At 72.6% G+C, this 57,671-nt stretch carries 32 protein-coding genes and 2 pseudogenes (2 of these 34 running past the window's edge); 18 read left to right on the top strand and 16 right to left on the bottom strand.

What is annotated here, in order from left to right; genetic code table 11:
• On the top strand, positions 1–197 hold the final stretch of the coding sequence (locus AC0HI0_RS05265; protein ID WP_480931101.1) for an alpha-ketoglutarate-dependent dioxygenase AlkB. The gene continues 421 nt to the left of window position 1, outside the view; only the last 197 of its 618 coding nucleotides appear in the window; the start codon falls outside the window, past its left edge; its stop codon occupies positions 195–197.
• Positions 198–353: 156 nt separating this feature from the next.
• Positions 354–1,418, top strand: coding sequence for a cobalamin-independent methionine synthase II family protein (locus AC0HI0_RS05260; RefSeq protein WP_480931100.1), 1,065 nt, complete (start codon positions 354–356; stop codon positions 1,416–1,418).
• Between the two features lie 37 nt (positions 1,419–1,455).
• Here the strand turns inward: AC0HI0_RS05260 and AC0HI0_RS05255 are convergent, their stop codons facing one another.
• Positions 1,456–1,890 carry a winged helix-turn-helix transcriptional regulator gene (locus tag AC0HI0_RS05255; RefSeq protein WP_480931099.1) on the bottom strand — a complete coding sequence of 145 codons (435 nt, stop codon included), beginning with the start codon at positions 1,888–1,890 and terminating at the stop codon, positions 1,456–1,458.
• Between the two features lie 79 nt (positions 1,891–1,969).
• Between AC0HI0_RS05255 and AC0HI0_RS05250 the strand changes: the two genes are divergently transcribed.
• The 4 genes from AC0HI0_RS05250 to AC0HI0_RS05235 all read left to right on the top strand — a co-directional run bounded on the left by AC0HI0_RS05250 (position 1,970) and on the right by AC0HI0_RS05235 (position 5,944).
• On the top strand, positions 1,970–2,944 hold the full coding sequence (locus AC0HI0_RS05250) for a carboxymuconolactone decarboxylase family protein (protein WP_480931098.1): 975 nt from the start codon (positions 1,970–1,972) through the stop codon (positions 2,942–2,944).
• A gap of 396 nt (positions 2,945–3,340) precedes the next feature.
• On the top strand, positions 3,341–3,994 hold the full coding sequence (locus tag AC0HI0_RS05245; protein ID WP_480931097.1) for a winged helix-turn-helix transcriptional regulator: 654 nt from the start codon (positions 3,341–3,343) through the stop codon (positions 3,992–3,994).
• Positions 3,995–4,221: 227 nt separating this feature from the next.
• A complete protein-coding gene (locus tag AC0HI0_RS05240; protein WP_480934259.1) occupies positions 4,222–4,701 on the top strand; it encodes a hypothetical protein in 480 nt (159 codons plus the stop codon).
• 4 nt (positions 4,702–4,705) lie between these two features.
• A complete protein-coding gene (locus AC0HI0_RS05235; protein WP_480931096.1) occupies positions 4,706–5,944 on the top strand; it encodes a DUF6239 family natural product biosynthesis protein in 1,239 nt (412 codons plus the stop codon).
• Positions 5,945–6,341: 397 nt separating this feature from the next.
• Here AC0HI0_RS05235 and AC0HI0_RS05230 read toward each other — a convergent pair whose 3' ends face one another.
• Positions 6,342–8,012, bottom strand: coding sequence for an AMP-binding protein (locus AC0HI0_RS05230; protein WP_480931095.1), 1,671 nt, complete (start codon positions 8,010–8,012; stop codon positions 6,342–6,344).
• Positions 8,013–8,100: 88 nt separating this feature from the next.
• On the opposite strand from AC0HI0_RS05230, the gene AC0HI0_RS05225 reads away from it, so the two are divergent.
• The gene (locus tag AC0HI0_RS05225; protein ID WP_480931094.1) at positions 8,101–9,705 is read left to right on the top strand and encodes a serine/threonine-protein kinase; all 1,605 of its coding nucleotides are present in this window, start codon (positions 8,101–8,103) and stop codon (positions 9,703–9,705) included.
• 15 nt (positions 9,706–9,720) lie between these two features.
• Here AC0HI0_RS05225 and AC0HI0_RS05220 read toward each other — a convergent pair whose 3' ends face one another.
• The 5 genes from AC0HI0_RS05220 to AC0HI0_RS05200 all read right to left on the bottom strand — a co-directional run bounded on the left by AC0HI0_RS05220 (position 9,721) and on the right by AC0HI0_RS05200 (position 17,007).
• A complete protein-coding gene (locus AC0HI0_RS05220) occupies positions 9,721–11,862 on the bottom strand; it encodes a transglutaminase-like domain-containing protein (RefSeq protein ID WP_480931093.1) in 2,142 nt (713 codons plus the stop codon).
• Complete coding sequence (locus AC0HI0_RS05215; RefSeq protein ID WP_480931092.1) at positions 11,859–13,010, bottom strand: DUF58 domain-containing protein; 1,152 nt, start codon at positions 13,008–13,010, stop codon at positions 11,859–11,861. The genes AC0HI0_RS05220 and AC0HI0_RS05215 overlap by 4 nt, the downstream gene beginning before the upstream one ends.
• The gene (locus tag AC0HI0_RS05210) at positions 13,007–13,993 is read right to left on the bottom strand and encodes an AAA family ATPase (RefSeq protein WP_480931091.1); all 987 of its coding nucleotides are present in this window, start codon (positions 13,991–13,993) and stop codon (positions 13,007–13,009) included. The genes AC0HI0_RS05215 and AC0HI0_RS05210 overlap by 4 nt, the downstream gene beginning before the upstream one ends.
• A 73-nt stretch (positions 13,994–14,066) precedes the next feature.
• Positions 14,067–16,223 (bottom strand): hypothetical protein, encoded by a 2,157-nt coding sequence (locus AC0HI0_RS05205; protein ID WP_480931090.1) that lies wholly within the window; start codon positions 16,221–16,223, stop codon positions 14,067–14,069.
• A 292-nt stretch (positions 16,224–16,515) separates the two neighbouring features.
• A complete protein-coding gene (locus tag AC0HI0_RS05200) occupies positions 16,516–17,007 on the bottom strand; it encodes a MarR family winged helix-turn-helix transcriptional regulator (protein ID WP_480931089.1) in 492 nt (163 codons plus the stop codon).
• A gap of 88 nt (positions 17,008–17,095) precedes the next feature.
• Here AC0HI0_RS05200 and AC0HI0_RS05195 point away from each other — a divergent pair, with 88 nt between their 5' ends.
• Both AC0HI0_RS05195 and AC0HI0_RS05190 read left to right on the top strand, forming a co-directional pair.
• Entirely contained in the window at positions 17,096–17,641 is a 546-nt protein-coding gene (locus AC0HI0_RS05195; RefSeq protein WP_480931088.1) for a YceI family protein, read from the top strand.
• 399 nt (positions 17,642–18,040) lie between these two features.
• Positions 18,041–18,544 (top strand): ATP-binding protein, encoded by a 504-nt coding sequence (locus tag AC0HI0_RS05190; RefSeq protein ID WP_480931087.1) that lies wholly within the window; start codon positions 18,041–18,043, stop codon positions 18,542–18,544.
• Positions 18,545–18,644: 100 nt separating this feature from the next.
• Here the strand turns inward: AC0HI0_RS05190 and AC0HI0_RS05185 are convergent, their stop codons facing one another.
• Positions 18,645–19,496 (bottom strand): EamA family transporter, encoded by an 852-nt coding sequence (locus tag AC0HI0_RS05185; RefSeq protein ID WP_480931086.1) that lies wholly within the window; start codon positions 19,494–19,496, stop codon positions 18,645–18,647.
• 366 nt (positions 19,497–19,862) lie between these two features.
• Between AC0HI0_RS05185 and AC0HI0_RS05180 the strand changes: the two genes are divergently transcribed.
• Positions 19,863–20,477 (top strand): GTP pyrophosphokinase, encoded by a 615-nt coding sequence (locus AC0HI0_RS05180; protein WP_480931085.1) that lies wholly within the window; start codon positions 19,863–19,865, stop codon positions 20,475–20,477.
• Positions 20,478–21,143: 666 nt separating this feature from the next.
• On the opposite strand, the gene AC0HI0_RS05175 is transcribed toward AC0HI0_RS05180, so the two are convergent.
• Positions 21,144–21,578 carry a nuclear transport factor 2 family protein gene (locus AC0HI0_RS05175; protein ID WP_480931084.1) on the bottom strand — a complete coding sequence of 145 codons (435 nt, stop codon included), beginning with the start codon at positions 21,576–21,578 and terminating at the stop codon, positions 21,144–21,146.
• Between the two features lie 116 nt (positions 21,579–21,694).
• Here AC0HI0_RS05175 and AC0HI0_RS05170 point away from each other — a divergent pair, with 116 nt between their 5' ends.
• From AC0HI0_RS05170 to AC0HI0_RS05135, 8 genes and pseudogenes are all read left to right on the top strand, one after another.
• Positions 21,695–22,213 carry a CGNR zinc finger domain-containing protein gene (locus AC0HI0_RS05170; RefSeq protein WP_480931083.1) on the top strand — a complete coding sequence of 173 codons (519 nt, stop codon included), beginning with the start codon at positions 21,695–21,697 and terminating at the stop codon, positions 22,211–22,213.
• Positions 22,214–22,564: 351 nt separating this feature from the next.
• Positions 22,565–23,830, top strand: coding sequence for a serine hydrolase domain-containing protein (locus AC0HI0_RS05165; RefSeq protein WP_480931082.1), 1,266 nt, complete (start codon positions 22,565–22,567; stop codon positions 23,828–23,830).
• 66 nt (positions 23,831–23,896) lie between these two features.
• Entirely contained in the window at positions 23,897–31,465 is a 7,569-nt protein-coding gene (locus AC0HI0_RS05160; protein WP_480934258.1) for an amino acid adenylation domain-containing protein, read from the top strand.
• 3 nt (positions 31,466–31,468) lie between these two features.
• Positions 31,469–50,026: a non-ribosomal peptide synthase/polyketide synthase gene (locus AC0HI0_RS05155; protein ID WP_480931081.1), complete on the top strand. Its 18,558-nt coding sequence runs from the start codon at positions 31,469–31,471 to the stop codon at positions 50,024–50,026.
• Positions 50,023–51,246: an MFS transporter gene (locus AC0HI0_RS05150; protein WP_480931080.1), complete on the top strand. Its 1,224-nt coding sequence runs from the start codon at positions 50,023–50,025 to the stop codon at positions 51,244–51,246. Before AC0HI0_RS05155 ends, AC0HI0_RS05150 begins: the two co-directional genes overlap by 4 nt.
• Complete coding sequence (locus AC0HI0_RS05145; protein WP_015100671.1) at positions 51,236–51,427, top strand: MbtH family protein; 192 nt, start codon at positions 51,236–51,238, stop codon at positions 51,425–51,427. The genes AC0HI0_RS05150 and AC0HI0_RS05145 overlap by 11 nt, the downstream gene beginning before the upstream one ends.
• Before the next feature lie 234 nt (positions 51,428–51,661).
• Positions 51,662–51,862 (top strand): annotated as a pseudogene (locus AC0HI0_RS05140) (hypothetical protein); the annotation flags it as partial.
• A gap of 25 nt (positions 51,863–51,887) precedes the next feature.
• Positions 51,888–52,178, top strand: coding sequence for a carboxylesterase family protein (locus AC0HI0_RS05135; RefSeq protein ID WP_480931079.1), 291 nt, complete (start codon positions 51,888–51,890; stop codon positions 52,176–52,178).
• 16 nt (positions 52,179–52,194) lie between these two features.
• On the opposite strand, the gene AC0HI0_RS05130 is transcribed toward AC0HI0_RS05135, so the two are convergent.
• From AC0HI0_RS05130 to AC0HI0_RS05100, 7 genes and pseudogenes are all read right to left on the bottom strand, one after another.
• On the bottom strand, positions 52,195–53,418 hold the full coding sequence (locus AC0HI0_RS05130) for an MFS transporter (RefSeq protein WP_480931078.1): 1,224 nt from the start codon (positions 53,416–53,418) through the stop codon (positions 52,195–52,197).
• A 42-nt stretch (positions 53,419–53,460) separates the two neighbouring features.
• Positions 53,461–53,729: pseudogene (locus AC0HI0_RS05125) on the bottom strand (IS982 family transposase); the annotation flags it as partial.
• A 241-nt stretch (positions 53,730–53,970) separates the two neighbouring features.
• Positions 53,971–54,468, bottom strand: a complete 498-nt coding sequence (locus AC0HI0_RS05120; RefSeq protein ID WP_480931077.1) for a hypothetical protein — start codon at positions 54,466–54,468, stop codon at positions 53,971–53,973.
• Between the two features lie 216 nt (positions 54,469–54,684).
• Positions 54,685–55,206 carry a flavin reductase family protein gene (locus AC0HI0_RS05115; RefSeq protein WP_480931076.1) on the bottom strand — a complete coding sequence of 174 codons (522 nt, stop codon included), beginning with the start codon at positions 55,204–55,206 and terminating at the stop codon, positions 54,685–54,687.
• Positions 55,203–56,465, bottom strand: coding sequence for a cation:proton antiporter (locus AC0HI0_RS05110; protein ID WP_480931075.1), 1,263 nt, complete (start codon positions 56,463–56,465; stop codon positions 55,203–55,205). The genes AC0HI0_RS05115 and AC0HI0_RS05110 overlap by 4 nt, the downstream gene beginning before the upstream one ends.
• 115 nt (positions 56,466–56,580) lie before the next feature.
• Positions 56,581–57,525: an ATP-binding cassette domain-containing protein gene (locus tag AC0HI0_RS05105; protein WP_480931074.1), complete on the bottom strand. Its 945-nt coding sequence runs from the start codon at positions 57,523–57,525 to the stop codon at positions 56,581–56,583.
• Positions 57,525–57,671, bottom strand: partial view of an MbtH family protein gene (locus AC0HI0_RS05100; protein ID WP_480931073.1) — the 3' portion only. Its footprint extends 81 nt past the window's final position; 147 of the gene's 228 nt are visible here — the last part of the coding sequence; its start codon lies beyond the right edge, outside the window; its stop codon occupies positions 57,525–57,527. Before AC0HI0_RS05100 ends, AC0HI0_RS05105 begins: the two co-directional genes overlap by 1 nt.

Here is a 57,671-nt window from a genome sequence, read left to right as displayed (position 1 = left end):
TGTCGGTGGGCGCGCCCCGCGCTCTCGTGCTGCGGCCGCGCGGCGGCGGCGCTACCGTCCGTTATGCCCTCGGACACGGAGACCTGGTCGTCATGGGCGGCGCGTGCCAGCGGACCTGGGAGCACGCCGTGCCCAAGACGTCGCGTCCGGCGGGTCCGCGGATCAGCGTCCAGTTCCGACCGCGCGGGGTGCGCTGACAGCGTCCGGTAACACTGTGTCGAATCGCGTTTCGCCTTTTCGGCGCAGGCGCTTCACCATTCGGCCGGTAGGCAGTGCGCTGATCACCGCCCTACTGTTCCACCCCACGTCGCCCAGGTCCGACACCTCCGGCCACCCACGTTCCAGGGGAGAGCATGAGCATTCCGACCGAACCCATCGGCAGTATTCCCCGTCCTCGGGAATTGATTCAGGGCCAGCACGACTTCGCCGCCGGGAACATCGACGCCGACGCCTTACAGGCCCTCACCGACGAGGCCGTGGCGGACACCGTCCGCCGGTTCGAGGCGACCGGGTCGCCGGTGCTCACCGACGGTGAGCAGGCGAAGTCCAGCTTCCTCACCTACCCGGTCTCCGGCATCGGCGACCTCGCGCCGGACGGCCTGGTGGTGCCGTTCTCCGACGGCCACACCCGGCAGCTGCCCCGGCTCACCAGCGGCCCGTTCCGGTACGCCGCGCACGCCGCGGACCACCTGCGCGCGGCGCGGGCGCACACCTCGACGGCGGTGAAGCAGGCGGTGATCGCGCCGTCCGCGCTGAGCCTGCTCTACCCGCAGGACGGCATCGACGGCTACTCCCGCGAGCAGTTCCTGGCCGACCTGCTCGACGAGGCCGAGGCCGACATCCGGACCTGCCTGGACGGCGGCGCGCACAGCGTGCAGCTCGACTTCACCGAGGCCCGGCTGTCGCTCAAGCTCGACCCCTCCAAGGGCGTGCTGCACGACCTGATCGCGGTGAACAACCAGGTGCTGGACCGGTTCTCGGAGCAGGAGCGGGCCCGGATCGGCGTGCACACCTGCCCCGGCGGCGACTGGGACTCCACGCACAGCGCCGACGTGGACTACGCCGACCTCCTGCCCGACCTGTTCACGCTGCACGCCGGCGCGTTCTACGTGCAGCTGGCCAGCGAACCCGACCGGCGTCGGGTGCTGAGCGTGATCCGGGACGCGCTGCCCGAGGGCCGGCGGCTGTTCGTCGGCGTGGTCGACCCGATCGACCCGCGCGTGGAGACCCCGGAGGAGGTCCGCGACCGGGTGCTGGAAGCCGCCGAGTTCGTCCCGGCGGAGTTGCTGGGCACCTGCGACGACTGCGGGTTCTCGCCGTTCGCCGACGACACCTCCACCTCCCGCGACACCGCGTTCGCCAAGATCTCCGCGCGGGTCGAGGGCACGAAGCTGGCCGAGAAGGTGCTGGGCCGCTAGCCGGCGCCGGCGGACCGGGCGGGGACGTCCCGCCCGGTCAGCGGATGGCGATCCCGTCCGCCGCCACCGGTTCGGCGCAGCGGTCGCAGACCACCCGCGGCGCGAGTACGCCGCCGCACCCGGCGTGCTCGGCCACCCTGGGCGGCCCGTCCGGACCGGCCAGGTGCCGGTCGCCCCAGTCCATCAGGGCCAGGACCGCGGTGGACAGCTCCCGCCCCGGGCCGGTCAGCCGGTACTCGTGGCGCGGCGGGCGGTCCTGGTAGCGGACCCGCTCCAGCACGCCGTGCGCCACCAGGCCGCCGAGCCGGTCGCTGAGCACGTTGCGGGCGATCGGCAGGCCGGCCAGGAAGCCGTCGAACCGGGTCACCCCCAGCAGCGCGTCGCGCACGATCAGCAGCGTCCACCGCTCCCCGACCACTTCGAGCGTGCGGGCAATCGAGCAGATCTGGCCCTCGTACGTGCGTCCGAGCATCCGCCCATGGTAACTACAGGTTGCGTGAAGAAACCCACTCGCCACGGCCGTTCGCCGGCGAACGCAACCGGGAGTACCCATGGGCATCGTCCGCACCGCGCTGCGCGGGTCCCTCAAGTGGATCCGGCACGTCACCCCCGTCCGGCCCGCCGCCGCGCGGGCACCCGTCGCCGCCGTCTACGCCGGGGTGGAGGCCGATTTCGGGCTGCTCGCCTCGCCCATCGCGTTGCACTCCCCCTCGCCGACCGCGCTCGCGGCGAGCTGGGTGCTCGTGCGCGAGACGCTGATCGCGTCCGGCTCCGCGCCTCGGGCCGTCAAGGAGGCGGTGGCCGCCGCCGTCTCCCGGCAGAACAGCTGCCCCTACTGCGCCACCATCCACACCGCGACCCTGGGCCGGCTGTCCGGCGAGTCGTTCGCCACCGTCGAGGCGTGGGCGCGGCGGTCCGAGCCCACCCCGCCGCTGCCCCCGGCGCAGACCCCCGAACTGCTCGGCGTGGTCGTCGCCTTCCACTACCTCAACCGGGTGGTGAACGTGTTCCTGGACGATTCGCCGCTGCCGGCCGGCACGCCCGCGTTCGCCGAACGGCTGCTCGGCCGGTTCATGGCCGCCGGCGCGCGGCGCGCGTACCAGCCCGGCACGTCGCTGGACCTGCTGCCGGCGTCGCCGCTGCCACCGGACCTGTCCTGGGCCGCCGACGCCCCGGTGGTCGCGGACGCGCTCGGCCGCGCCTCGGCGGCGTTCGAGGCGGGCGGCGCGCGGGTGCTGTCCGACGCGGCGCGGGACCTGGTCGCGGCACGGGTCGCCGCGTGGGACGGCACGCCGACCGGCCTCGGGCGGGACCGGGCGCACGACGCGGTGGCCGGGCTGCCCGCCGAGGACCGGCCCGGCGCGACGCTCGCCCTGCTCGTCGCGTTCGCCTCCCACCAGGTGGACGACGCGGCGGTGGCGGCGTTCGGGGGCGACGACGCGGCCCTGGTGGAGCTGGCGGGGTGGGCGGCGTTCACCGCCGCGCGGCGGATGGCCGCCCTCACCTCGCGGACCACCGGGGTCTGAGGTGCGCGCCCGGTTGACGTCCGTCCGGTGTGGACCTTCCCGGAACCCGCCCCCTCGCGGGGCGTGCGCTCGGCGGCCGTGACAGGCTTCGGCGTGCGCGGTGCGGCGTTCGGGGCCGCGTTCCCCGGCGCGGTGCCGGCCGCCCGGCCGCGCACACCGGTTCCGGCGCGTCCCGCAAACCGCGCGGATGAGCCGGGCAGGCCCATCCGCGCGGCCTCGGCGGCGGTCCCACCGGAGCGCCGCCTCGCGCTCCCCCCTCGGGGCTGGGGGTCCTGACGAGAGGGGAGAACGTCGTGGGGGTGCCGCGCACCCCGGTGTGCCGCAAGGTACTAGCGGGAAGTCCTTGCCAGCAACCGAAAGATAAGAAATCCATACTTCCGCTGGTAGGGTGACCGCATGGCGACCAAGCGCAAGTACCACGACCGTTGCGCGGTGGCACACTCCCTCGACCTGGTCGGCGAGCGGTGGGCGTTGCTGGTCGTGCGCGAGTTGCTGTTCGGCCCCAAGCGGTTCACCGACCTGCGCACCGGGCTGCCGGGCGCGAGCCCCAACGTGCTGGCCCAGCGGCTGCGCGAACTGGAGGAGTCGGGCGTGCTGTGCCGCCGCACGCTCGCGCCGCCGTCCTCCGCCCGGGTCTACGAGTTGACGTCCTGGGGTTACGGGCTGGAGCCCGCGATCATGGCGCTGGGCCGGTGGGCCGCGCGGTCGCCGAACCTCCCCGAGGACGAGCACATGGGGGCCGACTCGGTGATGCTGGCGATGAAAACCCTGTACCGCCCGGAAACGGCCCCCGAATTCGCGGCCGAATTGGCCGTGCGCCTCGACCACGACCGGTTCCACGTCCGGTTCGCGGACGGCCTGCGCATCCGGCGCGGCGAGCCCGAGCGGCCGGACGCCGTGCTGTCCACCAGCCCGCGCACCCTCACCGAACTGCTGTGGAACGACCGCGCGCTGGCCGACGCGGAAGCAGCGGCCGAGGTGGCGGTCACCGGCGACCGGACGAGCGTGGAGCGGTTCCTCCGGCTGTTCCCGCCGCCCGCGACGCGGTGACGGTGCCCGCGCGGCTTGTCGTTTCGTGCGCAGTCCCGCAGAAGCGCCCTGGCCACGGTCGAATTCAGCCGTAACGCCGTTATGCTCAGATCCGGTAATCCGCACCCGACGGACACGCGGGAGGATCTGTGGCACACACCGGAGTCCGATCAAGCGCCGTGGGCGGTACGCCCGGCGTGTTGGAAGCGCTGAACACCCGCCGGCACAAAGCGGCGCTGTACGCCTTCATGTTCGTGGTCATCGCGCACTGGGCCGAGCACATCGTCCAGGCGGTGCAGATCTACGTGCTGGGCTGGCCGGTGCCCCAGGCCCGGGGCGTGCTCGGCATCCCGTTCCCCTGGCTGATCAGCTCCGAGGTCCTGCACTACGGCTTCGCGCTGGTGATGCTGGTGGGGCTGTTCGCCCTCCGCAAGGGCTTCACCGGCCGCTCCCGCACGTGGTGGGGCATCGCGCTGGGGTTGCAGTTCTGGCACCACATCGAGCACCTGCTGCTGATCGTCCAGTCGTCCACCGGCGCGAACCTGCTCGGCCGGCCGGTGCCGACCAGCGTCATCCAGCTCATCGTGCCGCGCGTGGAGCTGCACCTGTTCTACAACTTCGTGGTGTTCGTGCCGATGGTGGTCGCGATGGTGCTGCACCTGCGGCCCACCCCGGCCGAACGCGAGCAGATGCGGTGCACGTGCGCGGCGACCCCGGCGGCTGCGTGACGCCGTGCACGAGCACGGAACGGTAGCCCTGCCGCTCGGGTTCACGCTCCTGCGGCTGCTGCTGCTGGTCTCGGTGACGATCGTGGCGGGCTGGGCCCTGGCCCGCCCGTTCACCCCCGGCGGCGCGCTGACCCGGCGCGTCGTCACGGCCGTCGCCGCGACGGGCGGCGTGGTCGCGCTGCTGGTCGCCGACGCGACCTGGCTGCCCGGCCCGGCGGCGGTCGCCGTGATCGCCGCCCTGCTGACGCCCCCGTTGCTGCGCAAGAACATCCCGGCACTGGCCCACGCCGTGCTGGCGGTCGTCGTGCTCACCCTGGCGGTCGTCGTGGTCCGGGCCGGCGGGCCGCCGGTGTCCACGGCGCACATCGTGCTGATGGCCGGGTTCGCGGGCGTGGCGTGGGCCGCGCTGTGCCCGCCCACGCTCCTCGTGCGGGTGGTCGGCGCGAGCCTGGCCGTGGCGCTGCTGACCGGGCTGGCCCAGGTGACGCTGGCGGGCCACCTCGCCACCCCGCCGGCGGGCCCCATGCTGACCCGGGTCGCGGTGGGCGGCGACCCGGTCGACGTCCTGGTCGCCCCGCACCGGCCCGGCTGGAACATCGTGCACGTGCCGGACGCCCCGCTGCGCGTCGGCAACGCCCGCAACGCCTTGGTGCCGGCCGGGGAACGGCCCGGCGCGACCGGCCGGTGGGCGCTGGTGTGGCTCGACGCGGGCCGGGGCTCGCTGTGGCTGGGCCTCGGCGACGACCACGCGACCGTGCCGGTGAACCCGGGCAGCGACCCGTGGCGCGGGCCGGACGTGCGCGGGCCGGAGGGCACCGAGTACGCCGACGCCGCCCTGGCCGCGTTGCTCGCGGGCAAACCGGAACCGGCCTGGCCGAAGCTGACCGAGGCCGACGAGCGCGCGTTGCGGGCCCAGGTCTCCGCGCTGCCCCTGCGGTTCTCGGTGGTCGCCGACTCCTCGACCCGGTCCGCGCGGGCGGCGGACGCGGTCCGCGACGAGGCCGCGCGACTGGGCCGGTCGATCGTGCCGGACGCGCCCGACGTGCTGGTGCTCGGCGGCGAGGCGACCGGGCCCCGCGTCCACCTCGCCCCCTGGCTGCGCCCGCCCGACCTGGACACGCCCGACGGCCGGAGCTACGCCCGCGTGCTCGCCGACGCGTTCCCCGGCACCCGCCCCACCGAACCGGGCCTGACCGCCTGGCGCGGCAACCAACCCGTGTCCCAGAGGTGGCGCAGCCGATAGCGGGTGGCCACGGCCCGGTGCTGTCCGAGCAGGTCGATACCGCACTCGACGGCGTGGCGCTGCTTGCGGATCTCCCTGTCGATCGCCGGTGGTCGCCCACCCGCAGGGCCTGTGGGCTTGCGGTGGGCGGCCTGGTCGCGGGGCTGGTCGCCGGTCGCCTCGATCCGGCGGTGACGAGCGGCGGCCGCCCGCTCCACTTCGGCCGACGGCCCGACTCGACGCCGACAGGCCGCAACGGTTGCGGCACCGCCCATCGCGCGTCGGCCAGGCCGTCTCCGGTATCGCAGGTCTGCCTGGTCGCCAACCCACCTGCCGGAGTCCTCGCCACGAACTCCGTCGCCGACACCCGCCGCGTCATCGCCGTCGACGACCCGAGGCCGGGCCACCGCAATCTTCCTCAGGACTGGCGCAGCGCCGGGAAGTCGTCGTCGCGGTACTCGCCCGCCGGGCGCTCGCCGGTCTCCCGGCCGCGCAACTCCACGCGCCGGATCTTGCCGGAGATCGTCTTGGGCAGCTCCGCGAACTCCAACCGGCGGATCCGCTTGTACGGAGCCAGGTTCTCCCGCGCGTGCCGCAGGATCGCCAGCGCCGCCTCCTCCCCCGCCTCGAACCCGGCGGCGAGCACCACGTACGCCTTGGGCACCGCCAGCCGCAGCGGGTCCGGGGCCGGCACGACCGCCGCCTCCGCCACCGCCTCGTGCTCCAGCAGCACGCTCTCCAGCTCGAACGGCGAGATCCGGTAGTCCGACGCCTTGAACACGTCGTCGGTGCGGCCCACGTAGGTCAGGTACCCGTCCTCGTCCACCGACCCGACGTCGCCGGTGTGGTAGTACCCGTCCCGCATCACCTCGGCGGTCCGCTCGGCGTCGCCGTGGTAGCCGACCATCAGGCCCAGCGGCCGGTGCGCGAGGTCCAGGCAGATCTCGCCCTCGGTGCCCGGCTGCCCGGTCACCGGGTCGACCAGGACCACCGGGTAGCCCGGCGCGGGACGGCCCATCGAGCCCGGTTTCACCGGCTGGCCCGGGGTGTTGGCGATCTGCACGGTCGTCTCGGTCTGGCCGAACCCGTCCCGGATCGTCACGCCCCACGCCGCGGCGACCTGCTCGATCACCTCGGGGTTGAGCGGTTCGCCCGCGCCGACCACCTTGCGCGGCGGCGTGCGCAGCGCGGTCAGGTCGGACTGGATCAGCATCCGCCACACGGTCGGCGGCGCGCAGAAGCTCGTGACGCCGCACCGGTCCATCTCCGACATCAGGCGCGCCGGGTCGAACCTGGTGTAGTTGTGCACGAACACCGTCGCCTCGGCGTTCCACGGCGCGAACACGTTGCTCCACGCGTGCTTCGCCCACCCCGGCGAGGAGATGTTCAGGTGCACGTCGCCCGGTTCGAGGCCGATCCAGTACATCGTGGACAGGTGCCCCACCGGGTACGACACGTGCGTGTGCTCGACCAGCTTGGGCCGCGCGGTGGTGCCGGAGGTGAAGTACAGCAGCAACGTGTCCGAACCGCGCGTGACGCCGTCCGGCGCGAACTCCGCCGACGCGTCCGCCGCGCGCCCGTAGTCGAGCCAGCCGGGCACCTGGCCGCCGACCGCGATCCGGGTGTACGAACCGGGCACCTCGGCGAACTTGGCCGCGTCCGCCGCGCCGGCCACCACGTGCCGCGCTCCCCCGCGCTCCACCCGGTCGCGCAGGTCGGCGGGGCCGAGCAGGGTGGTGGCCGGGATGACCACCGCGCCGAGCTTCATCGCGGCCAGCAGCACCTCCCACAGCTCGACCTGGTTGCCCAGCATCAGCACCACCCGGTCGCCCCGGCGCACCCCGTTGTCCCGCAACCAGTTCGCCACCTGGTCGGAGCGGCGGGCGAGCCCGTCGAACGTCCAGCGCCCCTCGGTGCCGTCCTCCTCCACGATCCACAGCGCGATCCGGTCGTTGTCCCGCGCGATCACGTCGAACCAGTCCAGCGCCCAGTTGAACTCGTCGAGTTCGGGCCAGGCGAACGCGTCGCGCGCGGCGGCGTAGTCGGTCGCGTGGCGCAGGAGCAGGTCACGGGCGTCGCGGAAGCTCATCGCCCGAGGGTGGGCCGGTGAGCCCCGCCACACCACCCCCATTCGGAGGTGTCGATCCGGGACCGGGTGCGCCGGATAGGATCCGCTGGTGGACCCGTCCGACGACCTCGCCTGGGCGCCGCGGCCCTCGGCGGCCACCGCCCCGGCCGTCGCCCTGCCCGGCTACAGCGACTTCCGGCTGGTCGCGCACGGCGGCGAGGGCACGGTGTACCGGGCCCGGCAGGACGGTCTCGGGCGCGACGTGGCGGTGAAGGTCCTCGACGTCACCGACCCGGACACCGTCGCCCGGTTCCGCCGCGAACTGGAGATCACCGTCCGGCTGGGCCGCCAGCACCCGCACATCGTGACCGTGCTGGACACCGGGGCGGTCGCCGGCCGGCCGTGCATCGTCATGGAGTACTACGACCTGGGCTCGCTGCACGACCGGCTCCAGGAGCGCGGCCCGCTGCCGGTGGCCGACGTGATCGCGGCGGGCATCGCGGTGGCCGACGCGCTCGCCTTCGCGCACGGGCAGGGCATCCTGCACCGGGACGTGAAGCCGCAGAACATCCTGGTGCTGCCGACCTCCTACGTGCTGGCCGACTTCGGCATCGCGCGCGGCGCGGACGCCGGGCACTCGGCGTCGCTGCAGATGGTCAGCTACCGGCACGCCGCGCCGCAGATGGTCGAGGGGCACCCGCCGGCCGCGTCGGACGACCTGTGGTCGCTGGGCTCGACCCTGTTCACCCTGCTCGACGGGCAGCCGCCGTTCGCGTCCTCGACGCCCGAGCAGGACACCATGCTCGGCTACCTGGGGCGCGTGCAGTCGGCCGCGCCGAGGTCGCTGCTGCGCCGGGACGTGCCGGTGGAGCTGATCGCGATCATCGTGAAGTGCCTGAGCAAGGCGCGCGAAGACCGCTTCCCGGACGCCGCCGCGCTGCGCGCCGCGCTCGCCGCCGTGCCGACGTGGACGCCGCAGGCGGGCGTCGACCCGGACCACACCGCGGCGGTGCGCCGGGAGGTGCGGGAGCGGATCCCCGAGGGCCCGACGTCGATCCCGGACTTCGGCCCGCGCCCGGCCGTCGAGGACCCGCCCGCCGAGGCGGAGGAGCCCGCGCCGGCGCCGCCGCGCACCTGGACCGAGGACCTGGCGGACCTGACCGTCCGGCACGACGCCCCGCCCCGGCCGGTCGTCCCGCCGCCCGCGCCCCCCGTGGTGACCCTGCCCGAGCCGCCGCCCCGGCGGCGCCGGAACCCGCGCACGCTGGTCTTCTCGGCGATCGCCGTGGTGTCGGCGGTGGCCGCGGGAGCCCTGTTCGCCACCCAGGACCGGGGCGGCACGGCGAGCGCCCCCTCCGCCACGGCCACCGCGCCGGTCGTGACCACCGGCGTGACCACCGAGGTCACCGGCGGCGGTGAGGTCGGCAGCGACCCGGGCTTCGCCCCGACGCTGAACCGGTTGGAGGACAACGGTTCCAGCATCGACGCGATCTGGACCGACCCGAGCGGCGGGCAGGCGCAGTTCGTGCTGATGGACGTGACGGACGGCAAGCCCAAACCGGTGGTGACGGTGGTCCCCGGCGTCACCCGCCACACGGTGACCGGGTTGAACCCGGAAGCCCGCGAGTACTGCTTCCAGGTGCTCGCGTTCGGCGTGAACGGCTCCGACAAGCGAGGGGCCTCGGCCCCGGTCTGCGCCGTGCGCAACCGCTGACCCGGCGGGCGGCGGTCAGCGCCGCCACAGCGGGCGCGGGTCGACCGCCCAGAACAGCCGGCGGTGCCACGGCACGATCTCGCGCAACCCCGCGCGCACGTCGCGCGCCAACCGCCACGCCTCGTCCGCCTCCGCCCGCCGGCCGGCCGGAGCCGCGCCCGGCGGCCCGGATGCCCCGCCCGCGCCGATCCCGGGTCGGCCGGCGGCCACGGGGACCCGGTCGGGGGAGGTGGTCCGGGACCGGTCCGGGGCGAAAGCGGCGCGGTCGGCCAGCCGGGCCAGCCGGACCGCGGGTTCCAGGGCCAGGTCCCGGGCGATGTCCGGGGCGGTCCGGTCGCGGCGCGGGGCCCGGCCGGCCAGCAGGAGCAGGTCGAGCACGTGGTCCCACGCCCCGGCCGCCCCCGCCCGGCGCAGCCGCAGCCTGCGGCCCGCGCGCAGCGCGGCCAGCAGCAGCGCCACCAGCACCGGCACGGCGGCCGGCACCAGCAGCCCCACCCACTCCCGGGACGTCCCGGCCGCGGCCTGCGGTTCCGGGGCCTTCGACGGCGGCACGAACGGCGGCGGCGCGGACAGCGCGGTGGTCGTCGGGGTCGCCGTGATGGACGCCAGCCGGTCGAGCACCTCGCGCTTGGCGGCGGCGCTCGACCCGCCCGACGACGTGCCCGCCACCGGGTCGAACGGCACCCAGCCCCAGCCGTCGAAGTACACCTCCGGCCACGCCGTGGCGTCGGCCGCGCGCACCACGCGCTCCGCGCCCGCCGCCGGCTGGAAGCCGACCACGACCCGGGTCGGCAGGCCCACCGCCCGGCCCAGCACCGCGAACGCCGACGCGAACTGCTCGGCGGTGCCCGCGTTCGCCCCCGGCTCGCCGGGGTTGCCGAACAGGAACCGCTCCAGCCGCGCGTACGACGACCCGACCGGGGCCTGCGCGTCCGGTGTGCGGCCGACCTTCACCACCTGCTCGATGGCGACCGCGCGTTCGTACGGCGTCCGGGCGTTCCGGGCGATCTGCCGCGCGTACTCGGCCAGCGAGTAGGGCAGGCCGGGCAGGGCGAGGTAGCGCCGGGCCCGGCCGCCGGCGGGCACCGGGGCGTTGAGCAGGTCGGCGTCGTCGGGCACGTCCAGCACACCCCTGGTCCGGTAGGTCAGGCCGGGGGTCAGTTCGTCGGGCAGCACCAGCGAGCCGGAGTTCGGGTCGACCACGGCCCGGTCCAGGGTGACCGACGTCGGCCGGCCCACCGCGGGCACCCAGCTGCCCGCGAGTTCGCCGACGGTCACCTCGACCTCGACCTCCTCGACCCGCCGGCCCGGCGGCAGGTCCGGCGCGGCGACCGCGCCCAGCGGCCCGTACAGCGACGCGGCGCGCCACGCCGCGCCCGAGTAGTCCGACAGCGCGACCAGCCGCACCGCCCGCTCGGCGCCCCGGACCCGGAACAGCTCCACGTCGCCGAGGTTGGCCCACGACGCGAGTTGCGGCAGCGGGCTGGCCACGCCGAGGTCGTTCACCGGGGGCTCGACCAGTTCACGCGGCTCGAACGCGTCGGTCGCGGGCAGCAGGGCCGCCAGCAGGGCCACCGCCGCGACCGGCACGGCGGGCAGGCCGAGCAGCACCCGACCGCCCGCTTCGAGCCGGTCGACCAGCAGCCAGCCCAGCGCGACCAGCGCGACCAGGCCGAGCGCGACCAGGCCGTGCCGGTCCGCGCCGCCCGCGGTGAGCAGCGCCGTGCCGGTGTAGAGCACGGCCGTGCCGATCACCGGGGCCAGCAGCGAACGTCCCTTGCCCGCGACGGAGACCGCGACCGCGAGTGCCACCGCGAAGGTCGGCAGGGCGCCCGGCACGAGCAGTTCGGGGGTGGCGGGCGCGGGCCGCGCGGCGGTGAGCACGCGCGGCACCAGGTCGAGCAGCACGGTGGTCGGGTCGGCGCTCCCGTCGGTGTCGCGGGCCACCCAGTAGCCGGCGGCCAGGGCGAGCACCAGCACGCCGAACAGCGCCAGGCCGGTCGGCAGCCTCGACCACCGCACCAGCGGCGCGCACGCGAACGCGGCCAGCGCCGAGAGCGCGAACACCACCGAGGGCAGCCACCCCTGCCAGCCCGAACCGAGGTGGATCGCGGCCACCACGAGCAGCAGCGCCGACCAGCTCAGCCGCGCCCTCACCGGGACACCGCCGCGTTCCACGCCGACAGCAGCGCCTCGGCCTTCGGCGCGCGCAGCACCAGGACCGTGCCGATGGCGGAGACCGGCACGTCCGGCAGCGGGTCGACGGCCAGCACCACGCCGACCGACGCGCGGCCGGCCTCCAGGGTCAGCGCCGACAGGTCCGAACCCGCGCCGCCCACGACCGCCACCACGTCCAGGTCCCGGATCGGCACCGGGCGCGGCACGGCGGGACGGTGCGGTGCGGCGGCCAGGTCGGCGAGCGCGGCCAGCACGACGGAGGCGTCCGCGTCCACCGCGCCCGCCGGCAGCCCGACGTCCACCGAGCCGGACGCGGACAGCAGCCGCACCGGGTGCCCCTCCGCGATCGCCACCGTCACCAGGGACGCGGCCACCTCGACGGCGTCCTCGAAGTCCTTCGGGTCGGGGTAGCCGTCGGCGTGGTCGTCCAGCAGCACGGCCAGGTGCGGGCGGGCCGGGTCGGCGTCCTCGCGGACCATCAGCGTGCCGGTGCGGGCCGACGTGGCCCAGTGCAGCCGGCGCAGGTCGTCGCCGGGCACGTACTCGCGCAGCCCGACCAGGTCCGTACCGCCGCGCTCGACCCGCTCGTCCGCGCCGACGTGCCCGCGCCGCACCCCGCCGGGCAGGCCGCGCACCGGCAGCACGCGCGGCACGACCCGCACCTCCACCACGTCGCCGACGACCGTGCGGGCGTGCGCGAGCCCGGCCAGGCCGCGCCGGCTCAGCGTGAGCGGGCCGATCCGCAGCAGGCCGCGCGCGTGGGTCGGGATGGCGTACTCGACCCTGGTCCGCTGACCGGGGGCGAGCGGCGGGATGTCGACCGCCACGACGGTGCCCGCGACCTCGTCGGTCGCGTCGAACAGCACCGGGAACCGGCGGCTGGTGCCGGTGAGTTCGATCGTCCCGGTGCAGGTGCCCAGCCGTTGCACGGTGCGCGGCCGGACCGTCCGCTTCGGACTGACCCGGGCGCGGGAGAGCACCGACAGCACGCCCGCCGAGGCCAGTGCGATCAACGCGGCGCCCAGCGCCGCGACACCGGGGTAGCTCCACCACAGGCCGACCGCCACCAGCGGGACGCCGACCAGCACCACCCCCAGGCCGCGGGCGGTGAGCCGGACCCCGGTCATCGCGCGGACGGCCGGGGCACCGCGACGCCCGACACGACGTCGGCCAGCACGTCCTCGGTGGTGGTGCCCGCCAGCTGCGCCTCGCGGGTCAGCACCAGGCGGTGCGCCAGCACCGGCACGACCAGCGCCTGCACGTCGCCCGGCACCGCGAAGTGCCGCCCCTGCGACGCCGCGTACACCTGCGCGCAGCGCACCAGCGCCTTGAGCCCCCGGGTGCTCGCGCCCAGCCGCAGGCGGTCGTCGGAGCGCGACGCGGTGCCCAGCTCGCCGATGTAGCGCAGGATCGGCTCGGCGACGTGCAGCGTCTGGAGCCGGCGGCCGTACTCGGCGACCACGTGCGGGTTCGACACGGTCGGCACCGCGCCGACGAACCCCGCGCCGCTGCCCGGCCGCAGCACGTCCAGCTCGTGCTCGGCGGTCGGGTAGCCGATGGAGGTGCGCAGCATGAACCGGTCCAGCTGCGCCTCCGGCAGCCGGTAGGTGCCGTCCAGGTCGATCGGGTTCTGGGTGGCGACGACCAGGAACGGCGCGGGCACGGCGTGCGCGACGCCGTCGACGGTGACCGTGCGCTCCTCCATGACTTCGAGCAGCGCGGACTGGGTCTTGGCGGCGGCCCGGTTGATCTCGTCGGCCAGCACGACGTTCGCGAACACTGGCCCCGGCCGGAACCGGACCTGCCCGGTCTGCGGGTCGTAGACGGACGTGCCGGTGACGTCGGAGGGCAGCAGGTCGGGCGTGAACTGGACCCGCCGCGACACCCCGCCCAGCGCGCCCGCGACGGCCCGCGCCAGCGTCGTCTTGCCGGTGCCGGGCACGTCCTCCAGCAGCACGTGACCGCCCGCGAACATCGACACGAGCACGAGGTCCACCACGTCGCGCTTGCCGCGCACGGCGGTCTCCACCGCGTCGCCGAGCCGCGCGTGCAGGGCGCGGAACGCCGCGATCTCGTCCTCGCCGATCGCCGGAACTGCCGTGGTGGTCACTGTTCGCCGCACCCCTCGGTCACCCGTCCGCCGACCCGCCGGCGCACCGCCGGGCGGCGCGCACCCCCGCCGATCACGGTTCGTCCCGCCGACGCCGGTCGCGCACCCGCAGCAGCCACGCCGTCGCCAGCAGGCCGATGCCGCCGCCCACGAGCGGGGCCTCCCCGGAGGGTGCGCGGCGCGGCTGGCAGATCTTGTTGCCCGGGCACGGTTCGCGGTCGATCACCCGGACGGTGCGCGCGGCGGACTCGACCGAGGCACCGCCGCCGGCCGCGTACGCCCGCACCACGATCCGGTTGGTGCCGACGTCCACGTAGATCTCGGCGGAGGTCGCGCCGCACGGGATGTCCACGGAGTAGCTGAACGTGGTGTTGACGACCTGGCACGACCCGTTGTGGTTCGCCCAGTCCGGTGGCGGGGCCATGTTCACCTGCCGGGAGAACATGTCGCCGTTCGCGGGCAGGCTCGTGATCACCGTCGCGCCGGCGGTGGGCAGGCTCGGCGGGGGCGGTGTGGTCGTCGTGGTGGTGGTCGTCGTCGGCTCGACCGGCGGGACCGTCGTGGTCGTGGTCGTCGTCGGCACCACGGGCGGGACCGTCGTCGTGGTGGTGGTCGGTGCGACGACCGGCGGGCGCACGCTCAGCGAACCGCTGCCCGCCTCGCCCGCGCCGCGCTTGTTGTAGGCGGCGACGGACACGTCCACCCGGCCGCTGGTGCAGAACGACGTGCCCGCGCAGGACAGCGTGAGGTCCGTCGACGTGCCCGCGACCTGCGAGGTCTTGGACCCGCCGGCGAACGCCCCGCTCGCGGTGACCGAGTAGCCGTCGATCCGCTCGCCGTTGTCCGGGGCCGCGCCCCACGTCACCCGCACCACGACGTCGGTGCCGTTGTTGGACGCCTGGCTGACCGTGACGCCCGGCGGCCGGCCCGGCGCGACACCGGCCTGGCCCGCGCTCGGCGTGGTGACCGGCACGTCGGTGGTGGTCTGGCCGGGGCTGTCGGGGCCGCCGCGCGGGTCGTTGTCGCGCGTCGGCGGGTCCGGCCGGGGCGGGGGCGGGCTCGGCACGGTCGGGATCGGCGTGCGGTCCGGGTCGGTGACCGGCAGGTCGGGGCTGCGCACCTGCACGCTGCGGGTGCGGCCGTCGGAGTCGACGATCACGCCGGAGTCCGCGCCGGGGGTGTTGATGAACAGCCGGCCGTCGTCGAACACCAGCTCCGGGTCGCCGGTGGAGGACGTGCGCACGTCCTCCGCGCCGCGCCCGCCGGTCCGGTCCAGCACGACGACCTTGCCACCGCCGCGGCACGGCACGTAGACCCGGTCGCGGAACACCGCGGGGCGGCCGGGGCGCGTGCAGGAGAACCGGCCCATGTCGACCCGGATCACGTCGTTGTCGGACAGCAGCACGACGGTGCCGGCGTCGGGCACGGCGGCCGGGACGAGCCCGGTCGGGCTGCTCTGCGCGGCGAGCACCTCGCCCGCGTAGGAGGAGGTGCTCGCGGTGAGGTCGCGGTTCGTGCCGTCGCGGACGACCACGCCGCCCTCCAGCCCGAGCAGCGTCACGCCGCGTTCGTGCGGCACCAGCGCGGTGCGCGGGCCGGCACCGGGCACCGGCCGGTTGGAGCGCTCGCGGAACCGGTTGTCGTCGTCGCTCCACTCCAGGGCGTGCAGGTTGCCGCCGTGGTCGACGGCCCACACCACGCCGTCGTCGTCGGCCACGACGTCGGCCAGCGGCCGGCCGACCCGCCACGCGTCGCCGATGTCGGCGAGCGTCACCGGGTCGGTGTTGTGCACGGTGCCGGCGGCGCGGTCGACCACGTACACGCGGTCGCCGACGATGAGGACCTTGGAGGACGAACCGGGAGGGGCCTGCCGCCGACCGCTCGCCAGCAGCGTCGCCAGGTCGACCACGGTGATCTGGCCGGTGCGCCGGTCCAGCACGACCAGCTTGTCGCCGGACTGGGCGATCTCCAGCTGCGCGTCCCCGCCGCTGACCTGGAGTCTGGTCTGCGGTTTGCCGGAACTCGGGTTGACCTGCACGACCTCGCCGCGCTGGTCGTCGTTGAGCCACGTCAGGCCGTCGGTCACGTCGACGGCGGTGCGGGCGATGCCCTGGCCGAACGCGGCACCCGCGAGCAGCAGGACACCCAGTACCGCCGCGCCGAAACTGGCCGACTCACGTCGACCCGTGCCGATCACCCGGCGCGCTATTCCACCCAGCTTCAACCCCACGGCGCGGATGTTAACGCGACGGTAGGACATTTCCGGCGGGAGCTGTCGACATGCTCCACTCGGCCCAGCGGCCCATCGGCCGGATGCGTCCACAGCGGAGCGCACACCGCCCCGTCCGGGTTACCTCCGAGCCCGTGACCAGGTCAGGTCGCCGGACGTCCGGATCGGGAGCGGGGGCCGGGCCGGACCGGCCGGCGGAGCGCCGGAAGGGGTGGCGGCGGGGTGTCGACCGGGCGGCGGCGGAGGTGTCCGTCGATTCCCGAACGCGATTCGGGATTCGCGTCGGAGGGTCTCAGAATTCGTCGAGTTCGGCGCGGACTTGAGCGCACTCGGTCTGCAAGCCGTTCTCCATCGCGCGACTGATCTCCTGGAGCGAGGCGAGCTGCGCCGGGGTCAGCACGTCGAACAGCTGCTCGCGCACGGCCGTGACGTGCCCCGGGGCGGCGGCTTCCAGCACGGCGAAGCCCCGGTCGGTCAGGCTGGCCACCGATCCGCGCCGGTCGGAGGCGCACGCGCGGCGCTCCACCCAGCCCTCCTTCTCCAGCTTGGCCACGGCGTGGGAGAGTCTGCTGCGGGACGAGAGGCAGTTCAGGGCCAGTTCGCTCATCCGGAGCGAGCGCTCGGGCGCCTCGGAGAGTGCGACCAGGATCTCGTAGTAGGCCATGGGCATCCCGGAGTCGCGCTGCAACTGCCGGTCCAGGTGTTCGGTGAACTTGGTCACGGCAGCCCGGAAGCCGCGCCAAACCCGCTGTTCATCGGCGCTCAGCCACCGCACGTCGCTCATGCTCCCATCATACGGTCGTTGTTGAGAGTTCAACCAGGATGCGCTATGTTCTGTTGAGAGTTCAATCAGACCGACCGAGAAGGACACCATGACCTCGCAGACTGCGCAGATCCCCGGCTACCTCGTGGGCACCTGGGCCATCGACCCGGTGCACTCGGACGTCTCCTTCGTCGTCCGCCACCTGGGCGTCTCCAAGGTCCGCGGCCACTTCGACACCTTCGAGGGCACCATCGTGACCGCGGAGAACCCGCTGGAGTCGAAGGTCGACGCGAAGATCTCCACCGCGTCCATCAACACCAAGAACGAGTCGCGCGACGCCCACGTCCGGGGCGAGGACTTCCTGGACGTCGAGAAGTTCCCCGAGCTGACCTTCACCTCGTCGGCCGTGCGCGCCAACGGCGAGGGCTTCCTGGTCGAGGGCGAGCTGTCCCTGCGCGGCGTGACCAAGACCGTCGAGCTGGAGCTGGAGCTCAACGGCTTCGGCGACGGCTTCGAGGGCGCGAAGGTCGCGGGCTTCTCCGCCAGCACCGACATCAGCCGCAAGGAGTTCGGCGTGACCGGCGGCGCGGCGGGTGCCGCGGTCGGCGACAAGATCACCATCCTGCTGGAGATCGAGGCCGTTCTCCAGGCGTGAGCGGCACCACCGACAGAGGGGCTCGCCGGGTGACCGGCGGGCCCCTCTTCGTGTGCCATCCGGGTGGACTTCGCCGAGCGCGACCACACCTTCGGGGCGCGCGCGGAGCCCCGTACACACCCCCGGTCTGCCGCTCACCGGAACGGGCGGACTCCGATATTCCCTTTGGCGGTGCATTTCGGTACTTTTCCGGACACCGCCGTGACTAGCCGTGAACCATGAGCCCGCAACCCCCGTACTAGGACGTGAGCCGGGGGACGATTCCGGTCGTGATCGGAGCAAGCCGACTCGATCCGGACACGGTCCGCTCACGGGGTCTAGACCACGTGGGTGACAAGGGCTGTACTCATGGCACCATCTGGCGCTGTACGCGCCGGACGCAGGCGAGGAGGGATCGGTGTGAACACCCAGACCGAACAGGTCGACGACCTTCGACTCGTCGCGTTGCCCACGGCGATCAATGTCGCGGACATGTTCGTGCGCTTCTCCCTGGGCGAGTGGCGGTTGCGCGGCATGCAGGACGAGGCCGCGCAGACCGCGCGGCGGCTCGTCGGCGCCGCGGTCGACGTGGCGGACCCGCGTGCGCCCGGCCTCCTGCTGGTGCGGCTGCGGTTGAGCGGCAGCTACCTGGTGGTCGAGGTCGAGGGCTACCGGGTGGCCCTGCCGCCGGAGTTGGCCGGCGGGCGGGCGGGGCTGGTGGACCTGACGGCCGGTGGCCGGCTGGTGTGGTGCGAGCTGACGCTGCCGTCCGGGATGAACGCCTCCGCGGTGCCCCTCCCCCGGCGCGAGCCGCGCCGGTCGCCGGCGGCGGAGAAGCTCGGGGACGAGCCGGACGTGGACCCGGAACTCATCCAGCGCATCCTGTACGGGTTGGGCGGGGCCGCGGAGCGGCGACCCGACTAGCGGTCGGGACGCCGCCTGTTCCTGTTTCGTACCGCGTGGGCCGCATGGGCCGCGTGGGCCGCGTGGTTCGTGACGGCCGATCCGTTGGGGTCGTGCTCGGCTACCGGCCGGGTTTGCCGGCGGACAGCGCGAGCAGGGAGAGGCCGAGCAGGCCCATGCCGCACCACGAGACCAGCGGCAGCCGTTCGTGCAGCACGACCACGCCGAGGACCGCCGCGACGGCCGGTTCGGCGAGTGTGAGCGTGGTCGCGGCTGCGGCGGTGGTGTGCCGCAGGCCGTGGCCGAACAGCAGGTAGGCGACGAACGTCGTGAGCACCGACAAGTGCATGACGACCGCCACACCTTCGAACGTGCCCAGCCACGACACGCCGAGCAGCAGGACAACCGGCAAGGTGATCAAGGACGCCCCGCCGAACACGGTGCCGACCACGGCCCGTGACGGGTGCCCCAGGCCGATCAGGTGCGCGCAGATCACCGAGTACCCGGCGAACGACAAGCCCGCGACCAGCGCCAACGCCACCCCCACGAGGTCGACGTGCGCGTCGCCGCCGCCGAGCACGAGGACCGCGCACCCCACGACGGCGGTGAGCGTGACCAGGGGGCGGGACCTGATGCCCAGCACGATCGGCGCGGTGGCCAGCGCGACCGTGGTCGCGACCGCCACGCCGGTGCGCGCGACGGCCGGGTAGAACGCGAGCGCGTACCCGGCGACGGTGACCGCGCCGATCAGGAGCAGTCTGCGGTCGGCGGTGCGCAGCACGTCACGCGTGCCGCGCGCGGTGAGGAAGAGCAGGCAGCCGCCGATCACCAGTCCCGCCGCGCCGACCGCGACGGCGGGAGCGGACGACGGGGCGAGCGAGCTGACGGTGCCGGTGGAGCCCCAGAGGACGCACGCCGCGAGGATCGGCAGCGGGCCTTGGGCGAAGCGCGTTCGTACGACAGCGGATGACACGGGTTCTCCGTTCGCGGGTGACTTCGCGGAAGTGCCGAGGTCGCGAACGGGCGCAGCGCGGGGTGCCGGGGTCGAGGCTCAGAGCCGGATGTGACGCTCGGAGCCGGCGGCCGCGTTCAGAGCCGGCTGTGGCGTTCAGGGCACGTGTCGGAGCACGTGAGAGTGCTCACGGCAGTACGTGCGCGGCGGTCGGGCAGTATCTGTGGGCTGCTCGTCGGAGCGCTCGTGGAGTGCCGCTGGAGGGCCGGCTGAGAGGCGGGGAGCCGCAGGTGCGCCCGTCAGGCGGACGGCGGCGGGAGAACGACGTGCCAGTGGGTGTTCACGACCTGGATCGTAGCGGAGCGCGGGGCCGGTATTCTGGGGATCATGGACATCGGCGTCGCGGATGACCTGCTGCGGCGGTCCCTCGTGGTCTACAAGTTCGCGGTCGACGAGCTGATGACGAAGCTCCGGATCCTCAGCGAGGAGTTCGACCTCGTTCACCGGCACGACCCGATCGAGCACGTCACGCAGCGGGTGAAGCGGCCGGATGCGATCCTGGACAAGCTGCGGCGCAAGGGCTTGCCGGCCGACCTGGGGTTGGCGGCGGAGCACCTGGACGACGTCGCCGGGGTGCGCGTGGTCTGCCCGTTCGTGACGGACGTGTACCGGGTGCGGGACATGCTGGCGCGGCAGAACGACGTGGAGATCCTGAAGACGAAGGACTACATCGCCACGCCGAAGCCCAACGGGTATCGGAGCCTGCACCTGATCGTGCGAATCCCGGTGTTCTTGTCGGATCGGGTGGAGCAGGTCAAGGTCGAGGTCCAGTTGCGGACCATCGCGATGGATTTCTGGGCGACGTTGGAGCACAAGCTGTTCTACAAGTACGACGACCAGGTGCCGGCCGGGTTCGTGGACGAATTGACCAGCACGGCGGCGATCGCGGCGGAGTTGGATGCCCGGATGGAGTCGCTGCACCTGAAAATCCAGCGCGACTGACCGTTGTCAGCCGGGTTTGAGCGGGGCGCGAAAGCGCTCGCGGTTCTCGTCGTTGCCGAACGCCGAGGAATTCCGGCGGTAATTGCGCACGGTCGATGATTGGTGCGCAGACCATGGATTCCGTGTAGCAGCGGTAGGTGTGTGGCAGCAGTAGGTGTGTGGCAGAAGTAAGCGCGTAGTGCGGTAAGCGTGTGGTGGCGGGTGGCGGGTGGCGGTTGGCGGATGGCTGCGGGAAGCGGTTTTGTCGGTACCCTGTGGGATAATGGTGCTGGGGGCCGGAGGCCGCGCCCGAGGCGCGGCCTCGGAGCGCACATAAGGGCTTGAGCTGCGGTTTTAGTCGACCTGCGGGTGCGATCGCGGCGGACTGCGGCTCGGGCGAGTCGCGGGCTGGCCTTGTTCCCGAGTGGCTCTGGTGGAGTGCGTTCTAGGGGCGAGAGCTTGAGCGTAAAAGCGTCCTCGCCGGACGGGCTGGCCGCCGAGGATGACGGAAGTGCGGTGGGCGTCGTGTCATCCCCGTGTGGCCTGGTCTGAGACAACCACGCTTGAGTAGGGAGCGCAAGCGAAAAGCGTGCTTGCGCTCCCTACTCAAGCGTGGTTCGCTGCGCGCAGGCCACACGGGGATGACACGACGCAGGTGGGTATTTGTTGGGAGATTTTTGCTGTGGGTTAGTGGAGTGGTAGGTCTTCGGTTGAGTTGGGGTCGATTCTGCGGTCGGTTTCTGCGATTTTCAGGTCGTTGATGCTTGCCTCTCGGCGGCGCATGAGGCCGTTTTCGGCGAACTCCCAGTTTTCGTTGCCGTAGCTCCGCCACCACTGGCCTTCGTCGTCGTGCCACTCGTATTGGAAGCGGACCGCGATGCGGTTGGTCGTCCAGGCCCAGAGGGATTTGCGCAGGACGTACTCGTGTTCGCGCTCCCACTTGCGGGTCAGGAAGGCGATGATCTCCTGGCGGCCGGTGACGAACTCGGATCTGTTGCGCCACACCGAGTCCTCTGTGTACGCCGCTGCCACGCGGTGCGGGTCACGGGTGTTCCAGGCTTCCTGTGCTTTGTGGACCTTGAGGCGGGCGGAGTGTTCGTCGAACGGTGGGACCGGGGTCACGGTGGTGCCCTTCTCACGGTTGAACTGGCGGTTTGACGTTAGAACGATCTCCTAACGGATGCAAGTGCGTGTTAGCGTTAGATGTGTTGCCCGACGAGCCTCGTCCTGTCCGCCTGATGAACACGATCTGGGCGGACCGGTCCGGCGTGCACGACGACTTGGCGTCCGTGGACGGCCTTGTCGCCTGGCTGGGCGGGGTTGGCGGCGTTGGCGAGCCGGATCTTGAGGCGTTTCGCGTGTTGCGGCGTGCGCTTCGGGACCTTGCGGGCGTGGTGACGGAAGACACTCGGGCCGTTGCGGAGGATCGCGACCTCGCGCGGGCGCTTGCGGGGGTGAACGCGGCGGTTCGGCAGACGGCCGCGTGGCCGCAGCTCGACGTCGTCGACGGCAACCTGGTCCGGCGCACGGCGAGCGCGGCTTCCGAGGCCGTCCAGGTGTTGGCGGCGACGGCGGCCGAGGCCGTGGAGCTGTTCGGCGGGGAGCGGCGAGCGCTGCTGCGGGCGTGCTACGCGCCGGGGTGCGTCCTCTACTTCGTCAAGGACCACCCCCGGCGGGAATGGTGCTCGCCGGCCTGCGGGAACCGGGTGCGGGCCGCCCGGCACTACCGGCGGGTCACTTCGCGGGGCTCCGCGTAACTCCGGTTCAACGACACCGGCGACTTTTGGTTACGGGGTACGGGATATTTCTTCAGAATTGGGTTGAATAGTCTCCGGCGGGCTACCCTGTGGACAGATTACCTGTTGACAGAAGTCCATGCCAGGCGAGTACGAATAATCCTCGCAATCGCCCCCTCATTACGGAACTGCGTGGTCCAAACCACGCCGTTCGAGTGAACCGCGGAGATCAATCCAAGAACGCGTGGTTACGCCTCGACAAACCGGGGAATCTATATTCCGCAGATGCTCCGTTTGGCGGTCGCGATGATCCTGGAACGGCCGTCAACGTTGGATCGAAGCCGTATGGCTCATTCCTGCAAAGGACCTTCGATGGATACCGATCACCTCGCGCGACGATTAGCCGGACTCGTGCGCGACCACCTCGTGCCCGGCGCGCAACTGGCCGTCCACCGACCCGGTGACGGCCTCTGGACGACCTCGGTCGGCCTGCCCGCGGACGCGGCCGTGCCGATCGGCTCGATCACCAAGACGTTCACCGCGACCGTCGCGATGACCCTCGTCTCGGACGGAGACCTCGACCTCGACACACCCCTTCCCGACGTCGAACACCGGCTGACGCTGCGGCACCTGCTCAGCCACACGGGCGGCCTGCCGTCCGACCCGGACGACGTCCGCACGACCTCTCTGCGCCGCCACGCCTTGGAGGCGGGCCGCACGCTGGTACCGCTGCACACCCCCGGCGCGGGCTTCTCCTACTCCAACATCGGCTACGTCCTCGTCGGTCACCTGATCGAGGTGGCGACCGGAATGTCCTGGTGGGAGGCGGTGGACGCGGTCCTGCTGCGCCCGTTGGGGTTACGTCCGCACTTCACCGTGGGCCCCGAGGCGGAACGCGGCGCGGTGTCCGGGCACGCGGTCAACGTGCCGCAGCGCCGGGTCGTCCCGGTGCGCCAGTCGCTGGCCCTGGTGGACGCGCCGGCCGGTGCGCTGGCCGCGAGCGCCACCGACCTGGTGACGTTCGGCCGGATGTTGGCGGGCGCGCCGCCGCACCTCGTGGACGGTGCGGACCTGGCGCTCATGCGGACCCCCGTGCGGCACGCCGAACCCTTCGGGATGGCCGACGGCTGGGGGCTGGGGCTCGCGCTCTACGAGCGCGACGGGGTCGCCTGGGTGGGCCACGACGGCACCGCCGACGGCACCTCCTGCCACCTCCGGATCAATCCCGACGACGGCACCGTGGTGGCCCTCACGACCAACGGGAGCAGCGGGTTCGCGTTGTGGCGGGACCTGGTCCCGGAATTGGCCGAGGCGGGTCTGCCGGTCGGTGATTACGACGGGCTGGGCGAGCTGCGGGACCCCATCGCGCCGCCGGCGGACTGCACCGGGAGCTTCGTCAACGGCGACACCGAATATTCGGTGGAGCCCACGGGGCGGGAAGTGCTCAAGCTCACGGTGGACGGCGAGCCGTTCGCGGACCTGTCGTTGTTCGACGGACTGGTGTTCGCGATGCGGGATTCCGATACGGGCGATACGAGCCAGACCGGACGTTTCCTCCGGGACCCCCGCGGGGGCGGGATCCAGTGGATCCAGATCGGTGGCCGGCTGGCCCGCCGGCAGGTTCCGGAAATGGTCTGAAAAATCACGTTTCAACGTCCTTCGTCGCGGGTATGCCGCGGCCCGCGCACTACCCCTGGAAAGGCTCTGCTCGCGATGACGTCTGCCCAAAACCTGCCGAGATTGGTGAGTGCGCGGGTCGCGTGCTCGCCCGACGCGCCGGCGATCCTCTCCGCGGAGGAGACGGTCACGTACCGGCAGTTGGAGGCGCGGGCCAACCGGCTCGCCCACCTGCTGATCGCGAAGGGCGCCCGCGCGGAACGGGTGGTCGCGGTCGCCCTGCCGCGGTCGGTGGACAACGTCGTGGCGCGGCTCGCGGTGCTCAAGACCGGGGCGGCCTACCTGCCGGTCGATCCCGCCTACCCGGCCGAGCGGATCTCGTTCATGCTCGACGACGCCGAGCCGCTGCTGGTGGTGGACGGGCCGGTGGACGTCGGCGGGTGGCCGGACTCCGATCCGGGGGTCGAGATCGCCGCTGATCAACCGGCGTACGTGATCTACACCTCCGGCTCCACCGGGCGGCCCAAGGGGGTCGTGGTCACGCACCGGGGGCTGCCCGCGTTCTCGGCGGCCGAGGTGCTGCACTTCGACGTGCGGCCGGGTGACCGGGTGCTCCAGTTCTCCTCGCCGAGCTTCGACGCGTCGGTGTTGGAGCTGTGCATGGCGCTGCCGGCGGGGGCGGCGCTGGTCGTGCCGCCGGAGGGTCCCCTGCTCGGTGAGCAGTTGGCGGACGTGATCGAGGAGTTCGGCGTGACGCACGCGCTGATCCCGCCGGTCGCGCTGGCCACCGTGCCGCGCCGCGCCCTGCCGGGCTTCCGGACGTTGATCGTGGGTGGTGACGCGTGTTCGGCGGACCTGGTGGCGCAGTGGGCTCCCGGCCGTCGGATGATCAACGCGTACGGGCCGACCGAGTCGACCGTGGTGACGTCGTGGAGTTCGCCGCTGGTGCCCGGTGGTGGCCCGCCGCCGATCGGGCGGGCGATCCCCGGCACGTCGGTCCGGGTGCTCGACGCCGAGTTGGCGTCGTGCGACGAGGGCGAGTTGTACGTGACCGGGCTCGGGTTGGCCCGGGGCTACCTGGGGCGGCCCGGGTTGACCGCGTCCCGGTTCGTCGCCGACCCGTTCGGGCCGCCCGGTGCGCGGATGTACCGGACCGGGGACGTGGTGCGGCGCTCGGCGGACGGCTCGCTGGAGTTCGTCGGCCGGGCCGACCACCAGGTGAAGATTCGCGGGTTCCGGGTGGAGCCGGGCGAGATCGAGGCGGTGCTGGCCGGGTTCCCCGGCGTCCGCCAGGTCGTGGTGGTGCCCCGGGACGAGCCCAAGCGGCTGGTCGCGTACGTGGTGGGTTCGGCGGAGGGCTTGCGGGACGGGTTGGCGGCCACGCTGCCCGACTACATGGTGCCTTCGGCGTTCGTCGAGCTTGACGCGCTTCCGTTGACGCCCAACGGGAAGCTCGACCGGGCCGCGTTGCCCGCGCCGGTGGTGGGCGAGGTGCCCGACGACTTCGTCGCGCCGCGCAGTGCCGAGGAGCGGCGGGTGGCCGAGGTCTGGGCGGAGGTGCTGGGCGTCGAGCACGTCGGCGCGCAGGACGACTTCTTCGCGCTGGGCGGCGATTCGATCCTGGCGGTGCGGGCGTTGGGGCGGCTCGGCGGCCTGCCGGTGCGGGCGATGTTCGAGCACCGGACGGTGGAGGCGCTGGCGCTGGCGCTGCCCGTGCGGGAGCCGATTCCGCTGGTGTCGCGCGGGCAGGCGTTGCCGTTGTCGCCGGCGCAGCGCCGGTTGTTCTCGTTGGACGGGACCGCCGAGCAGAACACGGCTGTGGGGTTGCGGTTGACCGGCGCGTTGGACGTGCCGAGGCTGGCTGGGGCGTTGGATGCGTTGGCGCGGCGGCATGACGCGTTGCGCACGACCTTCGACGTGGTCGACGGGGTGCCGGTGCAGGTCGTCTCGGCGCACGGCACGATCCCGTTGGCGGTGGGCGACGAGGGTGATCTTTCGGTTCCGTTCGACCTGCGGGTGGGGCCGTTGACCCGGGCCGTGTTGAAGCCGCTCGGGGATGAAGACCACGTGCTCGTGCTGGTGCAGCACCACATCGTGACCGACGGGTGGTCCGTCGGGGTGCTCGTCGAGGAACTCGCCGCGCTGTACGCCGGGGACGAGCCCGCTCCGGTTTCGGCGCAGTACCCGGACTTCTCGGCGTGGGACGCGGCCCGGCCGGTCGGCGACGTGGCGTACTGGCGGGAGAAGCTGGCCGGCTTGGAGACGTTGGACCTGCGGCCCGACCGGGCCCGGCCGGCGCTGCGGACCTCGGCCGGCGCGGTGGTGCGGCGGCCGTTGCGGGCCGACCTGGTGGAGCGGCTGGCCGGGGTCGGGCGGGCGCACGACGCGACGCTGTTCATGACGCTCACGGCGGCGGTGCAGGTGTTGCTGTCGGCGCGTTCCCGGCAACGGGACGTCGCGTTGGGCACGGTGACGTCGGGGCGGGACCACTCGGACCTGGAACGTGCGGTCGGGTTCTTCGTGCGCACGCTGGTGCTGCGGTCGTGGGTCGATCCGGAGTTGCCGTTCACCGGGTTCCTGGACCACGTGCGGGACACCGTGATGGAGGCGTTCGCGCACGACGACGTGCCGTTCGACCGGGTGGTGGCGGAGGTCGGGGCCGACCCGGACCCCAGCCGCACGCCGTTGGTGCAGGCGGTGGTCGCGTTGCAGCAGCCGCTGGTGCGCGAAGGCCGGTTCGGCGATCTCGTGGTGGCCGAGCACGACCTGCCCCGGCCGAACGCGCGGTTCGACCTGGTGGTGGAGTTCTGGCCGCGCGACGACTCGTTGGCGTTGACGATCGAGTACAACACCGACCTGTTCGACCTCTCGACTGTGGAGGTGTTGGCGGACGACCTGGAGACGTTGCTGCACGACGTCGTCGAGGATCCGGATCGGGAGTTGCGACGGCTGGTGGCGCTGGACTTCCCGCCGGACGACACGGTCCGCGTGCGGGGCGTCCGGGTCGACCCCGGGGCGGTCGAAGAAGCGTTGCGGCGGCACCACGAGGTGACGGACGCGGCGGTGGTGGCGACGGATCGGCGGCTCGTGGCGTACGTGACGCCCGTGGTGAACCCGGCTGCCTTGCAGGGGTTCCTGGCTCAGGTGTTGCCGGCGCACAGCGTTCCCACGACGTTCGTGGGGCTGGAGCGGCTCGATCGGGACAACCTGCCCGCGCCGCCGGAGGAGCCCCGGGTCTACGTCGCGCCGCGCACGCCCGTGGAGGCGGCGCTGGCCGGGGTGTTCGCCGAGGTGCTGGGCGCGGCGCGGGTCGGGGTCCGGGACAACTTCTTCGCGCTGGGCGGTGATTCCATCCTGGGCATCCAGGTGGTCACCAAGGCGCGGCAGGCCGGGCTGGTGCTGACCTCGCGGGACATCTTCGCCTACCAGACGATCGCGGCGCTGGCCCCGCACGTGACGCGGGACCTGCCGCCGGCCACGGACCAGGGCGCGGTCACCGGGGACGCGCCGCTCACCCCGATCCAGCGGTGGTTCCTGGGTACCGGGTCGACGCTGTTCGACCAGTCGCTGGTGGTGGACTTCGCGGACGAGGTCGACCCGGACGCGTTGGCGGCGGCGGTCGAGGCGTTGATCGAGCACCACGACGCGTTGCGGATGCGGTTCGACGGCGACCGGCAGTTCAACGAGCCGGTCGGGTACGGGGAACCGCTGCTGCGCGCGGAAGTGCTCGATGAGCGGTCGGTCCGGCTGGTGGCGCACCACCTCGTGGTGGACGGGGTGTCGTGGCGGGTGCTGTCCGAGGACTTGACGACCGCCTACCGGCAGGTCGTCGAGGGTTCGGCGGTCCGCATCGGGGACAAGACCACCTCTTTCCGGGACTGGGCCCGGAGGTTGCACGGTCACGCGGTGACGGGCGGGTTCGCCGCCGAACTCCCCTACTGGTCGGCGGTTTCCGGTGACGGCGTGCCGACCGACCGGGACGGGGCCAACACGTTCGCCACCACCCGTGACGTGACGGTGCGGTTGAGCGAAGCGGAGACCTCGGCGTTGTTGCGGGACGTGCCGGAGGTGTACCGGACGCAGATCAACGACGTGCTGCTGACCGCGCTGGGGCGGGTGCTGGCGGACTGGACCGGGCGGGACCGGGTGCTGGTGGACCTGGAGGGGCACGGGCGCGAGGAGCTGTTCGACGACGTCGACCTCTCCCGCACGGTCGGCTGGTTCACCACCGTCTTCCCGGTGGCGCTGGAGGTGCCGCGGGACTGGGGCGCGGCGCTGAAGTCGGTCAAGGAGCAGCTGCGGGCCGTTCCGGGGCGCGGCATCGGGTTCGGGGCGTTGCGGTACCTGGCGAACGGGCCGGTGTGCGATCCGGCGGTGAGCTTCAACTACCTGGGGCGGTTCACCGGGCAGCGGGACCTCGACCTGCTGGCGGACCCGGACATGCCGCGACCGCACCTGCTCGACGTCGTCGGCAAGGTGCAGGACGACCGGCTGGAGTTCGCCTGGTATTACAGCTCCGCCGTGCACGACGACGCGACGGTGGCCCGGCTGGCGGAGGCGTTCGCGGTGGCGTTGCGGGCGATCCTGGCGCACTGCCGGGAACCCGGCGTGGGCGGGCGCACGCCGTCGGACTTCCCGTTGGCGCGGCTCACCCAGGAGCAGGTCGACCGGATCACCGGCGAGGACGCCTACCCGCTGACGCCGATGCAGGCCGGGATGGTCTTCCACGGCCTCGGTGAGCGCGGCGTGTACTTCCAGCAGACGACGTTCGTGGTGGACGGGGTGCCGGACTCGGCGGCGTTCGCGAGGGCGTGGCAACGGGTCGTGGACCGGACGCCCGTGCTGCGCAGTTCGGTGCTGTGGGAGGACGTGCGCGAGCCGTTGCAGGTCGTGCACGCGCACGCCGACGTGCCGTTCAAGTTCCTGGACTGGAGCGGGCTGGAGGAAACCGAGCGGGCCTCGCGGCTGTCGGCGTTGCTGGCGCAGGACAAGGCCGAGGGGATCGACCTCGGGGTCGCGCCGCTGATGCGGGTGGCGATCGTCCGGCTCTCGGCCGAATCGGTGCGGGTGCTGTGGACGTTCCACCACGTGCTGTTGGACGGGTGGAGCGTGTTCCAGGTGTTGTCCGACGTGCTGGGCGAGCCGGCCGAGCGGCAGCCGTTCCGGGATTACGTGGCGTGGCTCGCGGCGCAGGACGACCAGGCGGCGCAACGGCATTGGCGGCAGGTGCTCGGGTCGTTCGACTCCCCCACGCCGCTGCCCGTGGACCGTCCGGCGGCCGGCCCGGCGACGTCGTCGGCCCGGCTCTCGGTCGAGCTGGCCCGGGAGGATTCGGCCCGGTTGTACGAGTTCGCCCGTGCGCACCGGGTCACGCCCAGCGCGATCGTGCAGGGCGCCTGGGCGTTGTTGCTGGCCAGGTCGTCCGGGCAGCGTGACGTGTGCTTCGGCGCGACGGTCTCCGGGCGTCCGGCGGACCTGCCGGGCGTGGACGCCATCACCGGCATCTTCATCAACACCCTGCCGGTGCGGGTGCGCGTCGACGGGTCCCGGCCGGTCGCGGACTGGCTGCGGGAACTCCAGGCGGCGCAGGCGGAATCGCGCCGGTTCGAGCACGTGCCGCTGACCAGCTTGCAGGCGTGGAGCGGGGTCGCGGCCGGTACCGGGCTGTTCGACAGCGCGGTGATCTTCGAGAACTACCCGGCCGACCTGGCCGACGGGATGGGGCTGCGGGACCTGGAGGCGGTCGAGACGACCAGCTTCCCGTTGAGCGCCACGGTCTACCCGGCGGACCGGCTGGAAGTGCTCCTCGGCTACGAACCCGCGATGTTCGACGCCGACACGGTGGTCCGGTTGGGCGAACGGCTCAAGACCCTGCTGGTCGGCCTGGTCGCCGATCCCGACCGGCCGGTCGGCCGGGTGCCGTGGCTGTCCGACGCCGAGCGCCGGCAGGTGCTGGTGGAGTGGAACGGCCGGGAGTCCGGCACGCCTTCCGCGACCATCCCCGAGTTGTTCGCCGCGCAGGCGGCGCGGACTCCGGACGCCGTGGCGGTCACGTTCGCGGGCACGTCCCTGACCTACCGCCAGTTGGACGAGCGCGCGAACCAGTTGGCGCACCACCTGGTGGAGTCCGGCGCCGGGCCGGAGCGGTTGGTGGCGTTGGTGCTGCCGCGCCACGCCGACCTGGTGGTGGCCGTGCTCGGCGTGTTGAAGGCGGGTGCGGCGTACCTGCCGATCGACCCGGCCTACCCGGCGGACCGGATCGCGGGCACGATCGCCGACGCGAAGCCGGTGGCCGTGCTCGACGCGATGCCCGATGTGTCCGGACATTCCGTCGTGGCACCCGATGTGCGACTGACTCCCGACAACGCGGCCTATGTGATCTACACCTCAGGCTCGACCGGGAAGCCGAAGGGTGTCGTGATCCCGCACGGCAACGTCGTGCGGCTGTTCTCGGCGACCGATCACTGGTTCGGGTTCGGCGAGAACGACGTGTGGACGCTGTTCCACAGCTACGCGTTCGACTTCTCGGTGTGGGAGCTGTGGGGGCCGCTGCTGCACGGCGGACGGCTCGTCGTGGTGCCCTTCGAGATCTCGCGCTCCCCCGCCGACTTCGCCCGACTCCTGCGCGACGAAGGCGTCACCGTGCTCAACCAGACCCCCTCCGCGTTCTACCAACTGGTTCCCGAACAGCCCGACCCGAGGTACGTGATCTTCGGCGGCGAAGCCCTTGACATGCACAAAGTCCGGGACTGGCGGGGCAGCGGCACGTTGATCAACATGTACGGGATCACCGAGACGACCGTCCACGTCACCTACACCGAGGCCGACGGCAGCATCGGCGAGCCGATCCCCGACCTCCGGGTGTACGTGCTGGACGAGGACCTCGAACCGGTGCCGCCGGGCGTCGCCGGGGAGATGTACGTGGCGGGCCCCGGACTGGCCCGGGGCTACCTGGACCGGCCCGGCCTGACCGCGTCCCGCTTCCTCGCAAACCCTTACGACACAGCGGGTTCTCGCATGTACCGGACCGGCGACCTCGGCAAATGGCTCAACGGGAGGCTGCACTACCTGGGCCGGGCGGACCAGCAGGTGAAGATCCGCGGCTTCCGGATCGAACTCGGGGAAATCGAAACCGTCCTGGGTGCGCATCCTGCCGTCGCCCAGGTCGTTGTGCTGGAGCAGGAACAGCGTTTGGTGGCGTACTACGTGCCGAACGGGGCCGTGCAGGTTTCGGAACTGCGCGGTCACGCTTCGAGTGCGCTGCCCGAACACATGGTTCCTACGGCGTTCGTGGCACTGGATCGACTGCCGCTCAACGCCAACGGCAAGTTGGACCGCGTCGCGCTCCCCGCGCCCGAGCGCGACGCGGTCACCTCGGCCGAGTACGTCGCGCCCCGCACGGAGACCGAAGAGGCCATCGCGGCCATCTGGGCGGACGAACTGGACGTCGACCGGGTCGGTGTCGAGGACAGCTTCTTCGCGCTGGGCGGCGATTCCATCCGCAGTCTGCGCATCACGTCCCGGACCAAGGCGGCGTTCGCCGTCGAGTTGTCCCCTCGGGACGTGCTGACCGCCCGCACCGTGTCGTCCCTCGCCGATCTGGTGGAGGAACTCGTGCTGGCCGACCTCGAAGCCCTCGTCGACCGGGAAGCGTGAGCCATGACCACGTCCAAGGAAAGCCGCATCTCCGCACTGCCCGCCCACCTGCGGGACCGTCTGCGGTCCCGGCTGTCCGGGAACGCCGCGCCCGCCGAGACGATCCCCGCGGTGCCGCGCACCGGGCCGCTGCCGCTGTCGGCGGGCCAGCAGCGGCTGTGGTTCCTCGACCAGTTCCAGCCCGGTGACACCGAGTACAACAGCGCGCTGGCGTTGCGGCTGCGGGGCGTGCCCGACCTGACGCTGCTGACCGGTGTCCTGCGCGAGTTGGTGCGCCGGCACGAGTCGCTGCGCACCACGTTCACCGAGGTCGACGGGCAACCGGTGCAGGTCGTGCACGAGGACCTGCACTTGGAGGTCCCCGTCGTGGACGCCGGCGACCTCGACGGCGCACTGCGCGCCGAGGTCGAGCGGCCGTTCGACCTCGCGCACGGGCCGTTGTTCCGGGCTGTCGTCCTGCGGATCGCCGACGACGACCACGTGCTGCTGTTGACGTCGCACCACATCGTGGTCGACGGCTGGTCGCTGGGGGTGCTGGGCGTCGAACTCGGCGCGCTCTACCGGGGCGAGGCGCTGCCCCCGCCCGCGTTGCAGTACGCGGATTTCGCGGTGTGGCAGCGCGCGCAGCCGGTGAAGGTGGACTACTGGCGCGACCGGCTGACCGACGTCCAGCCACTGGAGCTGCCGACCGACCGGCCGCGCCCGGCGGAGCGCACCACCGCCGGCGCGACGCACGAGTTCACCGTGCCCGCCGGGCTCGCCGCCCGGCTCGCGCAACTGGCCCGTGATCACGAGACCACGCTGTTCACCGCGCTGCTCACGGCCTGCCAGACGCTCCTGGCCCGCTACACCGGCCAGGACGACATCGCGCTGGGCACGGTGACCAGCGGGCGTGGACGCCCGGAACTGCAACGACTCGTCGGCTTCTTCGTCGGCACCGTCGTCGTGCGGTCCACTGTGGACACCTCGCGGACGTACGAGGAGCTGCTGGAGTCGACCAAGACCGACGCGCTGGACGCGTTCGCGCACGACGACGTGCCGTTCGACCGCGTGGTGGAAGCCGTTGCCGCGCAACGCGACCCGAGCCGGTCGCCGCTGTTCGACGTGATGGTGGCGATGCAGAACGTGGGCGGCGCGTTACCCGAGCTGCCCGGCCTGGAGGTCGGGGAGCACCCGCTCACCCGGCGGCGCGCCAACTTCGACCTGAGCGTCGACTTCACCGAGACCGGCGACGGCATCCACGCCCTGGTCGAGTACGCGACGGACCTGTTCGACCCGGCCACCGTCGAGCGGTTCGGCCGCCACCTGCTGATCCTGCTGGCCCGGGTGGTCGCGGAACCGCGCCGGCCGCTGGCCGAGGTGTCGCTGCTGCTCGGCGACGAACCCGACGCGCACGGCGTCGAGCTGGACGTGCCGGACACGACGTTCCCGGCGCTGTTCCGCGCACAGGCCGCCCGCACGCCCGACGCGACCGCGGTGGTGTGCGACGGTGTCCGGCTCACGTTCGCCGAGGTCGAGGCACGGGCGAACCGGCTGGCCCGGCGGCTGGTCGCGGACGGCGTCACGGCCGAGCAGGTGGTGGCGATCTCGTTGCCCCGCAGCGTGGACGCGGTGGTGGCGATCCTCGGCGTGATGACCGCCGGCGCGGTGTACCTGCCGGTCGACCCGAGCCTGCCGGAGTCCCGCAAAGCCCACCTGGTCGGTGATTCCGGCGCGGTGCGGGTGATCGACGGGCCGTTGGACACCGACGGGATGCCGTCGACGCCGCCCGAGGTCGCCCTGCGCTCCGACCACGCGGCGTACGTGATCTACACGTCCGGTTCCACCGGCAAGCCCAAGGGCGTGGTGATCGAGCACCGCCACCTGGTGAACCTGCTGCACAACCACCGCGACGACTTCGCCTCCGGGCACCTGCGGGCCGCGCTGACGGCGGTGTTCTCGTTCGACACGTCGTGGGAGGGCCTGGTGCTCATGGCCGACGGCCACGAGCTGCACGTGCTCACCGACGAGGTCCGGCTGGAGCCGGGCGAGCTGGTCCGGTACGTCCAGGAGCACCGGATCGACTTCCTCGACCTGACCCCGTCCTACGTCCAGCAGCTCCTGCCCGCCGGGCTGCTCGACGGCGCGCACAAGCCGAAGTTCCTGATGCTGGGCGGCGAAGCGCTCGGCGCTTCGCTGTGGCGGGAGCTGGCGAGCGCGCCGACCGAGGCGTTCAACTTCTACGGCCCCACCGAGACCACGGTGGACGCGGCGTCCTCCCCCGTGGTCGGCGACCGGCCGGTCATCGGCCGCCCCCTGCGCAACCTCGCGCTGTACATGCTGGACGCCAACCTCCAGCCCCAGCCGGTGGGCGTGCCCGGTGAGCTGTTCATCGCCGGGGCTCAGGTCGCGCGCGGCTACCTGAACCGGCCGGGCCTCACCGCGTCCCGGTTCCTGGCCGACCCGTTCGGCCCGCCGGGTTCGCGCATGTACCGCACCGGCGACCGCGTCCGGTGGGTCGGCGACCAGGTCGAGTACCTGGGCCGGACCGACGACCAGGTCAAGATCCGCGGGTTCCGGATCGAGCCGGGCGAGGTGGAGGCGGCGCTGCTGAGCCACCCGGACGTCGCGGAGGCCGCCGTCGTCGCGCGCACCGACAACGGGCACGCGAGGCTGGTCGGCTACGTCGTCACGGCCGGCCCGGTGGAGCTGCGCGAGCACCTGCGCCGACTGCTGCCGGACTACCAGATCCCGGCGGCGTTCGTGGAGCTGGACCGGATCCCGTTGACCCCCAACGGGAAGCTGGACCGGGCCGCGCTGCCCGCCCCGAAGGCCAGGGGTGACGAGGACTTCGTCGCGCCGTCGAGTCCGGCCGAGGCCGAGCTGGCCCGGATCTGGGCCGAGGTGCTGGGCGCGGAGCGGGTCGGCGTGCACGACAACTTCTTCACCCTCGGCGGCGACTCGATCCTGTCCATCCAGCTGGTGTCCCGCGCGCGGCAGGCCGGGTTCCGGCTCACCTCGCGGGACGTGTTCCGGCACCAGACCGTCGCCGAACTCGCGCTGGTGTCGGCGAGCACGCCGGAGGCCGAGCCGGTGCGGGTGTTCGCCGGTCCGGCACCGCTGACGCCCATCCAGCGATGGTTCTTCGCCGAGCACGGACCGTTGGCGCACTTCACGATGACGCTGTTGGTCGAGTTGGCGCCCGAGGTCGAGGAAGCGCTGCTGCGGGCGGCTCTGCGGACCGTCGTCACCCATCACGACGCGTTGCGGCTGCGGTTCCGCGAGGTCGACGGGCAGTGGACGCAGGACGTCACGCCGGTCGAGGACGACGTGCTCGGTGTCGGGTCCGATGTGGACGTCGAGGTCGCCGCCGCCCGGCAGCGCCTGGACATCACGGACGGGCCGTTGCTGCGCGCCGTGTTCTTCCCCGGTGAGCGGCCGAAGCTGCTGGTGACCGTGCACCACCTGGCGGTGGACGGCGTCTCGTGGCGGATCTTGTTGGAGGACTTGGAGAAGGCGTACCGGGGCGTCGCGCTGGAGCCGGTCGGCACGTCGTTCACGCAGTGGGCGCACCGGCTGGCCGAGCACGTCCGGTCCGGTGCCCTGGACGATGCGCTGCCGCACTGGCGTTCCCTGCCCGAGCCGGTTGCCCTGCCGGTGGACCGGGACGGCCTCAACACGGCGGCGTCGGCTCGGACCGTGTCGGTGCGGCTCGACCCCGAGACGACCGACGCCGTGCTGCACCAGGTGCCCCCGGTGTACCGGACGCAGGTCAACGACGTGCTCCTGAGCGCGTTGGGGCGGGTGCTGGCCGAGTGGACCGGGCAGGCCGCGGTCTCCGTGGCGCTGGAGGGCCACGGGCGCGAGGAGCTGTTCGACGCCGACCTGTCCCGCACGGTGGGCTGGTTCACGACGCAGTTCCCGGTCGTCCTCCCGACCTCGGACGAGTGGGATCGCACGCTCAAGGCGGTCAAGGAAGCGCTGCGGGCGGTGCCGCACAAGGGGTTGAGCTACGAGGCGTTGGACGTCGGCGGCGGGCTGCCCCCGATCTCGTTCAACTACCACGGCCGGTTCGAGGTCGCGGACGGTGGTTTCTTCCGCGCACGTCAGGATTCCGCCGGCGACGACCTCGCCCCCGACCAGCGGCGCAGCCACCTGATCGACGTCACGGGCCTGGTCGAGCACGGCGAGCTTCGGCTGACGTGGGAGTACTCGGAGAACGTGCACGACGGCGAGACCGTGCGCCGGCTCGCCGAACGGATGCTGGAGGCGCTGCGGGAGATCGTGGCGCACTGCGCGTCACCGGAGGCGGGCGGCCACACCCCGTCGGACTTCCCGCTGGCACGGCTCACCCAGGAACAGGTCGACCGCATCGCAGGCCCCGACGTCGAGGACGTCTACCCGCTCACGCCGTTGCAGGCCGGGATGGTGTTCCACAGCCTGGTCGAGCCCGGCGCGTACGTCGACCGGATGCGTCTGGTGCTCGACGGCGTCACCGACGCGGACGCGCTGTTCGAGGCGTGGCAACGGGTCGTGGACCGGACCCCGGTGTTGCGCAGCAGCATCGTGTGGGACGGCGTGGCCGAGCCCGTCCAGGTGGTGCACCGCAACGCCACGCTGACTTCCGGCGGGGAACTCGACCTCGGTGTCGCGCCGTTGCTGCGCGTGCGGGTCACGCAACTGTCCGAAGACCGCGTGGAGCTGGTGTGGTCCTCGCACCACGTGATCCTCGACGGCTGGAGCACCGGCCAGGTGTTCAGCGAGGTCTTGGAGCACTACCGGGCCATCACGACCGGGCAGCCCGCGCGGTTGCCCACCAGGCGACCGTTCCGCGACTACCTGCGGTGGCTGGCCGACCAGGAGGGCACCGAGACCTACTGGCGCACCGCGCTTTCCGACGTCGACGGGCCGACTCCGCTGCCGTTCGACCGGCCGCCCGCCGAGGCGCACCGGGCGGAAGCCTCCGAGTCCGTGCGGATCAGCGCCGACCTCGGTGACGCGCCGCAGCGCGCGGGGCTCACCGTCAACACGGTCGTGCAGGGTGCCTGGGCGATGTTGCTGGCCAGGGTGTCCGGCGAACGCGAGGTCGTGTTCGGCAGCACCGTGTCCGGCCGCCCGGCGGAACTGCCGGGCGTGGAGTCCATGGTCGGGATGCTCATCAACACCGTCCCCACCAGGGTTTCGGTCGACGCCGCGGCCCAGGTCGGCGGGTGGCTGCGCGATCTGCAGGCCGCGCAGGGCGAAGCCCGCCGCTACGACCACACGTCCCTGGCCGAGATCCAGTCGTGGGCCGGCACCCGGTTGTTCGACAGCGTGATCGTCTTCGAGAACTACCCGTTCGACCAGGCCGGCGACGGGCCCCGGGTGGTCGAGATCGACGCGGTGGACAACACGACCCTGCCGCTCACGCTCACCGCGTCCGTCACCGACCGGCTCAACCTCGAACTCGCCTACGACCCGGACCTGTTCGACCGCGCTACCGCCGAACGGCTCGTCGGCTGGCTCGGCGACCTGGTCTCGGCGGTCGTCCGCGACACCGACGCCCGGATCGCCGACCTGCCGTGGCTGTCGCCGCAGGACGAGAACCGGGTTCTGGTGGCGTGGAACAACACCGCGCTCGACACCCCGGACGTCCTCTACCCCCGGGTGTTCGCCGAGCAGGCGGGCCGGACGCCCGACGCGACCGCGCTGGTGTTCCAGGGTGAGAGCTGCACGTTCGCCGAACTCGACGCCCGCGCCAACCGGTTGGCACACCACCTGATCGATCAAGGAGCAGGCCCCGAGCGCACGGTGGCCGTGCGGCTGGGCCGGTCCGCCGACCTCGTCGTAGCGGTCCTGGCGGTGCTCAAGGCCGGTGCGGTGTACCTGCCGGTCGACCCCGAGCTGCCCGCCGAGCGGATCGACTTCCTGCTGGCCGACGCCGATCCCGCGCTGGTGCTGGACGCGCTGCCCGACGTGACCGGCCTGCCCGACACCGCTCCCCCGGTGGCACTGCGGCCCGAGCACGCGGCGTACGTCATCTACACGTCCGGTTCCACCGGTCGGCCCAAGGGCGTCGTGGTGGAGCACGGGCAGCTCGCGAACCTGTTCTACGCCAACCGGCACGACCTCATGGACGCGCCCACCAGGTTCGCGGTCACCGCGACGTTCTCGTTCGACACGTCGTGGGAGGGCCTGCTGTACCTGGCCGCCGGCAGCGAGTTGCACGTCATCGACGACGAACTCCGCCTCGACCCGGCCGCGCTGGTCGACTACATCACCGCGCACGGCATCGGCACCGTCGACCTGACGCCGACCTACGCGCACCGGCTGATCGGCGCCGGGCTGCTGGACTCCGGCGTCCGACAGGTCCTGGTCGGTGGCGAGGCCGTGGACGCCGCGCTGTGGCGGCACCTCGCGGACTCCTCGGTGACGGGCTTCAACTACTACGGCCCCACCGAGACCACGGTGGACGCGGTGTCGACCGAGATCGTCGGCGACCGGCCGGTGATCGGCCGGCCCCTGCACAACGTCCGGGCGTACGTGCTGGACGGCGAACTCCGGCCGGTGCCGCCCGGCGTGGTCGGCGAGCTGTTCGTCGCCGGGGCGCAGGTCGCGCGCGGGTACCTGGGACGTGCGAGCCTGACCGCGCAACGGTTCCTGCCCGACCCGTTCGGCGCTCCCGGCCGGCGCATGTACCGGACCGGCGACCGCGTCCGGTGGGTCGACGGGCGGCTGGAGTACCTGGGCCGCGCGGACGACCAGGTCAAGATCCGGGGGTTCCGGATCGAGCCCGGCGAGGTCGAGGCCGCGCTGCGGGCCGTGCCCGGCGTGCGGGATTCCGTCGTCGTGGTGCGCGACAAGCGGCTCATCGGCTACGTCACCGGCAGTCCGGAAGGCGATCCTCGGGCCGTGCTGGGCGCGACGCTGCCGGACTACCTGGTGCCGTCGGCGGTGGTCACGCTGGACGCCTTCCCGTTGTCCCCCAGCGGGAAGGTCGACCGCCGGGCGCTGCCGGAGCCGGAGTTCACCGGCGGGTTCACCGCGCCGCGCACGGACGCCGAGCGGATCGTGGCCGAGGTGTGGGCCGAGGTGCTGGGCGTGCCCAGGGTCGGCGCGGACGACAACTTCTTCGCGCTCGGCGGCGATTCCATCCTGAGCATCAACGTGACGTCGCGGCTGCGCGCCGCTTTCGGCGCGCAGTTGTCGCCGAGGGCGTTGTTCCAGCACCCCACGGTGTCCGGGCTGGCGACGGCGATCTCCGGTGAGTCGCCGGTCGAGGCGATCCCGGCGGTGACGCGCGACTTGGCCGCGTGGCCGCAGTCCCCGGCCCAGCGCCGGTTGTGGTTCCTCGACCAGTTCGAACCCGGTGGCACGGAGTACGTGACGCCGACCGCGCTGCGGCTGCGGGGACCTCTGGACGTCGAGGCGCTGCGCCGTGCGGTGAGCGGCCTGATCGACCGCCACGAGTCGTTGCGCACGACGTTCGACGAGGACGTGCAGGTCGTCAACGCGCCCTTCGCGGTCGCGTTGGCGGTCGAGCACGGCCCGTGGGAGGCGGTGCTGCGCCAGGAGGCGGGCACCCCGTTCGACCTGCGTCGCGGGCCTCTCCTGCGGGCCCGGCTGGTCCGGGTCGCCGACGACGACCACGTGTTCGTGCTGACCCTGCACCACATCATCACCGACGGCTGGTCGACCGGTGTGCTGATGCGCGACCTCGCCGCCCTCTACTCGGGCGACGAGCTGCCGCCGTTGGCCGTCCAGTACGTCGACTTCACGGCGTGGCGACAGGATCCGCCCGTCGAGTACTGGTCGTCGCGCCTGGCCGACGTGCCGCCGCTGGAACTGCCGACCGACCGACCGCGACCGGCGGTCCGGACCGGGGCGGGCGCGATGCACTCGTTCACCATCCCGGCCGAGGTCGCGCACGGGCTGCGGGACTTGGCCCGGCACCACGGCGACACGTTGTTCACGACGCTCGTCGCGGCGTGCCAGGTGTTGCTGGCCCGCTACACCGGCCAGGACGACATCGCGGTCGGCACGGCGGTGTCGGGCCGTGGTCGCGCCGAACTGGACGACGTGGTCGGCCTGTTCGTCAACACCGTCGTCCTCAGGTCCACTGTGGACACCGGGCTCCCGTTCGCCGATTTCCTGGGCGAGGTCCGGACCGCCGTGCAGGACGGGTTCGCCCACCAGGACGTGCCGTTCGAGCGGGTCGTGGAAGCGGTCCGGCCGGACCGCGACCCCAGCCGCAACGCCCTGTTCGACGTGATGGTCCTGGTGCAGAACACCGGGACCGAGGTTCCCGGACTGCCGGGCCTCCAGGTGGCCGAGCTGCCGCTGCCGCTGTCCACGGCGACGTGCGACCTCACCTTCGAGTTCGGCGAGGCGGACGGCGAGCTGCACGGCGCGGTCGAGTACAGCACCGACCTGTTCGACGTCGGCACGGTCGACCGGATGGCCCGACACCTGGTGGCGCTGCTCACCGCGATCACCGCCGACCCCCACCTGCCGACCGCCGCGATCCCGTTGACGCTGGGCGACGAACCCGACGGCCGGGGCGTGCGGCGGGAGGTGCCGGACACGACGTTCCCGGCGCTGTTCGAAGCGCAGGCCGTCCGCACTCCGGACGCGACCGCGCTGGTGTACGGCGACACGCGCTTGACCTACGCCGAGGTCGACGCGCGGGCGAACCGCCTGGCCCACCACCTCGTCGAGCGCGGCGCGGGCCCGGAGCGCACGGTCGCGGTGATGCTGCCGCGCTCGGCCGACGTGATCGTGGCGATCCTCGCCGTGCACAAGGCCGCAGCGGTGTACCTGCCGATCGACCGGCACCTTCCGGTCGACCGCGTGCAGTTCCTGTTGCAGGACGCGGAACCCGCGCTGGTGCTCGACTCGTGGCCGGACCTGGCGGGCCTGCCGGACACCCGCCCCGACGCGCGGATCCGCCCGGACCACGCGGCGTACGTGATCTACACGTCCGGTTCCACCGGCAAGCCCAAGGGTGTCGTGGTGGAACACCGGCAGCTGGTGAACCTGCTGCACAACCACCGCCACGACTTCGCCACCGAGCCGCTGCGGGTCGCGTTGTCGGCCGTGTTCTCGTTCGACACCTCGTGGGAGGGCCCGCTGCTCATGGCGGACGGGCACGAACTGCACGTGCTTCCCGACGACGTGCGGCTGGAGCCGACCGCGCTGGTGGACTACGTGCGCGAGCACCGGATCGACTTCCTCGACCTCACGCCGTCCTACGTGCGGCAGCTCCTGCCGGCCGGCCTGCTCGACGGCGAGCACAAGCCCAAGATCCTCATGCTCGGCGGCGAAGCCCTGCCCGAATCCCTGTGGCAGGAGCTGGCCGACGCGCCCACCAGGGCGTACAACTTCTACGGCCCCACCGAAACCACGGTCGACGCGGTTTCCACGCCCGTGGCCGGCGACCGGCCGGTGATCGGCCGCCCGCTGGACAACCTGGTCGCGTACGTGCTCGACGACCGGCTGCGGCCCACGCCGACCGGCGTTCCCGGCGGGCTCTACCTCGCCGGCGCGCAGGTTGCCCGGGGTTACCTGAACCGGCCCGGCCTGACCGCGTCCCGGTTCCTGGCCGACCCGTTCGGCGAGCCAGGGTCCCGCATGTACCGGACCGGCGACCGCGTCCGGTGGGTCGGCGACCAGCTCGACTACCTGGGCCGCGACGACGACCAGGTCAAGATCCGCGGGTTCCGGATCGAACTCGGCGAGGTCGAGGCCGCGTTGCAGCAGCACCCCGACGTCGGGCAGGCCGTCGTCGTGGCGCGGGAGCACAACGGGCACAACAGGCTCGTCGCCTACACCGTCGGCACGGCGGCCGATCTCGCCGGCTGGCTCAAGGACCGGCTGCCGGACTACCTGGTGCCGTCGGCCTTCGTGCCGCTGGACTCGATCCCGATGACCTCCAGCGGCAAGGTGGACCGGCGGGCGCTGCCCGCGCCGACCTTCACCGACGCCGGGTACGTCACCCCGGCCGATGGGGTCGCGGCGGACCTGGCTGCCATCTGGGCCGAGGTGCTGGGCGTCGACCGGGTCGGCGCGCGGGACAACTTCTTCGCGCTGGGCGGCGACTCGATCCTGAGCATGCAGGTGGTCTCCCGGGCGCGGCAGGCCGGGATGCGGTTGACCTCCAAGGACATCTTCCTGCGGCAGACCGTGGCCGATCTCGCGCTCGCCGTCACCGAGGACACCGGCACCGCGTACGTGGCGCCCACCGGGCCCGCGCCGCTCACCCCGATCCAGAAGTGGTTCTTCACCGAGCACGGTCCGCTGTCGCACTTCACGATGTCGGTGTTCACCGATCTCGACCACGTCGACGTCCCTGCGCTGCGGGCCGCTCTGCACAAGGTCGTTGCACACCACGACGCCTTGCGCACCCGCTTCACCGTCGTCGACGGGCAGTGGCGGCAACAGGTCGCGGACGGCGAGGTCGACGTGCTGCGCGTCGCATCCACTGTGGACTACGAGGCCGAGGCCCACCTCGCCCGCGCCGGGCTGGACCTCAGGCGCGGGCCGCTGCTCCAGGCGGTGCTGTTCCCGGGCGGCAAGCTCTTCCTGACCGCGCACCACCTCGTGGTGGACGCGGTGTCGTGGCGGATCGTCCTGGACGACCTCGCCACCGCCTACCGGGGCGGGGACCTCGGGCCGAAGTCCACCGCGTTCGCCGACTGGGCGCACCGGCTGGACGCGCACGTCCGGGAGGGCGCGTTCGACCGGTCGCTGCTGCACTGGATGGCGACGCAGACCGACGAGCCCATCCCGACGACGGCGGGCAGCGCGCGCAGCGTCACCGTGCGGCTGGGCAAGGCCGAGACGGACGCCCTGCTGCACCGGGTGCCCGAGGCGTACCGGACGCAGGTCAACGACGTCCTGCTGGCCGCGTTGACCTCCGCGTTCGCCGGTCACGCCCTGGTCACCCTGGAAGGCCACGGCCGGGAGGAGCTGTTCGACGTCGACCTGTCCCGCACCGTCGGCTGGTTCACGGCGCAGTTCCCGGTCGAGCTGGAGATCACGCCCGGAGACTGGGGTTCCGCGCTCAAGTCGGTGAAGGAGCAGCTGCGGGCCGTGCCGGACCGGGGGCTGAGCTACGAGGCGCTGCGGTACGCCGACCGCGGGCTGACCGGCCGGCTGCCCCGCGTGTGCTTCAACTACCTGGGGCAGTTCGAATCCGGCTCGATCAGCGACGCCGAGCACGGCCGTGAGGTGCCCGACGACCTGATCCGACCGCACCTGCTGGACATCACCGCCGCCGTGGCGGACGGGGAACTCGCGCTGGACTGGGAGTACTCCACCGAGGTGCACGACGAGTCGGCCGTCCGGGCGCTGGCGGACCGGATGGTGGACGCGCTGCGCGAGATCGTCGCGCACTGCGCGTCGCCGGACGCCTGGGGGCGCACGCCCTCCGACTTCCCGCTGGCCCGGCTCGACCAGGCCCAGGTGGACCGGATCGCCCGGCCGGACGTCGAGGACGTCTACCCGCTCACGCCATTGCAGGCAGGTATGTTGTTCCACAGCCTGGTGGACGACAGCACCGCGTACTTCAACCAACTCCGCGTCCGCCTGTCCAATGTGGACTCGGCCGAGCGGCTGGCACGGGCTTGGCAGCGGGTGGTCGACCGCACGCCGATCCTGCGCACGGCCGTGGTGTGGGAAGGGGTGGACGAGCCGCTCCAGGTCGTGCGCCGCGATGTCGTCGTGCCGGTGGAGTACGCGCCGGTCACCGACGACCTCGTCGCCCGCGACGCGCGGACCGGCCTCGACCTCACGCGGGCACCGCTGATGCGGTTGACGATCGGGCGGGTGTCCGACCACGAGGTCGACCTGCTCTGGACGTCGCACCACCTGCTGCTCGACGGCTGGAGCACCGCGCAGGTGTTCGGCGAGGTGCTGGCCGAGTACGTGGGTGGCACCCCGGTCGCGCGCCGACCGTTCCGGGACTACCTGGAGTGGCTGGCGGCGCAGGACCCGGTAGCGGCGGAGGGCCATTGGCGCGGTGTGCTCTCCGGGGTCACCGATCGCACTCCCCTGCCCTACGACCGCCCGCCCGCCGACGCGCACCGGGCCGAGTCGACGGCGCGGGTCGCGCTGGATCTCCCCGCCGAGCGGCTCGCGGAAGTGGCGCGGGCCAACGGGTTGACGGTCAACACGCTGGTGCAGGGCGCCTGGGCGTTGTTGCTGGCCCGGGTTTCCGGTGAGCGCGATGTCGTGTTCGGCACGACGGTGTCCGGGCGGCCGGCCGAACTTCCCGGCGTGGAGGACATGGTCGGCATGTTCATCAACACCGTGCCCACCAGGGTCTCGGTGGACCCGCAGGACGACGTGGTGTCGTGGCTGCGCCGCTTGCAGGAGACGCAGACGGACTCGCGGCGGTTCGACTTCGTGTCGCTGGCGCAGGTGCAGTCCTGGTTCGGCGGGCCGCTGTTCGACAGCCTGCTGGCGTTCGAGAACTACCCGGTCGAGGCCGCGTCGGATGACGCGCCGCAGGTCGGCGAGGTCGATGGGTTGGACACCACGACGTTCCCGCTGACCGTCCGCGCGCACGTCGACGATGAACTGCACGTCGAACTCACCTACGACCCGCGCCTGTTCGACGGCACGACGATCGAACTCCTCGGCGACCGGTTGAGCCGACTGCTGGTTGGTCTCGGCGACGACCCGCACCGCACGGTCGGCGAGCTGCCGTGGCTGTCGGACGAGGAGCGGCACCAGGTGCTGGTGGAGTGGAACGGGCAGGGTTCCAGCAAACCCACCTCGACCATCCCGGCCTTGTTCGCCGCGCAGGCCGCGCGCACGCCGGACGCCGGTGCCGTCACGTTCGAGGGCACCACGCTGACCTACCGCGAGCTGGACGAGCGTGCGAACCGGTTGGCGCACCACCTGGTCGCACGAGGTGCCGGGCCGGAGCGTTTCGTGGCGCTGGTGTTGCCCCGGAGCGCCGACCTGGTCGTGGCGGTGTTGGCCGTGGTGAAGACGGGTGCGGCGTACCTGCCGATCGACCCGGCGTACCCGGCGGACCGGATTCTCGGCATGATCGCGGACGCCGAACCGGTCGTGGTGCTCGACGCACTGCCCGACGTGTCCGGACTTCCCGCGACCGCACCGGAAACGGCGTTGCGCCCGGAGCACCCGGCCTACGTGATCTACACCTCGGGTTCGACCGGGAAGCCGAAGGGCGTGGTGATCCCGCACAGCAATGTCGAGCGGCTGTTCTCGGCGACCGATCACTGGTTCGGGTTCGGCGAGAACGACGTGTGGACGCTGTTCCACAGCTACGCGTTCGACTTCTCGGTGTGGGAGCTGTGGGGGCCGCTGCTGCACGGCGGACGGCTCGTCGTGGTGCCCTTCGAGATCTCGCGCTCCCCCGCCGACTTCGCCCGACTCCTGCGCGACGAAGGCGTCACCGTGCTCAACCAGACGCCGTCGGCGTTCTACCAGTTGCTGCCCGAACAGCCCGACGCCCGCTACGTGATCTTCGGCGGCGAGGCGTTGGACCTGAACAAGGTCAAGGACTGGCAGGGCAGCGGCGCGCTGGTCAACATGTACGGCATCACCGAGACGACGGTGCACGTCACGCACACCGAGGCGGACGGCACCATCGGCGTCCCGATCCCGGACCTGCGGGTCTACGTGCTGGACGACGACCTGCGGCCCGTGCCGCCCGGCGTGACCGGCGAGATGCACGTGGCGGGCGCGGGACTGGCCCGGGGCTACCTGAACCGGCCCGGGCTGACCGCGTCGCGGTTCGTCGCGAACCCGTTCGGCGAGCCCGGTTCCCGGATGTACCGGACCGGCGACCTGGCGCGCTGGGAGGACGGCAGGCTGCACTACCTGGGCCGGGCCGACCACCAGGTGAAGATCCGCGGCTTCCGGATCGAACTCGGCGAGATCGAGGCCGTGCTGGCGGAGTTCCCGTCCGTGCGACAGGTCGCCGTGGTGGTGCGGGACGAGCGGCTGGTGGCCTACCTCGTCGCGGACGAGGTCTCCGTGGCGGACCTGCGGGACCACGCGGCGCGGTCGTTGCCGGAGCACATGGTGCCGGGCGCGTACGTCGCGCTGGACCGGTTGCCGCTCAACGCCAACGGCAAGCTCGACCAGAAGGCGCTGCCCGCCCCGGAACGCGCCGCGTCCGTGGGCGACGGGTACGTGGCTCCGCGCACGGAGGCCGAACGGCTGGTCGCCAACGTGTGGGCGGACGTGCTGGGCCTGGCGCGGGTCGGCGCGGAGGACAACTTCTTCGCGCTGGGCGGCGATTCCATCCTGAGCATCCGGGTGGCGTCGCGGTTGCGCGAGACGTTCGACCTCTCGCCGCGCGCGCTGTTCGACCACCCCACGGTCGCCGGGCTGGCCGCCGCGTTGACCGGTGGCACGCTCGCGCCCATCCCGCGCGTCAGCGGCGACTTCCCGCTTTCGTTCGCACAGCAGCGCTTGTGGTTCCTCGACCAGTTCTCGCCGGGCGGCACGGAGTACGTGACGCCGTTCGCGGTGCGCTTGGGCGGGGAACTCGACGTACCGCGGCTGGAGCGCGCGTTGTCGGCGCTGGTGGCACGGCACGAATCGCTGCGCACGACGTTCCCCGCCGTCGACGGGCTGCCCGTGCAGGTGGTGCACCCGCCGTACGAGGTGCGGCTTCCGGTGCTGGACGCGATGCCGGAGATCGAGCCGTTCGACCTGGGCGCGGGACCGCTGTTCCGGCCGGCGCTGGTGCGGACCGGGCCGGACGAGCACGTGCTCGCGCTGACCATGCACCACATCGTCACCGACGGCTGGTCGGGCGGCGTGCTGATGACCGACCTCGCCGAGCTGTACACGGGTGGCACGCTGCCCGAACTCCCGGTGCGGTACGTGGACTTCGCGGCGTGGCAACGGGAACTGCCGCTGGACGAGCACCTCTCGTACTGGCGCGACCAGTTGGCCGGCGTGCCGGCGCTCGAACTGCCCGTCGACCGGCCACGGCCGCCCGTGCACACCAACTCCGGCGCGCAGCTGGAGTTCCCGGTGTCCAGCCGGGTGGCCAACGCCCTGCGGGACATCGCGCGCCGCAACGACAGCACGCTGTTCATGACGCTGGTGGCGGCCTGCCAGGTGTTGTTCCACCGCTGGTCGGGGCAGGACGATTTCGCCATCGGCACGGTCGCGGCAGGTCGGGAACGGCCCGAGTTCGACCGGATGGTCGGGTTCTTCGTCAACACGCTGACGCTGCGGGCCCGGATCGACCCGCTGGCGACGTTCCCCGCGTTCCTGGGGCAGGTGCGGGGCACCGTGCTGGACGCGTTCGCGCACCAGGACGTGCCGTTCGAACGCGTGGTGGACGCCGTGCAGCCCGACCGCGACACCAGTCGCACACCGCTGTTCCAGGCCGTGGTGGCGTTGCAGAACGCACCGCAGGCGGCCGGGTTCGCCGGGCTGGCGGCCTCCGACGTCGACCAGCCGGTGGTCTCCACCGGGTTCGACGTGACCGTCGAGTTCACCGAACTGGACGGCGGCGGCCTGGCCGGGGCGATCGAGTACAACACCGACCTGTTCGACGCGGTGACCGCGACCCGGCTGGCGCTGCACCTGGGCGTGCTGCTGGACGGCATCGCCGCAGACGCCGATCGTCCGCTGTGGACGCTCCCGGTGCTGCCGGACGTCGAGCGCGCGGCGGTGCGGCGGTTCGGCTCCGGCCGGGCGCCCGCCCCGTTCGCGACCTTCGCGGGGCTGTTCGAGGCGCAGGCCCGACGCACGCCCGACGCGCTCGCGCTGGTCGGCGCGGAGCAGTCGACCTACGCGGAGCTGAACTCGGCGGCGAACCGGTTGGCGCACCACCTGATCGCCGAGGGGGCGGGGCCGGAGCGGATCGTCGCGGTCCAGCTGCCCAGGTCGGCCGGGCTGGTGGTGGCCGAACTGGCGGTGGCCAAGGCCGGTGCGGCGTTCCTGCCGGTGGACCCGGCGTACCCGGCCGAGCGGATCGCGTTCATGCTCGACGACGCGAAGCCACTGCTGGTGCTGGACGGACCGGTGGACGTCTCGGGCCGACCCGCGACCGATCCCGTCGTCGCGGTCCAGGAGGACCACCCGGCGTACGTGATCTACACCTCCGGTTCGACCGGCCGGCCCAAGGGCGTCGTGGTGTCCCACCGGGGTGTCGCCGCGTTCTCGGCGGCCGAGATCGCGCACCTCGACGTGCGGCCCGGCGACCGGGTGCTCCAGTTCTCCTCCCCCAGCTTCGACGCCTCGGTGCTGGAGCTGTGCCTGGCGCTGCCCGCCGGGGCCGCGCTGGTCGTCCCGCCGGAGGGGCCGTTGCTGGGCGACCAGCTCGCGGAGGTGATCGCCGGACAGCGCGTCACGCACGCGCTGATCCCGCCGGTCGCGCTGGCGACGCTGCCGGACGTGCCGCTCCCGGAGTTCCGGACGCTGGTCGTGGGCGGTGACGCGTGCTCGGCCGACCTGGTGGCCAAGTGGGCGCCCGGGCGACGGATGGTCAACGCCTACGGCCCCACGGAGTCGACGGTCGTCACGTCGTGGAGTTCGGCGTTGACGCCCGGTGGCGCGCCGCCGATCGGCCGGCCGATCCCTGGCACCCGCGCCCACGTGCTCGACGCGTCGTTGCAGCCGGTGCCGATCGGCGTGCCCGGCGAGCTGTACGTGGCGGGCGTCGGCCTGGCGCGCGGCTACCTCGACCGGCCCGGCCTGACCGCGTCGCGGTTCCTGGCCGACCCGTTCGACGGTGGCCGGATGTACCGGACCGGCGACGTCGTTCGCTGGAACCGCGAGGGTGACCTGGAGTTCGTCGGCCGGGCCGACGAGCAGGTCAAGATCCGCGGGTTCCGGATCGAACTCGGCGAGATCGAGACCGCGCTGCTGCGGCACTCCGACGTGCGCGAGGCCGTGGTGGTCGCGCGTGCCGACGCGGGCGGCCACAAGCGGCTGGTCGCGTACGTGGTCGGCGCGGTGGACAAGCTGCGGGACTTCCTCGGCGAGACGATGCCGGACTACCTGGTGCCCTCGCTGTTCGTGCCGGTGGACGCGATCCCGGTCAGCCCCAACGGGAAGGTCGACCGGGCCCGGCTGCCGGAACCGGACTTCTCGGCGCTGTCGGCGGTCGGGTACGTGCCACCGGACGGCCCGGTGGAGGAGGCGCTGGCCGCCGTGTGGGCGGACGTGCTGGGTGTGCCGCGCGTGGGCGCGGCGGACAACTTCTTCGGCCTGGGCGGCGATTCCATCCTGAGCATGCAGGTGGTCGCACGGGCCCGGCAGGCCGGGCTCCGCTTCACCACCAAGGAGCTGTTCCAGCACCAGACGGTCGCGCAGCTCGCGCCCGTGGTGCGCGTGGAGGAGGCCGCCGGCGACCAGGCGGCGGTGGTCGGCGCGGTGCCGTTGACCCCGATCCAGCACTGGTTCCTGCACTCCGGGCGGCGCAACCCGCACCACTTCAACCAGTCGCACTTCGTGGAACTCGACCCCGCCGTGGACGTCGACCGGCTGCGCCGGGCGCTCAACGCGCTGATGGCCCAGCACGACGCGCTGCGGATGAGGTTCACCCTGGTCGACGGCCGGTGGCAGCAGGACAACGCCGACGTGTCGGACGTGGACGTGCTCACCGTGGTGTCCGATGTGGATGGTGAGGCCGAGCGCGAGGCGTACGCGGACCGGGTGCACGCCGGGTTCGACATCGGCGAGGGCCCGCTGTTCAAGGCGGTGCTGTTCACCGACCCGGAACACCCCCGGCTGCTCCTGGTCGGCCACCACCTGGTGGTGGACGGCGTGTCGTGGCGGATCGTCCTGGACGACCTCGAAACCGCCTACAACGGCGGGGACCTGGGCGCCAAGACGACCTCGTTCCAAGCCTGGGCGCGCCGGCTGGCCGGCCACGTCGAGGAGGGCGGGTTCGACGCCGAGGTCGCCTACTGGGACAAGCCGTTGCCGGAGCGGGAGAAGTCGTCCGCGCCCGCCGAGGTGGTGACCGTCGAGCTGTCCGAGGACGACACGGAGGCGTTGCTGCGCGGCGCTCCCGCCGCCTACCGGACGCGGATCAACGACGTGCTGCTGGCGGCGCTGGCGTGGTCGCTGTCGCGGTGGACCGGCTCGTCCACGGTGTCGGTCGACCTCGAAGGCCACGGCCGGGAGGACCTGTTCGACGACGTGGACCTGTCCCGCACGGTCGGCTGGTTCACCACGGTCTACCCGGTGGAGCTGGAAGTGCCGGACGGCGACTGGCGCTCCCGCGTCAAGGCCGTGCGGCGGCAGTTGCGAACCGTGCCGGGCAACGGGATCGGGTACGGGGCGTTGCGCCAGCACGGCCGGGTCGCCGGCGGTGGCGTGCCGGTGGTGGCGTTCAACTACCTGGGGCAGTTCGACTCGGGATCGGAGGAATCAGGTTTGTACCGCGCGGTGTTGCCGTCCATCGGGCACGAGCACGACCCGGCGGACCAGGGTGAGCACCTGATCGACGTGGTCGGCGAGGCCGGCGGCGGACGACTCGGGTTCTCCTGGTACTACCACCCCGACGTGCACTCGCCGGACGTGCTGCGGGAAGTCGTCGCCGACTTCGGGCTCGCGCTGCGCGCGATCGCCGAGGACTGCCGGGGTGCGGTGTGACCGTCTCGTTGGCGCGCAACCGGAACTACACGTTGCTGTGGGGCGGGCAGGCGCTCGCCGAGGTCGGGTTCTCGGCCTCGATGATCGCGCTCCCGCTGCTGGTGCTGGGGATCACCGGTTCACCGGTCGCCTCCGGCCTGGTGCTGACCGTGGACGCCACGGCGCAGCTGGTCGCGGGCGTGCCCGCCGGTGTGCTGGTGGACCGGTGGGACCGGCGGAAGATCATGCTGGCGTGCGAGGCCGCGCAGGCGGTCGCGCTGGCGTCGCTGGTGATCGCGTTGATCGTGAGCGTGCCGTCGTTCCTGCACATGGCGGCGGTGGCGGCGGTGCTCGGCGTGTGCCGGGCGCTGTTCGAACCCGCCGAGGACGCGTGCCTGCCCCGGCTGGTGCCGGACGAGCAGTTGGCGACGGCGGTGGCGATGAACGCGGCGCGGTCCTCGATGGGCCAGGCGGTCGGCACCACGCTGGGCGGCGCGCTGTTCGCCGTCACGCGGTGGCTGCCGTTCCTGCTGGACCTGGTCACGCACTGCCTGGCGTTCGTGGCCCTGGTGTTTCTGCGGGTGCCGCCCCGGGAACCCGTCGTGAGCCGACCGCACTTCGTCCGGCAGATGGGTGACGGGCTGAAATGGGTGTGGCAGCGGCGGGAGATCCGGGTCACGGCGCTGTGCGCAGTCGTGCTGAACCTGTTCTTCACCGCGTTCTACCTGGTGGTCATCGTGCTGGCGGAGGCACGTGGCGTGTCGTCGGCGATGATCGGCGTGATGGCCGCCATGCTCGGCGTCGGCGGTGTGGTGGGCGCGCTGATCGCCCCGTGGCTGCACCGCGTGCTGGGCGCGCACGTGTCGATCGCGTCGGTGTTCTGGGCGTTGACGCTGTTGACGCCCGTCGCCTACTTCGTTTCCGACGGTTTCGTGATGGGCGGGTTGTTCGCGCTCATGACGTTGTTGGCACCCACCGCGAACACCACGATCTCGACGCACCAACTGCTGCTGACCCCCGACGAGCTGCGGGGTCGGATGAGCGGCGTGCTGTCGGTGGTGGTGGGCGCGGCGGGTGCGCTGGGGCCCGCCCTGGGCGGGTTGCTGGTCGAGTACGTCTCCGCAGACCAAGCCGTTGTGGTCTGCGCGGTGGGGATCGCCGTGGTTACCGCGTTCGTGACGGTCAGTCCGACCTTGCGGCGCTATTCAGTCGATCAGAAAGGTGTTTCCGATGAGGTCTGACATCGCCTACCAGGTGCTGGTCAACGACGAGGGCCAGTACTCGCTGTGGCCGGCCCACCAGCCGGTCCCGGCGGGCTGGGTCGCGGACGGCAAGACCGGCACCCTCGACGAGTGCTCCGCCCACGTCGACGAGGTGTGGACCGACATGCGCCCGAAGTCCCTGCGGGACGCGATGGCCTGACCCGCGCGGTGGCCCGTGCCGGACACCTCCCGACACGGGCCACCGGCTACTCACCCGGCCGGACATGGCTCTGTCAAAGGGAATCACAGCCTCTCGCGCTGCGGCCCGACGGCGATCTTCATCGTGCGGGAAGGGTTGCCCGACGACGTGACGGGGCGGGAGGCAGACCGGTGGAACCTCGGCGGCCCGCACTGTTCGTGCTGACAGGCTTGGTGGCCGGTCCGGCGCACAGCACTGCGGACTAGCGAAACACCGTCGTACGAAACGAAACGGGAGTCGTGCGCGGCGCGGCGAACGCGGAAACCACCACGTTCCAAGCCATCCCGTACGCAGCTCCGACGAGGATTCCTGCACCTCGACGTCCTTCGCCACCCGGGGCCGCCGGGCTCCGGCACGTTCGGCCTGGCCGACCAGCAGGCCGCGCTGTCCTGGGTGCGACGCAACATCGCGGCGTTCGGCGGTGATCAGCGCGGTGTTGTACCACCACGAGTTCGCCGACCCCGAGGCCCCGACGCCGGGCGAGCCGCGAATGCCGATGGGCGCGCACCACTCCTCGGAGCTGTGGTCGCTGTTCGCGCTCGGGGGCCGCACCCCGCCGTTCACCCCGGAGCAGCGGCACCTGTCGGTGCGGATGATCGACTACTGGACGAGGTTCGCGGCGACCGGAGTTCCCGCCCCCGGCGACGGCGGGATCGGCCCGGTCGACTTGGCGGCGCGGCACCACTGCGACTTCTGGGCCGGGCTCGGCTGACCTCCCGGCACGGGTCTCAGCGGGTTCGCGGCACCGCGCGGCGCATGGTCCGGACGTCCTCGACGCCGAGGACCGCCGCGGTGGACCCGACGATGACGGCCGCCCCGGCGGTCAACGTCGCCGTGACGCCCACCGCGTCGGACACCGGGCCTGCCACGACATAGCCCAGCGGCATGAACGCCAACCCGAAGAGCAGGTCGTAGGACGAGACCCGGCCGAGCCGGTCGGCGGGCACGCGTTCCTGCATGACGGTGGTGAACGAGACGGAGAAGATCTCGACCCCGATCCCCGCCACCGCCGCGCAGCCGACCAGCACCGGCACCGGGGCCTCCAGCGCGAACCCGACCAGCGGCGCGACCTTGGTCAGGGTCGCGAAGGAGGCGACCAGGAGCGGCCGCTCCGGGGACCACCACAGCACGGCGAACGCCCCGGCGACGAGCCCGACCGCCAAGCCGGCGGCCACCAGACCCCAGGCCACCGGGCCGCCGAGCACCCGGTCGGCGACGACCGGGCCGAGGAGCTGGAAACCCCCGACCCACACCATGTTGACCAGCCCGTACTGCACGACGATCGCCCACAGCCACCGCCGGGACCGGAACTCCCGCCACCCGTCGCGGAGGTCGCCGACGAAGTCCACGGCCGGGCGTGGCGTCAGCGGGAGGCGCAACGTGCCCAGCAGGACCGCCGCGCCCAGGAACGTCACCGCGTCCCACGCGATCGCCCAGGCCGCGCCGACCGCCGCCACCGCGATGCCGCCCAGCGCGGGGCCGAGGATCCGGACGGTGTTGAGGCTGATCCGCAGCAGCGCGTTCGCCCGGTGCAACTGGTGCGCGGGCACGGTCTGCGGCACGACGCCCTGCGAGGCGGGCCCGAAGAAGGCCGTCGCGGTGCCGGTGACCGCTGCCAGGACGGCCAACAGGCCCACCGTCGGCCGGCCCCACAGCAGGAGCGCGGCGGTGGCTCCCTGCCCGAGCGCGGACACCGCGTTGGCCGCCACCATGACCCGGCCGCGCGGCAGCCGGTCCGCGACCACGCCGCCGACGACCAGGAACACCAGTTGGGGCGCGATGCCGGCGGCCAGCACGATCCCCAGGTCGGTCGCCGAGCCGGTCAGGTCCAGCACCGCGAACGCCAGGGCGACCGGGGCCGCCGTCGATCCGAGGCTCGACACCAGCCTGCCCAGGAACACGACCCGAAACGGCCGTTCGCACAGCGGGCTCAAGCCCGCGCCGGGGATCATGGGGCGCGAGGCTAGCCGGGGTTCGGCCTCGGCCGCGTCGCCTTAGGTGATTGAGTCCGAGGGTTGGTGGTCGTAGGCGGTCAGGGAGCGCTTGACCGGGGTGGCCGGTGTGGTCGTCGTGCCGGATGGCGGCGGTCAGGGCCTGGATGCGTCGCGGGACCCGGACGGCGGCCCCGGCGGGTGCGTCCGCCGTGTCGTTCGAGGTCGGGTTGTGCCTTGAAGGTCCGGTCGACGGACCCGACAGTCCGGCGCGGTGGTCCGAACGGCCGCGCGCCGGGCCGTGGCCGGGTCGGCGTGCGGGCGTGCCGCAACCAGCGGGCCTTGGAGGTAGACCCGAGCAGCGCCCGCACCACCGCCAGGATCACCGGCCCCGCACCGGTCAACCGAGGTCGGATGCCGACCCTCGGACGCCACGGGGACAGGTGCGGCCTTCAGCAGGTCGCCGGTCCTGACGTGGAGTGCGGACGAGGGGGTGCGAATCACCGGTCGTCACGACCCGCACGACGACACCCTCACCCCATCTCCAGGTACCTACCCCTTGGAATCAATCATCTAGACCGGCAGGGGTTCGGTGATCTCCAGACCCGCGTCGACGGCGGCGACGAGCAGTTCGGTCTGGGTCGGTGCATGGGTCGCCGACCACGTGCGCAGCGCGCCCAGGAAGCCCGTCAGGTCGCGTTGCGCCTGTCTCAGCATCCCCGGCAGGGCCTGTCTGGCCACGTCGACGTGCGGGCCCTCGCGGCCCTCCGTCGGCCAGACGCGCACCACGTCCTCCCCCACGTACTCGACCCACGGGCCCGGCCCCAGGTCGATCTCCGCGCGGTACAGGGCCGCCAGCCAGCCGCGCCAGGCGAACAGGTCGGTGCCCGGCCCCGGCTCGACGCGGGTGCCGTCGTCGTGCAGCAGGAGGCCGCCGGGGGCGTACAGGGTGTCGAAGCCGATCAGTTCGCGGACCGCCTCGTCGGTGGTGCCCGCGTTCGAGCCGCCGCCGACGACGTACAGGGCGCACAGCGCGCTGCCCACGTCCTCCTCGCCGGAGGAGGCGTCCAAGCGGAGCCACGTCCCGTCCGGGGCGGCGACCGGCCAGAGGGCGAATTCCCCACCGGGTGGCCCGATTCTGCACATCACTGGCGAGAAATACGGCACTGTACCGAGGCTAGCGCCGTGATCGCCCCGGCGGAGTGCTCCGCCGGGGCGATCGTCGGACTGCGAGTGGCCGACTACGAGTGGCGGCCCGGGGTTGCACGGGCCGGGTGCGCGGACGGGCTAACGGCCGTCGACGGGCTTGTCCGACTGCCACACCTGGTACTCGCGCAGGCCGTAGAGCAGCGGCAGGTGTCCGGATTCCTGCGCCACCTGGAACGCCTCGCCGAACACCACCGTGTGGTCGCCGACCGGCTCGGTCCGGCTGACCCGGCAGTCGGCGACCGCGTGCGCGTCCCGCACCAGGTGCGGGCCGGCCGCGCCGGCGGGCTGCCGCCACGGGATCGCGTCGAACCGGTCCGGTGCGCCGGAGGCGAACAGCTCGGCCACCGGGCGGGCGTCGCCGTGCAGGAAGTTCACCGCGAACGTGCCGCAGGCCAGCACCGCCTCCAGCGTGGGGCTGCCGTTGCGCAGGCACACCAGCAGGGTCGGCGGCGACAGCGTCACGCTGCACACCGACGACACCGTCATGCCGCGCGGCGCGCCGTCCGGCGCGGTCGTGGTGATGATCGCGACACCGGTCGGGAAGTGGGACATCAGGGTGCGGAAATCGGCAACCGGGATGACGGGGAGCGACTGGGTCATGGCGTACCGCCTGGCAGGTCGGGAACGAGCTGTCGGGGCGCCGCGGCGTCGACGCGCGCGCGGCGTTCGATCAGGGACAACAGGGGGCCGGTCATCGCGGTGGTCACCAGGGCCATCACCACCAGGGCCAGGAAGAGCTGCACGGACAGCAGTCCGGCGCTGTACCCGGCCTGGAGCACCACGATCTCGGTCAGGCCCCGGGTGTTCATCAGCACGCCGACGGTCAGCGCGGTGCGCCGGTCCTGGCGGCCGATCCGGGCGCCCAGGTAGCCGCCGCCGATCTTGCCGACGATCGCGAGCCCCACCGCGATCAGGATGGCGGCCCACGGCACGGCCGCGCGCGGCGCGTTCGCCACGCCGATGCCCGCGACCACGAAGAACACCGGCACCAGCAGCCGTCCGACGTTCATCACCGGCCGCACGATCGCCGTCCACGGCCCGGCGGGCAGCGCCAGCCCGACCACGAACGCGCCGAACACCGCCGTCAGGCCCCAGTGCTCGAACTGGAAGGCGAACAGCAGGGCGGCGGCCGAGACGGCGAGCCCGGTCGACTTGGGGAAGCGCTCCGCGGCGGCCATCGGGGCCCGGCCACGCAGCAGGATGCGGCCGACCACGGTCACCGCGACGCCGAGCACGAGCAGCACCAGCGAGACCAGCACGCCGCCGGAGATGCCGACCGCGACGACCAGCAGCACCCACGCGGCGGAGTCGGTGACCACGGCGGCGGCCATCGCGAGCTTGCCCGACGGGGTGTCCACCATCCGCCGGTCTTCCAGGATCCGCGCCAGCACCGGCACGGCGGTCACGCTCAGCGCCACCGCGACCATCAGCACCAGGGCGGGCGCGGACGCGGTGCCGCGCACGTCGGGATCGGCGGCCAGCAGCACCCAGGCGGCCATCCCCAGGCCCGCCAGCAGCGCCGGGACGAACGAGCCGGCGGTCACCCAGCCCACGGCCTTCGCGCCCAGCCCGGCCTCGCCGTGCCGCAGTTCGTGCGCCACGCCGACCAGGAACAGCACCAGGCCGATCTGGCCGATCGTCTTGAGGGGGCCCGCCACGTCGGCGGGCAGCACCTGCGCGAGCCCGGTCGGCCCGCCGACCGCGAGCACGGCGGGGACGACCAGGATGCCCGCGAGGATCTCGCCGACCACTTCGGGCTGGCGCGTGGCGCGCGCCGCCAGCCTGCCCAGGTACGCGGCGACCAGGACCACCGCGAGGACCGCGCCCACGTGGCCGGCCAGGATCAGGAGGTCGCTCATGCCCGTGCCCCCCGCTGTCCGCTGCGGGGCCGATGCCTGCTCATGGACAGCGCGCGGCTGCCCGCGAAGTTCTGCGTGCGGTAGGGCACGGCGGTTCCTTCCTGTTCTGTGGTCCTTACTGGTCCGTCGGGTGTCCGACGAGGTTGAAGAACACGTCGTCCAGGGTCGGTCGGCGCAGCGAGAAGTCGGCCACGTCGACTCCGGCATCCCGAAGGGCGACCGCCGCTGTGGCGATGCCGTCCATACCGTCCTTCAATTGCAGCTTGACGAGACCCCGGGTGGCGTCGGCGGTGGGCGCGTCGATGGCCAGCGGCCCGAGGACGGACAGCGCGTCGGGCACCCGGTCGGGCAGCGCGACGGCGACCTCCAGCCACTCCTGGCCGACCTTGCGCTTGAGCTCGTCGGGGGTGCCGTCCGCGATGACCTGCCCCGCCGCGATGACCACGATCTGGTCGGCCAGGTAGTCGGCCTCCTCCAGGTACTGGGTGGTCAGCAGCACGGTCACGCCGTCGGCCACCAGCCCGCGCACGGTGTTCCACAGCGACTGGCGGCTGGCCGGGTCCAGGCCGGTGGTGGGCTCGTCCAGGAACAGCACCTGCGGGTTGCCGACCAGGCAGCTGGCCAGGTCCAGCCGGCGGCGCATCCCGCCGGAGTAGGTGCCCACCGGGCGGTCGCCCGCCGCGACCAGGTCGAACCGCTCCAGCAGCTCCTGCGCCCGTTTGCGCGCCCCCGCACCGCCCAGGTGCAGCAACCGGCCCAGCAGGACCAGGTTCTCCCGGCCGGTGAGCAGTTCGTCCACCGCGGCGTTCTGGCCCGCCAGTCCGATCCGGCGGCGCACCTCGCGCGGGTGCTTCACCACGTCGAACCCGGCGACCTTGGCCGTGCCGCCGTCGGGCACCAGCAGGGTCGCCATCACCCGGACGGCGGTGGTCTTGCCCGCGCCGTTGGGGCCCAGCACGCCGAGCACGGAACCGGTCCGCACGGTCAGGTCGATGCCGCGCAGCGCCTCGGTCTTGTCATAGGTCTTGCGCAGGCCGGAGACTTCGATCGCGAGGTCCATCAGCTCGCCTTGCTCTCGTTGCGCTCGTGGGCCTCACGCAGGCTGCGCGGACGCATGTCGGTCCAGTTGTCCTCCACATAGGACAGTGCGGCGTCCCGCGTGGTCTCTTCCAGCGCCACGGTCCACCCGGCGGGCACGCGGGCGAA

It is taken from the genome of Saccharothrix sp. NBAS 001 (assembly GCF_056640475.1).
This window is presented reverse-complemented; position numbering and strand designations above follow the sequence as displayed.

What these genes read in the sequence shown, in the direction of transcription:
- AC0HI0_RS05260 (WP_480931100.1), top strand. Translation starts at nt 354, where the DNA reads ATGAGCATTCCGACCGAACCCATCGGCAGTATTCCCCGTCCTCGGGAA.
- AC0HI0_RS05255 (WP_480931099.1), bottom strand. Translation starts at nt 1,890, where the DNA reads ATGCTCGGACGCACGTACGAGGGCCAGATCTGCTCGATTGCCCGCACG.
- AC0HI0_RS05250 (WP_480931098.1), top strand. Translation starts at nt 1,970, where the DNA reads ATGGGCATCGTCCGCACCGCGCTGCGCGGGTCCCTCAAGTGGATCCGG.
- AC0HI0_RS05245 (WP_480931097.1), top strand. Translation starts at nt 3,341, where the DNA reads ATGGCGACCAAGCGCAAGTACCACGACCGTTGCGCGGTGGCACACTCC.
- AC0HI0_RS05240 (WP_480934259.1), top strand. Translation starts at nt 4,222, where the DNA reads ATGTTCGTGGTCATCGCGCACTGGGCCGAGCACATCGTCCAGGCGGTG.
- AC0HI0_RS05230 (WP_480931095.1), bottom strand. Translation starts at nt 8,012, where the DNA reads ATGAGCTTCCGCGACGCCCGTGACCTGCTCCTGCGCCACGCGACCGAC.
- AC0HI0_RS05215 (WP_480931092.1), bottom strand. Translation starts at nt 13,010, where the DNA reads ATGACCGGGGTCCGGCTCACCGCCCGCGGCCTGGGGGTGGTGCTGGTC.
- AC0HI0_RS05200 (WP_480931089.1), bottom strand. Translation starts at nt 17,007, where the DNA reads ATGAGCGACGTGCGGTGGCTGAGCGCCGATGAACAGCGGGTTTGGCGC.
- AC0HI0_RS05195 (WP_480931088.1), top strand. Translation starts at nt 17,096, where the DNA reads ATGACCTCGCAGACTGCGCAGATCCCCGGCTACCTCGTGGGCACCTGG.
- AC0HI0_RS05180 (WP_480931085.1), top strand. Translation starts at nt 19,863, where the DNA reads ATGGACATCGGCGTCGCGGATGACCTGCTGCGGCGGTCCCTCGTGGTC.
- AC0HI0_RS05170 (WP_480931083.1), top strand. Translation starts at nt 21,695, where the DNA reads ATGAACACGATCTGGGCGGACCGGTCCGGCGTGCACGACGACTTGGCG.
- AC0HI0_RS05165 (WP_480931082.1), top strand. Translation starts at nt 22,565, where the DNA reads ATGGATACCGATCACCTCGCGCGACGATTAGCCGGACTCGTGCGCGAC.
- AC0HI0_RS05155 (WP_480931081.1), top strand. Translation starts at nt 31,469, where the DNA reads ATGACCACGTCCAAGGAAAGCCGCATCTCCGCACTGCCCGCCCACCTG.
- AC0HI0_RS05145 (WP_015100671.1), top strand. Translation starts at nt 51,236, where the DNA reads ATGAGGTCTGACATCGCCTACCAGGTGCTGGTCAACGACGAGGGCCAG.
- AC0HI0_RS05130 (WP_480931078.1), bottom strand. Translation starts at nt 53,418, where the DNA reads ATGATCCCCGGCGCGGGCTTGAGCCCGCTGTGCGAACGGCCGTTTCGG.
- AC0HI0_RS05115 (WP_480931076.1), bottom strand. Translation starts at nt 55,206, where the DNA reads ATGACCCAGTCGCTCCCCGTCATCCCGGTTGCCGATTTCCGCACCCTG.
- AC0HI0_RS05110 (WP_480931075.1), bottom strand. Translation starts at nt 56,465, where the DNA reads ATGAGCGACCTCCTGATCCTGGCCGGCCACGTGGGCGCGGTCCTCGCG.
- AC0HI0_RS05105 (WP_480931074.1), bottom strand. Translation starts at nt 57,525, where the DNA reads ATGGACCTCGCGATCGAAGTCTCCGGCCTGCGCAAGACCTATGACAAG.